This is a genomic window from Mesorhizobium sp. CA7 (assembly GCF_020165015.1).
In the GTDB taxonomy this organism is placed as follows: domain Bacteria; phylum Pseudomonadota; class Alphaproteobacteria; order Rhizobiales; family Rhizobiaceae; genus Mesorhizobium.
In genome coordinates, this window is the sequence record NZ_JAIUHH010000006.1 from 1 (window position 1) to 53,646 (window position 53,646).

General features: G+C 64.5%; 60 protein-coding genes and 1 riboswitch (1 of these 61 only partly in view). Of the genes, 21 read left to right on the forward strand and 39 right to left on the reverse strand.

Annotation, left to right across the window (positions count from 1 at the left end):
* A partial coding sequence (locus tag LB552_RS13880; protein WP_224606959.1) for a DinB family protein occupies nucleotides 1-294 on the reverse strand: 294 nt, incomplete at its 3' end.
* Nucleotides 295-355: 61 nt separating this feature from the next.
* Here LB552_RS13880 and LB552_RS13885 point away from each other — a divergent pair.
* Together LB552_RS13885 and LB552_RS13890 are read left to right on the forward strand one after the other, a co-directional pair.
* Nucleotides 356-1,048, forward strand: a complete 693-nt coding sequence (locus LB552_RS13885) for a glutathione S-transferase family protein (RefSeq protein WP_224606962.1) — start codon at nucleotides 356-358, stop codon at nucleotides 1,046-1,048.
* A gap of 24 nt (nucleotides 1,049-1,072) precedes the next feature.
* Nucleotides 1,073-1,369, forward strand: coding sequence for a DUF1905 domain-containing protein (locus tag LB552_RS13890; protein ID WP_224606979.1), 297 nt, complete (start codon nucleotides 1,073-1,075; stop codon nucleotides 1,367-1,369).
* Nucleotides 1,370-1,423: 54 nt separating this feature from the next.
* Here the strand turns inward: LB552_RS13890 and LB552_RS13895 are convergent, their stop codons facing one another.
* Nucleotides 1,424-1,657, reverse strand: coding sequence for a hypothetical protein (locus LB552_RS13895; RefSeq protein ID WP_224606982.1), 234 nt, complete (start codon nucleotides 1,655-1,657; stop codon nucleotides 1,424-1,426).
* A 157-nt stretch (nucleotides 1,658-1,814) separates the two neighbouring features.
* Between LB552_RS13895 and ndk the strand changes: the two genes are divergently transcribed.
* Nucleotides 1,815-2,237 carry a nucleoside-diphosphate kinase gene (gene ndk, locus LB552_RS13900; protein WP_027165590.1) on the forward strand — a complete coding sequence of 141 codons (423 nt, stop codon included), beginning with the start codon at nucleotides 1,815-1,817 and terminating at the stop codon, nucleotides 2,235-2,237.
* Between the two features lie 163 nt (nucleotides 2,238-2,400).
* The gene (locus LB552_RS13905) at nucleotides 2,401-2,643 is read left to right on the forward strand and encodes a hypothetical protein (RefSeq protein ID WP_224606985.1); all 243 of its coding nucleotides are present in this window, start codon (nucleotides 2,401-2,403) and stop codon (nucleotides 2,641-2,643) included.
* On the opposite strand, the gene LB552_RS13910 is transcribed toward LB552_RS13905, so the two are convergent.
* From LB552_RS13910 to LB552_RS13955, 10 genes are all read right to left on the reverse strand, one after another.
* On the reverse strand, nucleotides 2,625-2,969 hold the full coding sequence (locus LB552_RS13910; RefSeq protein WP_224606988.1) for a DUF190 domain-containing protein: 345 nt from the start codon (nucleotides 2,967-2,969) through the stop codon (nucleotides 2,625-2,627). The two genes, LB552_RS13905 and LB552_RS13910, sit on opposite strands and share 19 nt — an antisense overlap.
* A 32-nt stretch (nucleotides 2,970-3,001) precedes the next feature.
* On the reverse strand, nucleotides 3,002-3,424 hold the full coding sequence (gene crcB, locus LB552_RS13915; protein ID WP_411966018.1) for a fluoride efflux transporter CrcB: 423 nt from the start codon (nucleotides 3,422-3,424) through the stop codon (nucleotides 3,002-3,004).
* An 18-nt stretch (nucleotides 3,425-3,442) separates the two neighbouring features.
* Entirely contained in the window at nucleotides 3,443-3,877 is a 435-nt protein-coding gene (gene crcB, locus LB552_RS13920; protein ID WP_224606993.1) for a fluoride efflux transporter CrcB, read from the reverse strand.
* 98 nt (nucleotides 3,878-3,975) lie between these two features.
* Nucleotides 3,976-4,037: riboswitch (Fluoride riboswitch) on the reverse strand.
* 218 nt (nucleotides 4,038-4,255) lie between these two features.
* Nucleotides 4,256-4,525, reverse strand: a complete 270-nt coding sequence (locus tag LB552_RS13925; RefSeq protein ID WP_095767050.1) for a hypothetical protein — start codon at nucleotides 4,523-4,525, stop codon at nucleotides 4,256-4,258.
* A gap of 181 nt (nucleotides 4,526-4,706) precedes the next feature.
* Nucleotides 4,707-5,120, reverse strand: a complete 414-nt coding sequence (locus LB552_RS13930) for a YbaY family lipoprotein (protein WP_224607011.1) — start codon at nucleotides 5,118-5,120, stop codon at nucleotides 4,707-4,709.
* 135 nt (nucleotides 5,121-5,255) lie between these two features.
* Nucleotides 5,256-5,735 carry a molybdenum cofactor biosynthesis protein MoaE gene (locus LB552_RS13935; RefSeq protein ID WP_224607014.1) on the reverse strand — a complete coding sequence of 160 codons (480 nt, stop codon included), beginning with the start codon at nucleotides 5,733-5,735 and terminating at the stop codon, nucleotides 5,256-5,258.
* Nucleotide 5,736: 1 nt separating this feature from the next.
* Entirely contained in the window at nucleotides 5,737-5,994 is a 258-nt protein-coding gene (moaD, locus tag LB552_RS13940) for a molybdopterin converting factor subunit 1 (RefSeq protein ID WP_224607031.1), read from the reverse strand.
* A gap of 9 nt (nucleotides 5,995-6,003) precedes the next feature.
* Nucleotides 6,004-6,600, reverse strand: a complete 597-nt coding sequence (gene pgsA / locus LB552_RS13945) for a CDP-diacylglycerol--glycerol-3-phosphate 3-phosphatidyltransferase (protein ID WP_095767046.1) — start codon at nucleotides 6,598-6,600, stop codon at nucleotides 6,004-6,006.
* Between the two features lie 318 nt (nucleotides 6,601-6,918).
* Nucleotides 6,919-9,009: an excinuclease ABC subunit UvrC gene (gene uvrC, locus LB552_RS13950; protein WP_224607034.1), complete on the reverse strand. Its 2,091-nt coding sequence runs from the start codon at nucleotides 9,007-9,009 to the stop codon at nucleotides 6,919-6,921.
* Nucleotides 9,006-9,770, reverse strand: coding sequence for an SDR family oxidoreductase (locus LB552_RS13955; RefSeq protein ID WP_224607036.1), 765 nt, complete (start codon nucleotides 9,768-9,770; stop codon nucleotides 9,006-9,008). Before LB552_RS13955 ends, uvrC begins: the two co-directional genes overlap by 4 nt.
* A gap of 413 nt (nucleotides 9,771-10,183) precedes the next feature.
* Here LB552_RS13955 and LB552_RS13960 point away from each other — a divergent pair, with 413 nt between their 5' ends.
* Nucleotides 10,184-10,831 carry an outer membrane protein gene (locus LB552_RS13960; protein ID WP_224524939.1) on the forward strand — a complete coding sequence of 216 codons (648 nt, stop codon included), beginning with the start codon at nucleotides 10,184-10,186 and terminating at the stop codon, nucleotides 10,829-10,831.
* A 144-nt stretch (nucleotides 10,832-10,975) separates the two neighbouring features.
* Here LB552_RS13960 and LB552_RS13965 read toward each other — a convergent pair whose 3' ends face one another.
* The 5 genes from LB552_RS13965 to LB552_RS13985 form a co-directional block, all read right to left on the reverse strand.
* Nucleotides 10,976-11,389 carry a GFA family protein gene (locus LB552_RS13965; RefSeq protein ID WP_095767042.1) on the reverse strand — a complete coding sequence of 138 codons (414 nt, stop codon included), beginning with the start codon at nucleotides 11,387-11,389 and terminating at the stop codon, nucleotides 10,976-10,978.
* An 86-nt stretch (nucleotides 11,390-11,475) separates the two neighbouring features.
* Nucleotides 11,476-11,847, reverse strand: a complete 372-nt coding sequence (locus LB552_RS13970; RefSeq protein ID WP_224607039.1) for a TfoX/Sxy family protein — start codon at nucleotides 11,845-11,847, stop codon at nucleotides 11,476-11,478.
* A 256-nt stretch (nucleotides 11,848-12,103) separates the two neighbouring features.
* Nucleotides 12,104-12,700, reverse strand: coding sequence for a glutathione S-transferase (locus LB552_RS13975; protein ID WP_224607041.1), 597 nt, complete (start codon nucleotides 12,698-12,700; stop codon nucleotides 12,104-12,106).
* 273 nt (nucleotides 12,701-12,973) lie between these two features.
* Nucleotides 12,974-13,351 (reverse strand): hypothetical protein, encoded by a 378-nt coding sequence (locus tag LB552_RS13980; protein ID WP_181174787.1) that lies wholly within the window; start codon nucleotides 13,349-13,351, stop codon nucleotides 12,974-12,976.
* Between the two features lie 411 nt (nucleotides 13,352-13,762).
* Nucleotides 13,763-14,293, reverse strand: coding sequence for a DinB family protein (locus LB552_RS13985; RefSeq protein WP_140842305.1), 531 nt, complete (start codon nucleotides 14,291-14,293; stop codon nucleotides 13,763-13,765).
* A gap of 104 nt (nucleotides 14,294-14,397) precedes the next feature.
* Here LB552_RS13985 and LB552_RS13990 point away from each other — a divergent pair, with 104 nt between their 5' ends.
* Entirely contained in the window at nucleotides 14,398-14,988 is a 591-nt protein-coding gene (locus LB552_RS13990; protein ID WP_095767038.1) for a TetR/AcrR family transcriptional regulator, read from the forward strand.
* 281 nt (nucleotides 14,989-15,269) lie between these two features.
* On the opposite strand, the gene LB552_RS13995 is transcribed toward LB552_RS13990, so the two are convergent.
* The 3 genes from LB552_RS13995 to LB552_RS14005 all read right to left on the reverse strand — a co-directional run bounded on the left by LB552_RS13995 (nucleotide 15,270) and on the right by LB552_RS14005 (nucleotide 16,708).
* On the reverse strand, nucleotides 15,270-15,722 hold the full coding sequence (locus LB552_RS13995; protein WP_095767037.1) for a hypothetical protein: 453 nt from the start codon (nucleotides 15,720-15,722) through the stop codon (nucleotides 15,270-15,272).
* A gap of 164 nt (nucleotides 15,723-15,886) precedes the next feature.
* A complete protein-coding gene (locus LB552_RS14000) occupies nucleotides 15,887-16,249 on the reverse strand; it encodes a DoxX family protein (RefSeq protein ID WP_224607044.1) in 363 nt (120 codons plus the stop codon).
* 36 nt (nucleotides 16,250-16,285) lie between these two features.
* Nucleotides 16,286-16,708 carry a VOC family protein gene (locus LB552_RS14005; protein WP_140842309.1) on the reverse strand — a complete coding sequence of 141 codons (423 nt, stop codon included), beginning with the start codon at nucleotides 16,706-16,708 and terminating at the stop codon, nucleotides 16,286-16,288.
* Nucleotides 16,709-16,888: 180 nt separating this feature from the next.
* On the opposite strand from LB552_RS14005, the gene LB552_RS14010 reads away from it, so the two are divergent.
* Nucleotides 16,889-17,644, forward strand: a complete 756-nt coding sequence (locus LB552_RS14010; RefSeq protein WP_224607047.1) for an AraC family transcriptional regulator — start codon at nucleotides 16,889-16,891, stop codon at nucleotides 17,642-17,644.
* Between the two features lie 12 nt (nucleotides 17,645-17,656).
* Here LB552_RS14010 and LB552_RS14015 read toward each other — a convergent pair whose 3' ends face one another.
* Genes LB552_RS14015 through LB552_RS14025 form a run of 3 tightly spaced genes read right to left on the reverse strand, consistent with a single transcriptional unit; the run spans nucleotide 17,657 to nucleotide 19,842 of the window.
* The gene (locus LB552_RS14015; RefSeq protein ID WP_224607052.1) at nucleotides 17,657-18,505 is read right to left on the reverse strand and encodes a 23S rRNA (adenine(2030)-N(6))-methyltransferase RlmJ; all 849 of its coding nucleotides are present in this window, start codon (nucleotides 18,503-18,505) and stop codon (nucleotides 17,657-17,659) included.
* Nucleotides 18,506-18,563: 58 nt separating this feature from the next.
* Nucleotides 18,564-19,190 carry a hypothetical protein gene (locus LB552_RS14020; protein WP_224607054.1) on the reverse strand — a complete coding sequence of 209 codons (627 nt, stop codon included), beginning with the start codon at nucleotides 19,188-19,190 and terminating at the stop codon, nucleotides 18,564-18,566.
* A 31-nt stretch (nucleotides 19,191-19,221) separates the two neighbouring features.
* Entirely contained in the window at nucleotides 19,222-19,842 is a 621-nt protein-coding gene (locus LB552_RS14025; protein WP_224605650.1) for a TetR/AcrR family transcriptional regulator, read from the reverse strand.
* A 132-nt stretch (nucleotides 19,843-19,974) separates the two neighbouring features.
* Here LB552_RS14025 and LB552_RS14030 point away from each other — a divergent pair, with 132 nt between their 5' ends.
* The 4 genes from LB552_RS14030 (at nucleotide 19,975) to LB552_RS14045 (ending at nucleotide 24,038) form a co-directional block, all read left to right on the forward strand.
* Entirely contained in the window at nucleotides 19,975-20,448 is a 474-nt protein-coding gene (locus LB552_RS14030) for a carboxymuconolactone decarboxylase family protein (RefSeq protein ID WP_224524957.1), read from the forward strand.
* A 339-nt stretch (nucleotides 20,449-20,787) separates the two neighbouring features.
* Nucleotides 20,788-21,705, forward strand: coding sequence for a lysylphosphatidylglycerol synthase domain-containing protein (locus LB552_RS14035; protein WP_224607057.1), 918 nt, complete (start codon nucleotides 20,788-20,790; stop codon nucleotides 21,703-21,705).
* A gap of 5 nt (nucleotides 21,706-21,710) precedes the next feature.
* Nucleotides 21,711-22,787: a glycosyltransferase family 2 protein gene (locus LB552_RS14040; RefSeq protein ID WP_224607060.1), complete on the forward strand. Its 1,077-nt coding sequence runs from the start codon at nucleotides 21,711-21,713 to the stop codon at nucleotides 22,785-22,787.
* Between the two features lie 93 nt (nucleotides 22,788-22,880).
* A complete protein-coding gene (locus LB552_RS14045; protein WP_224607063.1) occupies nucleotides 22,881-24,038 on the forward strand; it encodes a hypothetical protein in 1,158 nt (385 codons plus the stop codon).
* A gap of 223 nt (nucleotides 24,039-24,261) precedes the next feature.
* Here the strand turns inward: LB552_RS14045 and LB552_RS14050 are convergent, their stop codons facing one another.
* The 6 genes from LB552_RS14050 to LB552_RS14075 all read right to left on the reverse strand — a co-directional run bounded on the left by LB552_RS14050 (nucleotide 24,262) and on the right by LB552_RS14075 (nucleotide 31,256).
* Nucleotides 24,262-25,257, reverse strand: a complete 996-nt coding sequence (locus LB552_RS14050; RefSeq protein ID WP_224607066.1) for a Rieske 2Fe-2S domain-containing protein — start codon at nucleotides 25,255-25,257, stop codon at nucleotides 24,262-24,264.
* The gene (locus LB552_RS14055) at nucleotides 25,254-27,578 is read right to left on the reverse strand and encodes a F390 synthetase-related protein (RefSeq protein ID WP_224607069.1); all 2,325 of its coding nucleotides are present in this window, start codon (nucleotides 27,576-27,578) and stop codon (nucleotides 25,254-25,256) included. The genes LB552_RS14050 and LB552_RS14055 overlap by 4 nt, the downstream gene beginning before the upstream one ends.
* Nucleotides 27,575-28,399, reverse strand: coding sequence for an MBL fold metallo-hydrolase (locus tag LB552_RS14060; RefSeq protein ID WP_224607072.1), 825 nt, complete (start codon nucleotides 28,397-28,399; stop codon nucleotides 27,575-27,577). The genes LB552_RS14055 and LB552_RS14060 overlap by 4 nt, the downstream gene beginning before the upstream one ends.
* Nucleotides 28,396-29,379: an NAD-dependent epimerase/dehydratase family protein gene (locus LB552_RS14065; RefSeq protein WP_224607075.1), complete on the reverse strand. Its 984-nt coding sequence runs from the start codon at nucleotides 29,377-29,379 to the stop codon at nucleotides 28,396-28,398. Before LB552_RS14065 ends, LB552_RS14060 begins: the two co-directional genes overlap by 4 nt.
* Nucleotides 29,380-29,382: 3 nt before the next feature.
* On the reverse strand, nucleotides 29,383-30,372 hold the full coding sequence (locus LB552_RS14070) for a 3-oxoacyl-ACP synthase III family protein (RefSeq protein WP_140842337.1): 990 nt from the start codon (nucleotides 30,370-30,372) through the stop codon (nucleotides 29,383-29,385).
* Nucleotides 30,373-30,458: 86 nt separating this feature from the next.
* Nucleotides 30,459-31,256: an alpha/beta fold hydrolase gene (locus LB552_RS14075; RefSeq protein ID WP_140842339.1), complete on the reverse strand. Its 798-nt coding sequence runs from the start codon at nucleotides 31,254-31,256 to the stop codon at nucleotides 30,459-30,461.
* Nucleotides 31,257-31,370: 114 nt separating this feature from the next.
* Here LB552_RS14075 and LB552_RS14080 point away from each other — a divergent pair, with 114 nt between their 5' ends.
* Entirely contained in the window at nucleotides 31,371-32,267 is an 897-nt protein-coding gene (locus LB552_RS14080; protein ID WP_224607091.1) for a LysR family transcriptional regulator, read from the forward strand.
* Here the strand turns inward: LB552_RS14080 and LB552_RS14085 are convergent.
* Complete coding sequence (locus tag LB552_RS14085; protein WP_095767020.1) at nucleotides 32,264-32,713, reverse strand: DNA polymerase III subunit chi; 450 nt, start codon at nucleotides 32,711-32,713, stop codon at nucleotides 32,264-32,266. The genes LB552_RS14080 and LB552_RS14085 overlap by 4 nt on opposite strands.
* Before the next feature lie 9 nt (nucleotides 32,714-32,722).
* A complete protein-coding gene (locus tag LB552_RS14090) occupies nucleotides 32,723-34,225 on the reverse strand; it encodes a leucyl aminopeptidase (RefSeq protein WP_224607094.1) in 1,503 nt (500 codons plus the stop codon).
* A gap of 376 nt (nucleotides 34,226-34,601) precedes the next feature.
* Here LB552_RS14090 and lptF point away from each other — a divergent pair, with 376 nt between their 5' ends.
* The 8 genes from lptF to LB552_RS29855 all read left to right on the forward strand — a co-directional run bounded on the left by lptF (nucleotide 34,602) and on the right by LB552_RS29855 (nucleotide 43,221).
* Complete coding sequence (gene lptF, locus LB552_RS14095) at nucleotides 34,602-35,798, forward strand: LPS export ABC transporter permease LptF (protein WP_224607097.1); 1,197 nt, start codon at nucleotides 34,602-34,604, stop codon at nucleotides 35,796-35,798.
* Between the two features lie 2 nt (nucleotides 35,799-35,800).
* Entirely contained in the window at nucleotides 35,801-36,883 is a 1,083-nt protein-coding gene (gene lptG / locus LB552_RS14100) for an LPS export ABC transporter permease LptG (protein ID WP_224607100.1), read from the forward strand.
* Nucleotides 36,883-39,297 carry an LPS-assembly protein LptD gene (locus LB552_RS14105; RefSeq protein ID WP_224607103.1) on the forward strand — a complete coding sequence of 805 codons (2,415 nt, stop codon included), beginning with the start codon at nucleotides 36,883-36,885 and terminating at the stop codon, nucleotides 39,295-39,297. The genes lptG and LB552_RS14105 overlap by 1 nt, the downstream gene beginning before the upstream one ends.
* A 235-nt stretch (nucleotides 39,298-39,532) precedes the next feature.
* Complete coding sequence (locus LB552_RS14110; RefSeq protein WP_224607106.1) at nucleotides 39,533-40,453, forward strand: SurA N-terminal domain-containing protein; 921 nt, start codon at nucleotides 39,533-39,535, stop codon at nucleotides 40,451-40,453.
* A gap of 128 nt (nucleotides 40,454-40,581) precedes the next feature.
* Nucleotides 40,582-41,637 (forward strand): 4-hydroxythreonine-4-phosphate dehydrogenase PdxA, encoded by a 1,056-nt coding sequence (pdxA, locus tag LB552_RS14115; RefSeq protein ID WP_224607109.1) that lies wholly within the window; start codon nucleotides 40,582-40,584, stop codon nucleotides 41,635-41,637.
* A gap of 7 nt (nucleotides 41,638-41,644) precedes the next feature.
* On the forward strand, nucleotides 41,645-42,490 hold the full coding sequence (gene rsmA / locus LB552_RS14120; protein WP_224607111.1) for a 16S rRNA (adenine(1518)-N(6)/adenine(1519)-N(6))-dimethyltransferase RsmA: 846 nt from the start codon (nucleotides 41,645-41,647) through the stop codon (nucleotides 42,488-42,490).
* A 68-nt stretch (nucleotides 42,491-42,558) separates the two neighbouring features.
* A complete protein-coding gene (locus LB552_RS14125) occupies nucleotides 42,559-42,852 on the forward strand; it encodes a DUF1330 domain-containing protein (RefSeq protein ID WP_224607113.1) in 294 nt (97 codons plus the stop codon).
* A 156-nt stretch (nucleotides 42,853-43,008) separates the two neighbouring features.
* The gene (locus LB552_RS29855; protein WP_411966029.1) at nucleotides 43,009-43,221 is read left to right on the forward strand and encodes a hypothetical protein; all 213 of its coding nucleotides are present in this window, start codon (nucleotides 43,009-43,011) and stop codon (nucleotides 43,219-43,221) included.
* A 103-nt stretch (nucleotides 43,222-43,324) separates the two neighbouring features.
* Here LB552_RS29855 and gmk read toward each other — a convergent pair whose 3' ends face one another.
* The 7 genes from gmk to fabD form a co-directional block, all read right to left on the reverse strand.
* Entirely contained in the window at nucleotides 43,325-43,999 is a 675-nt protein-coding gene (gmk, locus tag LB552_RS14135; protein ID WP_095767013.1) for a guanylate kinase, read from the reverse strand.
* A 4-nt stretch (nucleotides 44,000-44,003) separates the two neighbouring features.
* Complete coding sequence (locus LB552_RS14140; RefSeq protein WP_095767012.1) at nucleotides 44,004-44,894, reverse strand: YicC/YloC family endoribonuclease; 891 nt, start codon at nucleotides 44,892-44,894, stop codon at nucleotides 44,004-44,006.
* Between the two features lie 247 nt (nucleotides 44,895-45,141).
* Nucleotides 45,142-46,332, reverse strand: a complete 1,191-nt coding sequence (mltG, locus tag LB552_RS14145) for an endolytic transglycosylase MltG (protein WP_224607116.1) — start codon at nucleotides 46,330-46,332, stop codon at nucleotides 45,142-45,144.
* Between the two features lie 243 nt (nucleotides 46,333-46,575).
* Complete coding sequence (gene fabF / locus LB552_RS14150) at nucleotides 46,576-47,838, reverse strand: beta-ketoacyl-ACP synthase II (protein WP_224605577.1); 1,263 nt, start codon at nucleotides 47,836-47,838, stop codon at nucleotides 46,576-46,578.
* Between the two features lie 34 nt (nucleotides 47,839-47,872).
* Nucleotides 47,873-48,109 carry an acyl carrier protein gene (locus LB552_RS14155; protein WP_006203723.1) on the reverse strand — a complete coding sequence of 79 codons (237 nt, stop codon included), beginning with the start codon at nucleotides 48,107-48,109 and terminating at the stop codon, nucleotides 47,873-47,875.
* Between the two features lie 198 nt (nucleotides 48,110-48,307).
* On the reverse strand, nucleotides 48,308-49,045 hold the full coding sequence (gene fabG / locus LB552_RS14160) for a 3-oxoacyl-[acyl-carrier-protein] reductase (RefSeq protein WP_140783695.1): 738 nt from the start codon (nucleotides 49,043-49,045) through the stop codon (nucleotides 48,308-48,310).
* Nucleotides 49,046-49,347: 302 nt separating this feature from the next.
* Entirely contained in the window at nucleotides 49,348-50,301 is a 954-nt protein-coding gene (fabD, locus tag LB552_RS14165; protein WP_224607119.1) for an ACP S-malonyltransferase, read from the reverse strand.
* A gap of 275 nt (nucleotides 50,302-50,576) precedes the next feature.
* On the opposite strand from fabD, the gene LB552_RS14170 reads away from it, so the two are divergent.
* Complete coding sequence (locus tag LB552_RS14170) at nucleotides 50,577-52,502, forward strand: LTA synthase family protein (RefSeq protein ID WP_224607121.1); 1,926 nt, start codon at nucleotides 50,577-50,579, stop codon at nucleotides 52,500-52,502.
* Between the two features lie 199 nt (nucleotides 52,503-52,701).
* Here LB552_RS14170 and LB552_RS14175 read toward each other — a convergent pair whose 3' ends face one another.
* On the reverse strand, nucleotides 52,702-53,646 hold the 3' portion of the coding sequence (locus tag LB552_RS14175; protein WP_224607124.1) for an NAD(P)/FAD-dependent oxidoreductase. The gene runs 228 nt beyond the window's last position; 945 of the gene's 1,173 nt are visible here — the last part of the coding sequence; its start codon lies off the right edge, out of view; it ends in the stop codon at nucleotides 52,702-52,704.

The following is a 53,646-nucleotide window of genomic DNA, read 5'->3' on the forward strand; positions in this document are numbered from 1 at the left end:
CCCGCCCACCCAGTCGACGATCCTCCTGTCCTCGGCCTCGCGCGCCAGCCTCAGGGCCGGCAAGGCGTGGTAGAGCATGGCGGCGGTGTTCGAAGGCGCGTCGCCCTCGCCAGTGAAACGCTTCATCCAGACGCGGTCGACGGCGAGCAGATGGTTGAGCGTGCCGAGCATCGAGCCGAAGACGGCGCCGACGTCGCGACCGAGCTCGTCTTCGGCAAGATCGGCGGCGGCATCGTAGAGACGGCCATTGGCCCATTGATTGTAGGCCGCAAACATCATGAAATGCTGCTTCATTCTTCCCACCCGGCTTGACCCGAATCCGGGCCCTTCGTAACCCGCAGCAACGGACCCGCCAATGACCATTCTGCTCTATGACCTCGTCGGCCATGACGTCGCCCGCCCGTTCAGCCCACATTGCTGGAAGACCAAGATGGCACTGGCGCATAAGGGACTTGCCGCCACCGACGTGCCGACGCGCTTCCTGGAGGTGCCGAAAGTCGAAGGCGGCGTGTCGAAGACGGTGCCGGTGATCCGCGACGGCGAGCGGGTTGTCGCCGATTCCTTCGCCATCGCGCTCTATCTCGACGAAGCCTATCCGGAACGGCCGACGCTGTTTTCCGGCGAAGGCGGCAAGGCGATGGCACGCTTCATCGAGCGCTGGTCGCAGCTCACCATACACCCCTACATCGCGACGGTGGCGCTGACCGATCTGCATGCGATGCAGGACGAACCGAACGCTGCCTATTTCCGCGAGAATCGCGAGCAGCGCTATGGCAAGCGCCTGGAAGACGTCGTGGCCAACCGCAATGCTGGGCTCCCGGCCTTCCGCGCCGCGCTGGAGCCGCTGCGCTCGACCCTCGCCTACCAGCCTTTCATCGGCGGCGGGGCGCCGCTGTTTGCCGATTACATCGTGTTCGGGGCGCTGCAATGGGGCCGCATCGCCTCGCCTTTCCGGTTGCTCGACGACGGCGACAGCATCGCCCGCTGGTTCGAGCGCTGTCTCGACCTGCATGGCGGGATCGGCCGGCAGGTGGCGGCGGCGGCGTGAAGACCGCGAGTGTTGGGGGCTGGCATGTTGCGCTATGAGATGCGGGCCGAGATTTGGGTCTACCCCGGCAAGGGCGGCTGGCATTTCGTGACACTACCGGTGGAGTTCGCGGCACGGATCAAGGCGGCGATGACGGGGCTGGCGCGCCCTTGGGGCTCGCTCGGCATCACGGCGGCGATCGGCAAGACCAGGTGGCAAACATCACTCTTTCCCGACAAGGCGTCCGGCAGCCTTCTGTTGCCGGTCAAGGCCTCGGTGCGCCAGCGCGAAGGTCTCAAGGCAGGGGATTCGCCGACGCTGACCATTGAGGTCGAGCTTTAGATCAGAGCCGACTGAAGCCGACCGGTCAAAATCCCTGTGCAGTGCCATTCGCGTCTACTTTAACGTGTCCTTGTCGCGCGCGTCCCCGTTCGGCGCATTGCCGTCGGCCAGCCTCACGCAGATCGGATCGCCCTGTCCCATGCGCACGCACTGCCATTCCGGGCCGAAGCCGAAATTCTGCTCCGCGCGCTGCGGGAAGAACAGCAGGGCGAAGACAGCCAAGGCAAGAACCACGGCCACTAAGACAATGCCCGCCATGTCGCCGCGACTGAGGTAGGGCCAGTTCATCGCCTCGGCTCCAAGCTGCGTCCAGCGCGTTCGCAGCCGTCCAATTATCCCGCAAAGCGCTCGCCTTGACCAGAAGCCGCCTCCCCTTGGCAAGCCGCCGGGCGGCTTGTATAGAGCCCGCCACTCCAATTTCCATTCCCACAATAAGGACGACCCTATGGCGATCGAACGCACCTTCTCCATGATCAAGCCGGACGCGACCAGGCGCAACCTGACGGGCGCCATCACCAAAATGCTGGAAGACGCCGGCCTGCGCGTCATCGCATCGCGCCGCGTATGGATGAGCCGCCGCGAGGCGGAAGGGTTCTACGCCGTCCACAAGGATCGCCCGTTCTTCGGCGAGCTGGTGGAATTCATGTCGTCGGCGCCGACCATCGTGCAGGTGCTGGAGGGCGAGAACGCCATCGCCAAGAACCGCGAAGTGATGGGCGCCACCAATCCGGCGAACGCCGCCGAGGGCACCATCCGCAAGGTCCATGCACTGTCGATCGGCGAGAATTCGGTGCATGGCTCGGACGCGCCCGAAACCGCCGCGCAGGAGATCAAGTATTGGTTCTCGGACACTGAGATCGTCGGCTGAGGCGCAAGCTCGAGTTTCACGGAACGGCCCGCTCCAGCGGGCCGTTTTTGTTTGAAACGGGTGGTCACATCCGCCGCCTGCCCTAGGTTCAGCGAAATTGGCAAAAGTAGCGCTGAGCGTCGGCGGCTGTGAGCCGCGCTTCCGCCGAACCGAGGAGGGAGGCATGATCAAGCCTCATGTTTCTGAAAGTGGCCTTGCCTATCCGGACGATCTTGTCCTGTTGAAGCGTATCTATGACGAGGTCTGCGAGGAGCGCGGCATCGTCTTAGGCAGTCCCGAGGCGTCGGACCTGGCGATAGAGGCGATGAGACTGTTTTCCGCCGGTGTCTTCGATGAAGTGGCCATCGGCCGCCGTCTCCGAAGCGGTGACGTGGAGAGCCGGGGAGTTCAGTCCCCGTCGCCGTAGCGGATGACTTCCACCTTCTCCCGGGTGATCAGGCAGCTCTTCGTCCTGGTCAGTGCCTTGATCTCGGGGATCAGCGCCTCGATCTTCTCCGGCGCGTCGACGATCTCGACGACGATGGGCAGATCCTGCGACAGGCGCAGAATCTTGGCGGTGTGGAGCACGCTGGAGCGGCCGAAGCCGAGTGGCCCCCTCAGCACCGTGGCGCCGGCCATGCCGGTCTCGCGCGCCTTGATCACGATCGCTTCATGCAGCGGCTTGCCGTCGGCCGCCCTGTCGTCCTCGCCGAAGAATATCCTGAGCAGCGCGCATTGCGCGGGAAGTTCCATGTTCTCTTCTCCCTGATCACCTGTGTGGCCCATCACCTGTTGGCCGACTGCCTGTCGACCGGCAGGCGGTTGAGCCTGGACGCCATGAGATAGCCCAGCCACGCGGCGGCGAGCGACAGGCCGACCACACTGATGAGATAGGTCGCGGCCAGCGGCAAGTCGCCCTTGAACAGCAGAGTGAAGGTATCGAGGCTCATCGCTGAAAAGGTGGTGAGGCCGCCGCAGAAGCCCGCCATGACGAAATTGCGACTGGCGGGACCGACCATCATGCGGCCGTCCGGCCCGGTGAGCGTGGCGAAAACCACGATGATCCACGAGCCGACGACATTGACGAAAGCGGTCGACCACAGCGCGTTCAGGCCGAGCAGCGAGACGATGACATAGCCCGACAGGAAGCGGGCCAGGGAGCCGGTCGCCGCGCCGCAGCCGACCGCCAGATAAAGTCGCATTGCCATCTGTCTGTCCACCATCGCTCAGCCCATAGCCCCGGTGGTTGAGCCAACCACCCAGGTGGCTGACTCAGCCACCCAGACCACCGCCCAAAAGCCGAGCGCGACGAACAGCACGCACAGCACCGACGAAGCGACGACGTTGAAGGCGGCGAGCCGCCCCTCACCGTCGACCGCGAGGTTGACCGTCTGCAGGCAGAAGGACGATACCGTGGTGTAGCCGCCGAACAGGCCGACGACGATCAGGTCGCGCACGAGATCGCTGGCGAAGACGCCGCCGACCGAGCGTGCCGCGCCGGCGAAGGCGCCGATGGCCAGGGCGCCGGAAACATTGACCAACAACGTGCCCCAGGGAAAGGTCTCGCCGATGGAACGGCCGACCACGCCGGAGAGGAAAAAGCGGGAAATGCCGCCGAAGAAACCGCCGATCAGGACCAGGGCGCAAGCCGCAAGGGTCATCGCTTCAATGCCTTTCCAAACGCGATCCCAAACCGGAATCACCTCACAAGAACAGGCACGAAGCGGAGCGGAAAAACAAATCCTGCCGCGCGAGAGCACGCCTGGCAGGAGTCATCAGCCCATAAGGGCGGTTTCGGGGAACCCCATCCCCATTTCGAGGGAACCTAGGCGGTTGCAACAGCGCGGTCAATTACGACGTGCTGAATGACGGACAGAACCGTCGAGACGGTCAGGCCAGCCGGAGCATGATCCCGAAAAGCGTGGAGCGGTTTTCGGACGACATCATGCTCTGTTGTTTTCGACGCAATTCCGGACCGAAAACCGTGCCCACTTTTCCTGGAATTGCTCTTAAACCCGCCGGCCCCCGGCCGGCAGACGTCATTTGGCTTGACGGTCTTTCACATTCGCATGGGCGTTCGCTGCCTCGGTATCGGTAGACGGCGTCTTCGTCTCCTCACCGGTGAACGGACTGCCCTGTCCAGGCGCAAGGTCGCCGCTGTGGCCGGCCTTGTTGGTCTGGAACGGCTGGCTGTCAGGGCTGAGGCCATGCTGCTCGGCATTGAACAGATGGTCGTCCGCCCGAGCAACGCCGGCAAAGGCAATCAGCGATACACCCGCGGCTGCGAGGATGAGCGTGCGCTTTTTCATGTCTGGTCTCCTTTGAGTGGCCAGATCGAGCCCGCGCATTCGGTCTGGCGGCTTAAGTGAAGGGACATTGTCCCTTTGCCTGCCCGCCATCTGCATAGGTGAACGCCCGGCGTTGCCGGTTTATTCCGGAGAAAACGGTGTCCAGGCACAAAAGTTGCGCGGTCGGGCTCGGCGCGCGACGTCAGCGCGCCATTTTCAGCAGAACCGTCTGAGGCTTGCCCGCCAGCGGATCGACCTGATGACTTGCACCGGTAACGAACATCAGCCGTTCGCCAACAGTGATGCGCGCCTGCAGCGTATAGGTCCGGCCGCTCTGGATCGCCTTGCGATCGAAACCGATGTCGAACCTGATCGGCACTTGGCCGGTGGGCGCTATCCTGCGCCTAGCGACCACGGTTGCCGGCGCGTCGGCCAGCGAAACATCGGCGAGCTCCACCACGAGCACGGCGTCGGGCGGCAGCGCGATGCGCTCGCGGTAGGTCACCTCGCCCGCGATTGTCATTTCGCCGGCGTTGGTCGCTTCCGGCACGGCGAGCGCACCGACGACCAATGGCACCAGCCCGAAAATGAAGAATTCCGCGATGCGGTCCAGCATGAGATTGCTCCCGCCAAGCAAATCAAACCACCCGGCAGGCTGGGGAAGGATTGCGGTCGTTCGATGACCGAACGGGAGTTTGTTCTGATGCATGTCGTTGCCCCAGAACCGCTGCACAGTTCTGGGCGACATGCATTATTCGTCCTGTTTCTTCCAACGCTCCGCAGCTTGATCGTCGGCTTCCTTGGCCTCAACCCAGCCGCCCTCGGAGCCGTCGGCGCGGTATTCCTTCTTCCAGAAGGGCGCACGCGACTTCAGGTAGTCCATCAGGAAATTCGCCGCCTCGAAGGCCGCCTGCCGGTGCGGTGAGGCCGCGACCACCAGCACGATATTCTCGCCCGGCGCTATCTTGCCGTGGCGGTGGATGACGGTGAGCCCCTGCAGCGGCCAGCGCCCGGCGGCCTCGGCGGCGATGCGGCCGATCTCGGCCTCCGCCATGCCGGGATAGTGCTCGAGTTCGAGCGCCGAGAGCGCGCCCTGCTCGTCACGGCAAAGGCCGGAAAAAGTGACCACGGCGCCGATATCGGTCCGGCCTTTGGTCAGGTCGGCGATCTCGGCGGCGACGTCGATGTCCTCGCGCTGGATGCGGATGCCGGGCACGACCGCGCCGGCCATGTCAGCCCCCGGTCATCGGCGGAAACAGGGCGATCTCGCGCGCGCCTTCGATCTTCTCGCGATGGCCGACATGCTCCTGGTTGATGGCGACGCGGATGACGTCAGGGTATTGCAGCGCGTTCTCATACTCCTCGCCGCGCGACTTCAGCCAGCGCAGCAGATCGGCGACCGTCTCGATGCCGGCAGGCAAGTCGATGTCCTCTTCCGGCTTGCCGATCCGCTCGCGCACCCAGGCGAAATAGATGAGTTTCGTCGACATCCGCGCTTCCTACTCGTCCATGATGTGCTTGAGGCCGGCGCGGAAATAGTCGTAGCCGGTGTAGAGCGTGACAAGTGCCGCGACCCACAGCAGCACGAGGCCGATCTGCGTGGTCAGCGGAAAGATCTTGTCGCCGGCCGGGCCGACCAGCAGGAAGGCGATGGCGACCATCTGTATGGTGGTCTTCCATTTGGCGAGCTGGGTCACCGGCACCGACACCTTCAAGGCGGCCAGATATTCGCGCAGGCCCGAAACCAGGATCTCGCGGCACAGGATGATGATTGCCGCCCATAGCGACCAGCCGGCGATGCCGCCATGGCGGTCGGTGTCGGCGGCAAGCAGGAGCAGGCAGGTGGCGACCAGCAATTTGTCGGCGATCGGGTCGAGCATCTTGCCGATGTTGGAGGTCTGCTGCCAGGCGCGCGCGAAATAGCCGTCAAAGTAATCGGTGATCGAGGCAAGCAGGAAAATGACCAGCGCCGACCAGCGGGCGAAGTCGGACGACTTCAGGTGGCCTTCAAGAAAAAAGCACAGCACGACCAGCGGCACCGCGATGATGCGGGCATAGGTAAGGATGTTCGGCAGGTTGAACGCGCGCTGTGCCATGTCGTCTCGGGAAATCTCCACCGCCAGACGTACTCAAATCAGAAGCCAATGTAGGGGGTCAACAGCCGAGATTCGATTGACCAGGGAAAAATGGCGCGAAGGTCGGCGTGAAGCACCTCTCTCGACTTGCGCTATTTCTGTTTCGGAGGCGGAGGATTGCGGCTTCGAAGTCGGCCTTTACTTGAAACGTCGGGGATTGGGCGAAGCCCAGGCACTTCGTCATCCACGGGCGGAGCGGGAGCGAAGCGGACGCTCCATGGTATGGCACCCCTCGCCACACCGACGCCTTGGTCAACCTTCCATGCTCGCGACCAGCCCTCAGCTCTCGTGGAAGTGATTGTAGACCAGCTTCGCCACGTGCTCGGAAATGCCGTCGACCTTGACAAGGTCCTCGACCGCGGCGCGGCTGACTGCCTTGGCGGTGCCGAAGGCGTGGAGCAGCGCGCGCTTGCGGCCGGGACCGATGCCGGCGATCTCGTCGAGCGGGCTTTTGACCATCTCCTTCTTGCGGCGGGCGCGGTGGGAGCCGATGGCGAAACGGTGCACCTCGTCGCGCAGGCGTTGGACGAAATAGAGCACCGGATCGCGCACCGGCAGCATGAAAGAGTCCCTGCCCTTGACGAAGAAGCGCTCGCGGCCGGCGTCGCGGTCCGGGCCCTTGGCGATACCGATGGCCACCACCCTGTCCTCGACGCCGAGATCGGCAAGAATCTGGCGCACGGCCGTCATCTGGCCCTGGCCGCCGTCGATCAGGATGACATCCGGCCAGGCCGGGAAGCCGCCATTGCCGGCGACCAGATCCTCCTCGCCGGCTTCGTCCTCGACGGCCGAGCCGGGCTGGACGTCCCCATGCTCCTTGAGCAGCCGCGAAAAGCGCCGCTGCATCACTTCGCGCATCATGCCGAAATCGTCGCCCGGCGTGATCTCGGTGGAGCGGATGTTGAATTTCCGGTACTGGTTCTTGACGAAACCTTCCGGTCCGGCGACGACCATGGCGCCGACCGCGTTGGTGCCCATGATGTGCGAGTTGTCGTAGACCTCGATGCGCACCGGCGGCTTTGCCAGGCCGAAGGTCTCGGCGAAGCCGGCGAGCAGCCGCGCCTGCGTCGAGGTCTCGGCCAACCTGCGGCCAAGCGCCTCGCGCGCGTTCTGCAGCGCGTGGTCTGTCAGTTCCTTCTTCTCGCCGCGCTGCGGCACAGAGATGGATATCTTGCGGCCGGCATGTGTGGAGAGCGCCTCGGCGAGCAGTTCCTGTTCCTGCGCGGCCTGGGAAAGCAGCAGCGTGCGCGCCGGCAGCTTGTCGTCATAGAATTGCGCCAGGAACGAGCCCAGCACCTCCGCCGGCTCCAGCGCCGGATCGGCCTTGGGGAAATAGGCGCGGTTGCCCCAGTTCTGACCGGTGCGGAAGAAGAATACCTGGATACAGGTCTGGCCGCCCTCCTGGTGGATGGCGAAGACGTCGGCTTCCTCGACCGTCTGCGGGTTGATGCCCTGATGTGCCTGCACATGCGAGAGCGCCGCAAGCCGGTCGCGGTAGATGGCGGCGCGCTCGAAATCGAGCTCTTCGGAGGCCTGCTGCATGGCGGCCGAGATTTCGGTCTTCACCTTCTGGCTGCGGCCGGAGAGAAAGTCCTTGGCCTCGGCGACCAGCTCGGCATAGCCCTGATGCGAGATCTCGCCGGTGCAGGGCCCGGCGCAGCGCTTGATCTGATAGAGCAGGCACGGCCTTGTGCGGTTCTCGTAGAAAGAGTTGGTGCAGCTTCGAAGCAGGAAGGCGCGCTGCAGCGAATTGATGGTGCGCCCGACGGCGCCGGCGGAAGCGAAGGGGCCGAAATAGTCGCCTTTTCGCGAGCGCGCGCCGCGATGCTTGTAGATGCCGGGCGAGACATGGTCGCCGGTGAGCAGGATATAGGGGAAGGACTTGTCGTCCCGCATCAGCACGTTGAAACGGGGCCGCAGCCGCTTGATGAGGTTGGCCTCGAGCAGCAGGGCCTCGATCTCGGTGCGGGTGACGACGAATTCCATCGTCGCCGTCTCGCGCACCATGCGGCCGATGCGGGCGGTGTGGAAGCGCCCCTGCGCGTAATTGGTGACGCGCTTCTTCAGGCTGCGCGCCTTGCCTACATAGAGAACGTCGCCGGCGGCGTTCATCATGCGATAGACGCCGGGCTGGTTGGGCAGCCGCTTGACCAGGGTCTGGATCACCTCTGCGCCGACCATCCCATCTGCGTCGCCGGCATGCGGCGTCCAGTCGATGGCCGTGAAGGCGACCTCGGGGCCGGACGGCAAAGGCTCGGCCTCGACGATCTGCTCCGCCGCCTCGTCCTCAACGTCCATCTCGGGGTCGATATCGGGCGGCAGATCGTCGGCGGCGCCGTTTCGTTTGTCTCTTTGGGCTACGGGACTCATTCCACCATGCCTGTCACATCGGGCGTCTGCCACGCAAGATGCTGCCCGCCATCAAGCGCGATCATCTGGCCGGTCACCGAGCGTGCCTGCCACAGATAGCGGATCGTGGCGCCGAATTCGGGCAATTGCGGGCCGCGCTTCAGGATCAGGCCCTCGACCTGTTTGCCGAAATCATCGTCATCCTGGCGCTTGTTCTTCAGTGTCGGGCCGGGGCCTATGGCGTTGACGCGGATGCGCGGTCCGAGCGCCTGTGCAAGCATTTGCGTTTGCGTCCACAGCGCTGATTTCGACAGCGCATAGGAGAAATAGCGCGGCGTCGGCCGCCAGACGCGCTGGTCGATGATGTTGACGATCAGCCCCTCCTCGCCTTGCGGCAGCGCGCGTGCAAAGGTCTGCGCCAAAAGCGCCGGCGCCTTCACATGGATGGCGAAGTGGCGATCCCAGGCCTCCCAGTCGAAATCCTCGACGCGATCGTCGACGAACAAGGAAGCGTTGTTGACCAGCAGCGTGACGGGTCCGAGCGCCGCCTGCGCGCGACCGACAAGATCACCCACGGCATCCATGTCGGTGAGATCGGCGGCGACAACGGCGGCGCGGCCGCCACCGGCCACGATCTTCTTCGCCAGCGCCTCGGCCTCGTCGCCGGAGCGATTGGCGTGGATGGCGACCGCAAAGCCATTGGCGGCCAGATCCTCGACGATCGCCTTGCCGATCCGCCTTGCTCCACCCGTCACCAGCGCGACGGTCGTGGCTTGTCTCATGGTGTCAATCCTCAATCGGCTTCACGATTCCGGGAAGCCGGCACAATGTGACGGGCCAAGCGTTAAATGCCATTTCCACCTGGGGCAGGAATGTGGCGAAGCGGCCCGGACGCGCCTCCGCCCCATCGGATTCGGGGCGCCGTTCCCGGCAATATATGTCGCCGGACCCCTTGAACCAAGCGGTCTGCGGCGCAACATGATTAGCCTGCTGACATTCGCTGTTGCGAAGATGCAACGTCAACTTTCGGCCTTATTCGCGCCGGGGAATGACCCAAGTTCAGGTTCGCTTCAGCCGCATTTCAGCACGACATTCGGAACCGTTGAGCGCCAAGCCCGTTTATCCCCCCGGACGGGCCGGGGCGTTTCTTGAACAAAAAAGCCTAAGTGTCTTGTGGCTTAAGGAGAGTATAACAATGAAGACCAATCTCAAATTCGCGCCGCTTGCCGCTGCGCTCGGGCTGTTCGCCTTTGCTGGCACCGCCTTTGCGGCTGACGTCGTTTCCGAAGAGCCGCCGGCTCCCGCCCCGGTTGCGGAGCTTCCGGTCGCTTCCTGGGCCGGCCCCTATGCCGGTATCAGCCTGGGCTACGGCTTCGGCGGGCACGCCGACTTCCGCTCCGGCGGTCCGGATGTCAAGACCAAGGGCTTCGTCGGCGGCGTGTTCGGCGGCTACAACTGGCAGCAGGATAACTTCGTCTACGGTGCTGAAGCCGATCTCGGCTATAACGGCGTCAAGGGCGATAGCGCCGGCATCCGCGCCAAGGGCGGTGTCGACGGTTCGCTGCGCGCCCGCCTCGGCTATGCAGTGACCCCGGAAATCCTGCTCTATGGCACTGGCGGTCTCGCTGCCAAGAACCAGAAGGTGGAAGCTCCCGGAGTTAGCGACAGCAAGGCCATGCTCGGCTGGACGGCCGGCGTCGGCACCGACATCAAGATCACGGACAACGTGTTCGGTCGCGTCGAGTACCGCTACACCGACTACGGCGACAAGGACTTTGACGGCTTCGGCAACGTCAAGTCGAAGGACAACCGCGTCACCTTCGGCGTCGGTATGAAGTTCTAAGTCGTAGAAGCCACGACACGAAAAAGCCGGGCCTTGAGCCCGGCTTTTTTTGTGTTTGTAATCCTGTCCTTCTGCCCTTGCCGGTTTCGAGAACCTTGTACGAGCAGGCAACGAACTGCACGCGAGCCGTATATCGCCCTGACTTCAGGGAGTCGGCGTCGACGGCGCCTGCTGGAAATCCTCATGGACTGGAATCGACTGCAGCCGGTCGAGCCATTTTGCTCTTGAGCGCATCATGACTTGCGCATCCGCACGGTACTCGCCCGGGTCGTCCAGCGTGGCGGCGTGGACATGGATCTCGGCAGGCCATCGGTCGGAGCGGAAGTAGAGCCTCGCGCCGCAGGACGGGCAGAAACCGCGAAAAGTATTCGGGCTGCTTTCATAGTGCCTGATGTCGCCACTCCAGCTCAGCTTGTCCGGCCTCATTCCCAGAAAGGCCGTGAAGGGGGCGGATGTCGCCCGCTGACAATCGGTACAGTGACAGACCAGGTTGCGCGTGATCTCGCCTGAATAGGTCCAGGCCACAGCACCGCACATGCAATGCCCATTGAGTGCCATTGCTTCCTCCCCTGGCCGTTCGTTCCTCGAGGCCAGCTCAACAACACTGACCCATCGCGGTCCGCAAGGCCGATGCGACGAGCGGCTTACGCGCGTTTCTTTGCGACCTTGGCGGGTTTCGGCGGCAAAGTTTCGACGAATGCCAGCGCAAGGCCGAGCCAGCCACGGAGATCCGCCTCCGTGGCTGTGCCTTCCGGCGCGACATGGACATACCCTTCCATCGAGCGCCCGCCCATTTCCATCGGGCTTGCATGGGGCCGTGCGACTGCGGCCGCATGCGCGGCCTTGCCGACACGCACTAGCAAGCCGCGCTTCGACGTGCCAATCAGCATGTTGCCGTCGATCATGAAGCAGGTGCCGCCGAACATTTTCTGCTCGGTGAAGGCGCGCCGGCCGAGCGCCGCGCGCAGACGCTCGACCATAGGGTCGGGCGCGAGGCTGGTTGAGGGCTTTGCCATGTCATCACTCCGACTTGGGCGGTGTCAGGCAAGCATGGAAGAGAATGGGATTCAAGGTGGTCTTCCCCTTCTCCCGTTGTGGGAGAAGGTGGCCGAGCGAAGCTCGGACGGATGAGGGGTGCTCCAGCTTGACGCATTCATCAGCGATGGACGGCACCGGGTTCGCCAGAGTCCCACTCCGTCCAACACCCCTCATTCGTCTCGGCGCTGCGCGCCGATCCACCTTCTCCCACAAGGGGAGAAGGAGGCGCCGCCGTCACCCCGGCACGCTGCCCTTCAGCTCCGGAAACTTCTCATCAAACCTCGCGGCCCAGCGCACGAGCCGGCTGCGGCCCTTCTCCCATTGGCCGGAAAAGCGCAGCGCCAGATAGCCGAGGCAGGCGCGCAGCGCCATATGGCCGGCGGTGATCTTCTTCGGCAGCTTCGGCGGGTTGGCGTTGATGAGGTCGAGCGCGGCGGTGATCTTCGCCCACTGGCGATCGAGCCAAGGCTGGTGGACCATCGCTTCCGGACGCGTGCGCCGTTCGTAGACCATCGACAGCGCGCAGTCGCAGATGCCGTCGGCCAGCGCCTCGAGAACTTCCGCTTCGAGCCGCTTGTCGGGATTGCGGGGGAACAGCGCATTCTTCGACAGCCGATTGAGATGTTGCGTGATGGCGCGGCTGTCATGGACCGACCGGCCGTCCTCCAGCACCAGCACCGGGATCTTGCCGAGCGGATTGGCCGAGATCAGCTCGGCCGGCTTGTCCTCCGTCTTGACCGGCACGAGATCGATGGCGATCCCGGCATGGAGGGCCGCCATGCGGACCTTCGAACTATAAGGAGACGTGGGCGCGTAAAGCAGCTTCGGCATGATCGGCTTTCCAGTTTGTCTGCGGCACTGTTGACCGAATGGGTCTCCAGGGCAACGGCCCAGCAAGGCCGATCCAGCTTGGCCAATACATTTTTGACGCCCGGGCGCGGCAACAAAAAAAGCTCCCGGAAGTTTTGCCTGGCAGCAAAATTACCGAGAGCTTTAGGAGGAGCGTGCGCTCCGACTCCGCTCGCCGTGACACCGAATTGGCGAGAGGGGTGCCTGAGTGGCACCCGCCCTCACCTGTTGCGGTTCGCGAGCGAAGCTACGCGATTACTTCTTGGCGGCCGGCTTCTTGGCCGGAGCTGCCTTCTTCACGGCTGCCGGTGCCTTGGCGGCGGCGGCCTTCATCGGAGCCTTGGCGGCGGGCTTGGCCGCGGCCTTCGCTGCCGGCTTCTTGGCGGCGGGCTTGGCCGCCGGCTTTGCCGCTGCCTTGACGGCGGGCTTGGCCGCAGCCTTCGCTGCCGGCTTCTTGGCGGCGGGCTTGGCCGCAGCCTTCGCTGCCGGCTTCGCTGCTGCCTTGGCCGGGGCCTTGGCGGCTGCCTTCGGTGCGGCTGCCTTCTTCACTGCTGCAGGTTTCGCGGCAGCCTTAGCTGCCGGCTTCTTTGCCGGCGCTTTCGCCGCCGGCGCCTTGGTTGTCGTCTTTGCCATGCGATGCCCCTTGCGTTTTGCCAATGGTCGTGAGTGACCCGGCGTGTCTATGCATATCTGACTCGCGACTGTCTAGCCAGCGAAGCAACACAATGATTTTCAGTTATTGAATTTTGGTTACACGAAACGCTTTAAGATGCATCTCATGGAAAAATTGTGAGCGAATCTGTCACTTTCGAAGTGACGGCCTGGCGCACAGATTTTCGCGCGGCTTCTATCGCCCGATCCTCCATCGACCAGCGGCATAACCTTGCATCACAATGTGAGCAGAGTGCTCATAATAGACAAGAGGCCGTCGAACGTCGACTTCATCTTGTCCAGCAGAAACATCTACAGACGAACCGGCCAGATGCGACGACCAAAGCTTGGGCGCTTAAAAGTGAGCTTAAAGCTCATATTCACGCGCCGCATTCAAACGCCCGCCGGGTGGCGTCCGCGCCGCAGGCGGCGCGCCGGCTCGGCCTGGTGCAGATGGACGGCGTAGGTGTCCCAGGGCGGCGAGAGCGCGATGGCGGCCAGCATGCGGCCGATTTCGCCGCGATGGTAGCTGCCGTGCAATACGATATGGATCAGCATCTCCTGCCTCGTCATGCAGCCCCTGTCGCCGTCAGTGAAGGTGAAAGCGACAGGATCGGCAAGCCTTTGCTCCGAAACGGCTTCGAGATAGTCGAGATACCAGCCGTCGATCTCGGCCAAGGCGGCGCGCAACGCGCGCGGCTCGGGCGTGTCCGGCGTATTGTCGCTCGCATAGCCATGGGCGACTCCCTTCAGATGCGCGGCAAAAATCCGCGCCACGACATGGATATGGTTCATCAGGCGGATCGCGGCGTGGCGTTCCCCGGCGTCGCGAGACGGATCCATCCCGGCAAGCTTCTCCACCAGCTCGTCGTTCGCCCGGGCCTGGTAGGCGAGCATGCCCTTCAGCAAGGTCTTGGCACTCATCTTTGCCGCCCCATTTGCGTTGGTGAATTGAATGTGAGTATCCTGTCTATATTCTCGGGAGACGGGCCAGCATGTCTACTCGCGTTGCAAAGCCGGCCGCACGCATGCGCAAGCAGCCGCGCCAGGCGCGTTCGATCGCTACCGTCGAGGCGATCATCGAAGCCGGTGCTCACGTTTTGAGCGAGCTCGGCTGGGCAGGCTTTTCCACCAACAAGGTGGCAGAGGCCGCGGGCGTCAGCATCGGCTCGCTCTATCAATATTTCCCCGACAAGCTCGCCCTGGTCGAAGCGATCCGGCGCCGCCACTTCGATCATGTGCTGTCGGTGATTCGCGAAGCGGCGGCCGACGAGAAGCCGCTCAGGCAATTCGCGCGCGAGCTGGTGCGCGGCATGATCGGCGCGCACTCGATCCATCCGACGCTGCACCAGGTGCTGCTGGACGAGGCGCCCGGCGACCGCGGCTCGCGCGCCGCCCATGCCTCGTTCCAGGCGCGCTATCTCGAACATTATGCGGCTGCCGTCGCGCAGTATCGCAAGCGCCGCAAGGATACCGAGACGATGGCGCGCGTGCTCTCCTCGGCGATCGAGGGCGTGATCCACAACGCGGCACGGCGCAACATGCTCGACGCGCCGGAATTGCAGAAGCAACTGGTCGAGCTGATCGAGGCTTACGTATCGGGCCACAAGGCAGCCTGAGTGAGCGGCAGCGGAGCTGGCTGTGAGCGGGAGCTGCTTGCATGGCTCCGGCGGCGACCTCTGAAAACCAGAAGCCAACTTCCGACAGGTCGACGGGACAGCGCCCCATCTCCCCACAAGGGGGGAAATCAGATGGCGCGCCGGCTTTCGCCGATCACCAAGGCTGCAGAATGCAGCTGGACGCCGAAGCCGCTAATCTCCCCTCTTGTGGGGGAGAGGCCGGCAGGCCAGAGGGGGGCGCCGTAGAGCGCCGACCTCAATGTCTACCAGCCCGCAAAATATTATCGCAGCACGCGGCAGCGGCCGTTATACACCAGCCACCGGTCGAAGCCGGAGACGCAGAATTCGACATTGTCGCCGATCGAGGCAAAGCCCTGGCCTTCCTCGATCAGGTAGAAGATCGAACGGTCGCGGCCGTCCGTCAGGTTGACGGTGGCGCGGCAATAGTGGCGGCCGATCGGCCATTCATCGCTCGCCGGCTCATAACGATGCTGGCGGATGTTGCGGAAATCAGTGATCGCGACGTCCGGCAGATGCGGCACGTGATGCACCTGATAAGAGAAGCGGTCGGTGATCTTGTTCAGCACCCAGGCCTCGCCGCAGACGCTGCCGTCATCCTCGGTGTAGATGGATAGGTCGGCGGCATGCGCTGCCTGGCTGAAGCCCAGCGATGTGGCCAACGGGGTGCACAGCGAAATCAGCGCGGCAAGGGCGGAATGGGCGAAGCGAGTCATGACAGCCTCTCAAGGTCGGTTCCGCACACTGTGCGGGAGCACTTGGCGGCGGTCAAGCGGTTGCGAAAACAATGGTTTCCGTAAAACTTCGTTCCAGACTTCACCGGCTAATTGGGTTGCATGGAGATTCAGGTCAGCCGGCCTGACCTGAAACCCCATCCAACCTAAACTGTGCCGGCAAGCAGCAGCCCGCCGATGACGGCAATGTTGATCAGGAATGCGTTGCGCAGGACCTGCCTCGCGGGCTCCTCCACGGCCCAGAAGCGTAGCAGCATGACGTTCGTCGCCAGCGTGAAGGTGGCGAGCGCACCGGCGGCAAAGGGCCGAGTTATGCCAACGGCAAGCAGGAAACCCGCAATGATCTCGACCGCCGAACCGGCGGCCAGCATCAAGGCCGGGGCCGGAAATTTCTGGGCGGCCAGATAGTCGCGCATCGCGCCGAATTTCAGGAAATGCTCGATGCCGGCGAAGACGAACACGCCGCCGATGAGGAGAGCGCCAAGCGCTTGAACGGATTGAACGGGCATGACGGCCTCCTCTCTCGGCGACGCGCTTCGCTTTGCTCAATCCAGCGGAATGAAGGCCGGGTTGTAGACGACCTCCCACAGATGATCGTCGGGATCCTGGAAATAGCCGGCATAGCCGCCCCAGAAAGTCTTTTGCGCCGGCTTGACCACGCGTGCGCCGGCCTTGACGGCCTCGGCCATCACGGCATCGACCTCGGCCTCGCTGCCGACATTGTGGCCGATGGTGAGCTCGGTCGGGCTGCGGCCGCTCTGCGGCACCGTCGCGTCATGGGCGATGCTGGACCGTTCGAAGATGGCGAACTTCAAGCCGCCGGCGAGTTCGAAGAAAGCGACGGCGCCATGCTCGAATTCCCGGCCGATGATGCCTTCCGTCGGCAGGCCGAGGCCGTCGCGATAGAATTTGAGCGACACTTCCAGATCGTCGACGCCGAGCGTCAATACGGTGATGCGAGCTTTCATTTCTCTCACTCCTTTCTATATTCGTGACCACAGCCGCAAACGGATGCGGTCTGAGAGCGCGTGAAGCGCGGTGAAGTTGCGTCCGTTTTGCCATGGATGACGTGGCCGGCCTTGAAGATTTCGGCCAAAATGACCGTCACACCGATCCGGCAACTCCCGCTGGAGCAGATCGGAGAGAGAATGGAACCGGTCCTGGCGCAGACCACCGGCTTCTTTCGCGAGCGGCCCGTCGCTGGCGGCCTTGCCGCTGCCTTCTGCGCGGTCTGGGTCCACCGCATGGACGACCGCGCCGTTCCGCCCATCGTCATCACGCCGGATGCGACGATCGACCTGCAATGGATCGACGGCCGCTTCCGCGTGGCCGGGCCGGACAAGGAGCCGCAGATCGAGCGGCCCGCCGCCGGCGCGGTGATCGTCGGCTTCCGTTTCCGGCCCGGCGCGGCCGCCGGTTGGCTGGGCGTGCCGGCCAGCGAGATCGTTGGCGGGCGGCTCGATCTCCAGGAATTATGGGGTACGCGTGCCCGCGGACTATCAGATCGCATCAAGGCTGCGAGCGATCTGCCGGCCATGCTGCGGCAGTTGGAAGAGACGGTCGGCATGCGCACCGAAGGCCGCGATGCGCTCGACCCGCAGATGGGCCGGGCCTTCGACGTCATTCACAAAGGTTTGCCGCCGGAAACGCCGCTGGTTCCCTTCCTGCAGCGCCAGCTGCATATGAGCGAACGGACGCTACGACGCCGCTTCGAGGACGCCTTCGGTTATGGCCCCAAGACGCTCGACCGCATCCTGCGCTTCCATCGGTACCGGCGCTTGCAACGACAGCAAGGCGACGCCTCGACCGCGCTGCTCGCCATCGAGGCCGGCTACGCCGACCAGGCGCATCTGATCCGCGAAAGCCGGCGGCTGACCGGCGTGACGCCTACGGCGCTGGCTTAAGCGACAGTCGTCTTACTCGCCCGCCAGCCAATCAAGGGTCCATCGCGATGGTTGCCGGAGGGCGAGCGCTTTGTGGAGGGCCGGCAACAGGACCTTCAATTCGCTCTCCAGCGTATAGGGCGGATTGACCACCACCAGCCCGCTGCCGTCGAGGCTGGGCTCGTTCGAGGCGGGCCGGATCTCGAAGGCGATATCGAGCAGCTTCGGAATGCCGGTCTCCGTCAACGCCGTGCGGAAAGCGGTGACCGCCTTGCGGTCCTTGATCGGGTACCAGAGCGCGTAGATGCCGCCCGGCCAGCGCCGATGCGCCTTCTGCAGGCCTTCGACGAGCCTGGAGAACTCGCCCTCCTCCTCGAAGGGCGGATCGATGAGGACGAGGCCGCGCTTTTCCTTCGGCGGCAGTTGCGCGCCAAGCGCCAGCCAGCCGTCGAGCTCGATGACCCTTGTCTGGAAATCGCCGGCGAAGACCGATTTCAGCCGCGCGGCATCCTCGGGATGCAGCTCGATCGCCGTCAGCCGGTCCTGGTTGCGCAGGAGATGGCGCACGATCAGCGGCGAGCCGGGATAATACTTGAGGCCGCCGTCGGGATTTCGCGCGCGTACCGCTTCCAGATAGGGCTGAAGCAGCGCCGCCGCTTGCGGCTCGAGCGCGGACTCTACCAGCCGGCCGATGCCGGTCTGCCATTCGCCGGTCTTGCCGGCCTCGACCGAGGCAAGATTGTAGCGGCCGATCCCGGCATGGGTGTCGATGACGCGAAAAGCCTTGTCCTTCTGCTTGAGATATTCGACGAGGCGCGCGAGCACGGCATGCTTGACGACATCGGCGAAATTGCCGGCGTGGTAGGCGTGGCGATAGTTCATGCGCGCTTACCTTCAGAGAGCATGATGTCGAGCGAGAACCGCTTCACACTTTTCGGCATCATGCTCGTGGCGAACCGTTGCGGCCCCAGCGCGGCGGTGGCGGCTGCGAATTGGGATTTTGCGGGCCACCGCCGCGGCGCCCGAAGACCAGCGAAACCGCCAGTCCGGCAAGGCCGACGCCCATCAGCGTATAGCCGGCCGGCCGCGCGCGTTCGTCGATCGAGCCGGTGTCCGCGCGCAGGATGAGATCGACCGCGCGCATGGCGATGCCGTCGGCATCGCCGGGTCCGACGGTGAAGAGGTAAGGACCGGGCACGACCTTATCGATGACGCCGGCCTCGTCGCGAAAGATCCTGTCGGGCAGTTGCGGGCTGGCCTGGCGCGGATTGTCCGTGTGGTTGAAGGAGAGCGCCGAGGCCAGCACCGTACGGCCGCCATGCGCTGCGGTCAGCGTCAGCACCGTGCGCTGCTGGCCCGCGACGCGCTCGGCCCGCGCGGTCAGGTCGACCAGCACCCTTACCGGAGCGTCGCCTGCGGCAAGTTGCACGGTGGCGGGCCGGAAGCGGCCGCCCTCATAGACGCGATACGTGCCGATGGGGTGGCCGGAAAAATTGCTCATCGCCCAGGGATAGAAGATGCCGATGGCGGCACCGGCGATGAGGAGAAGGACACACAGGAAGCGCATTCAGAGCCTTGGTTTCTGAGCGAGATCGCTGCTATTTTTTGGCGGGTTCGTTTCGCGCAGCTTCGCGGACCCGCTCCATCTCGTCCAGAAACATTTCCAGGCCAAGCTCAAAAGTCTTGTCGAAGCCGGCGGCGCCGAAATAGGCGCCGGCCTTCACGACGCTCGGATAGTCGCGCGCCAGCTCCTCGTCGCTGACGGTGGTGACCGCCGAAGGCCCCTTGGCATAGCCGGCCGTCTCGTCGAGGATCGCGCCCATCAGATAGTAGCCGGCGGCGCGGAACAGGCGGGCGCTGAGCTCGGGGCCGAAGCCGCCATCCTCGAACAGGCCGATGATGGCGTTGAGCTTGGCGAGGCAGGGCGGCGAGTTCATTCGGTAGACGACGATGAACGGCGCAAAGGCCGGGTGCTCGGTGGCGACGCGCCGGAATTCCTGCATGCCGATGCGGGCCCGCTCGCGCCAGGGCAGCCTATCGTCGGGGATTACAAGCCCGCTCATCTGGCGGTCAACCAGCGCCTCGTAGAGATGCGCCTGCGAGGGGAAGTGGTGATAGATGCTCATCGCTTCGCAGCCGAGCCTGGCGGCGAGCTTGCGCATCGAAAAGCCGGAAAGCCCTTCCCGCTCGATCACCTCGAAGGCGGCGTCCTCGATCATCTCGCGGGAGAGTTTTCCGCGGGGTCGCTTTTTTCTGCTCGGTGCATCCATGGCGCTTGACAACTTACACTGTAAGGTTCATCTTCCACACACCTTACATCGTAAGGCTAACAAAAACCAGAGGAGAATATCATGTCAGTCATTCGCATCATCTCAACCGCGCATTCCTGCCTTCGCTTCGCCTCGCTGATCGCCGCGGCGGGCGTGTCTGCCGCATTGCTCGCCTCCGCGCCGGCCCGCGCCGATGACTATGACGCGGCGCTGAAGGACATCCAGTCGACCATGGGCGGTGTGCCGAGCTTCATCAAACAATTCCCCAAGGCCGGTCTGCCCGGCGCCTGGGCCGAGGTCAAGGCCATCGAGCTCAGCGACAAGACGGCGCTGACGCCGAAGGAGAAGTCGCTGATCTCGCTGGCGGTCGCGGCGCAGATCCCCTGCAGCTACTGCATCTGGTCGGACACCCAGAACGCCAAGCACGCCGGCGCCACCGACGAGGAGATCCAGGAGGCCGTGACCATGGCGGCGCTGACGCGCCATTGGAGCACCATCTTCAATGGCATGCAGGTCGATTTCGATCAGTTCAAGAAAGAGATGGGCGGAGAGTAAGGCTTAATCGGCATATCGGGCGGACGCGATGTCCGCCCGCTTTTCGCCGCCCCAATCGCTGCTCCAACCAAGCTTGTGGATTCGCCGCCGCCGCTGCGCCAGAGCGTTTCACCGTTTCACGGAAACGGCGAACCGCTCTATCTCTTTGTTTTGACGCAATTCCGGACGGAAAACCGCTCACACTTTTCCTGAAATTGCTCTATAGGAACAGCGCCTTGAAAAAGCCGGCACGGATCCGATATCGGACCGGCGCCGGCCGGGCCGACATTCGAGAGCGCCCCCTTTGCAGGCCCTCGAATGACGCTTCCGCCCCGACCGGGCGGCCCGTTGGAGACCTGTTTGAAGCGAGCGATATCGATAATCGTCACTCTGGCGCTGCTGGCATGGCTTGCCAGCGACCAGCGCTGGAAGATGGTCGGCGATGCCTTCGCCTCCATCACGCCGGGCGCCTTTGCAGCGGTCGCGGGGGCGCTGTTCGTCACCTATGTGCTCAGGGCGCTGCGTGTCTGCGACGAGTTCCGCGGCGACGTGAACGGCCGCTTCGGCGCCGTGCTTCGCGTCATCCTGATCCACAATGCTATGATCAACGTCGTGCCGTTCCGCGGCGGCGAGACGGCCTTCCCGATCCTGTTGCGCCAGGTGTTCGGCGTGCCGATCGTGCGCGCCAGCGCTTCGCTGTTGTGGTTCAGGCTGCAGGACGCTTTCGTCGTCGGCGTGCTGGCCTGCCTGGTTTGGCCGGGCCTGCATCCGGCGCTGCGGGCCGCCGGCATCGCGGCGCTGATCGCCGCCGCATGGTACCTGCCGCGCTGGGCGCGCGCGCCGCACAACTGGACGGCGGGCGGCAGGATCGTCTCGACGCTCGGCAAATTGCGCGACATCTTCACCGAAGCGACGGGACGCTCGCGCTACGGCTGGTGGTGGACGATGGCCAACTGGGCGCTGAAGCTCGGCGTGCAGGGCTGGCTGCTCGCCATGCTGCTTGACACCTCGTTCCAGACCGCCTTTCCCGGCGCGGTCGGGGCCGAGGCGGCCGCCATCCTGCCGGTACAGGGTGTCGCCGGCTTCGGCACTTATGAAGCGGGCGCGGCCGCCGCACTGCTTTATTCCGGCATTGCCATGAAGGACGGCCTGCAGGCCGCGCTCGCGCTGCATCTCTTCATCCTGTGCTCGGCGGTCGCAACCGGTGCGATCGCCTGGCTGTTCCCCTCGAAATCGACGCTGTCGGAAACCCCGGCGGCGGGGCCGGCAAGGAAATGACCGCCATGAACGTACTTCCCATTCCGGCTTCTGGATTGCCCGAGGGCGCCGTCATGCCCGAGCACAAGCTCTCCATCGTCGTCCCAATGTACAACGAAGCCGACAATGTCGAGCCGCTGCTGGTCCGCATCCATCAGGCGATGGAAAATTACAGCCAGCCCTGGGAAGTGGTGCTGGTCGACGACGGCAGCACCGACGCCACGCCCGCCGAGATCCGCCGGCTGGCGGCCCAATACGGGCCGCATGTGCATGGCGTGGAACTGGTGCGCAACTACAAGCAGACCGCCGCCATGCAGGCCGGCCTCGACGCCGCGCGCGGCGACGTCATTGCGACGCTCGACGGCGATCTGCAGAACGACCCGTTCGACATTCCACGCATGGTCTACCGCCTGCTGACCGAGGATCTCGACCTCGTCGCCGGCTGGCGCAAGGACCGCAAGGAAGGTTTCTGGATGCGCCGCTTGCCCTCGCGCATCGCCAACAGGCTGATCGCCCGCGTCACCGGGGTGCAGCTCAAGGACTATGGCTGCAGCCTGAAAGTGTTCCGCGGCAGCGTCATCCGCAGCGTGCGGCTCTATGGTGAGATGCATCGCTTCATCCCGGCCTGGCTCGCGACGGTGACGACGCCGCGCCGCATCGCCGAGGAGGTGGTGACGCATCACGCCCGCATCCACGGCCAGTCGAAATACGGCATCTCGCGCACCTTCCGCGTGGTGCTGGACCTCGTCTTCATGTTCTTCTTCCTGCGCTACCGCACGCGGCCCGGCCATTTCTTCGGCGGCATCGGCATCGTATTCGGCGTGCTCGGCTCGCTGATCCTTGCCTATCTCCTCGCTCTCAAGGTTTTCTGGGGGCAGGACATCGGCACGCGGCCGATGCTCATCACCGGCTTCTTCCTGGTGATCGCCGGGCTGCAGGCGGTGACGTCGGGCGTGCTCGCCGAGATGCTGTCGCGCGTCTATCTCGAGGCCAATGGCGCGCTCGCCTATGTGGCGCGGCCGCAGGCCGCGCATGGCGAGGGCGAAGGCTGGCATTGGCCGAGCAAGCCGGCGATGGAGAAGGCGAAGCCGCGTAAGAAATGATCTTGCCGCTCCGGCATCGATCGCTGCCCGCGTTGCCAACCACGCCGATTTCGCGCAACGATTTTTCGCGACGGGAACGACCGCGAATGATCGATGCCGGGGGCTGACGGATCCATCCTGATTACCGGGGCGCGGGCGCCGGTTGCGCTGCATCTGGCGCGCCTTCTCCATGGCGCGGGCCATAGGGTGATCCTGGCCGACACGCCGGCGCGGCCGATCGCGGCGGCGAGCAAAGCCTGCGCGCGTTATCATCGATTGCCGCCGCCGCGTTTCGAGCCGCGGGCCTATGCCGATGCGGTTGAGGAGCTGATCCGGGCCGAGGGCGTCGGCCTCGTCGTCCCGACCTGCGAGGAGGTCTTTCACCTTGCGCTTGCCTGGCGCGGCAGGAGCATGCCGGCGCTTCTGTTCGCACCCGATATCGAGCTGCTGGCGGAGGTCCACAACAAGCACAGCTTCATCCGGCTCGCCGAACGGCTCGGGCTGGAGGTGCCGGAAACGACGCTGCTCAGCTCGCATAACGATATGGAGGTCGTGCGCGGCTACTCTCGCGAGCTGGCGTTCAAGCCGGTCTGGTCGCGCTTTGCCAGCCATGTGCTGCTGCGTCCGCCGCCCGAAGCGCTCGATGCGATCGCACCCTCGGCCGCCATGCCCTGGGTGGCGCAGCGTTTTGTCGAGGGCGAGGAGATCAGCGCCTATGCGGTGGCGCGCCAGGGCAGGCTCAAGGCGCTCGCGCTCTACCGCTCGCTCTATCGTGCCGGAAAGGGAGCAGGCATCTTCTTCGAGCGGGTCGAGGACGAGGCCGCGCGCGAGCTGGTTGAGCGGATCGTGGCCGGCACCACGTGGACCGGGCAGATTTCCTTCGACCTGATGCGCGAGCCGGGCGGCCGTGTGCTGCCGCTCGAATGCAATCCGCGCGCGGTGAGCGGCCTGCATTTCTTCCGCGATCCGGGGCGCTTCGTGGATGCCGTGCTCGGCAACGGTCAGGAAGTCACGCCCGACGTCATCGCCCCGCAAACGGTGCGGCTCGCGATGTGGATTTACGGACTGCCGGCGGCGCTGCGTTCGGGCGGGCTTGGCGAATTCCGAAAGGCGATGCGCGGGGGCAAGGAATTGCTCAATTGGACGGAAGATTCAGCGCCGGTTAAGACGCAATGGCCGGCGCTGGCGGAGATTGCACGGGTGGCATTGCGCGAACGCATCAGCCTGCAGGCGGCATCGACGCGCGATATCGAATGGAATGGGCCGGGCTAAGCATGCATATTGTAGAAGCTGGCGGGACAGCGCCCCCCTCTGTCCTGCCGGACATCCTCCCCCACTTGGGGGGAGATCAGCAGCTCGGGCGCCTCGCTCCTTCTGCCACGCCGGCGATTGGCAAAGCCGGCGCGACATCCAATCTCCCCCCAGGTGGGGGAGATGGCCGGCAGGCCAGAGGGGGGCGCGAAGGAACGCGACCTGCCGCCTTATCGGCAAACAATCACAGCTCAATCTCATGCACCCTTGTCTCACTCGCAGCCGCTGGCATCTTCCCATCCATGATCGCGGCGATGTCGCCGCGCAGGAAATCGAGCGGGCCGATCACCGGCAGGGCTTGGGGCGGTAGCCGGGCATTGTCGCTCGCCGATTTCAGCACCCGGCGATCTTGGTGCAGCGCGATGTTGAAAAGCGGCCTGAAGGCCAGCGCCTTCAGCTCGCCGAGCAGGCCTTGGCGCCGTCCGATCAGCCAGCCGACGCCCTCGACGGTGCGCTCGTCGGCCTGGCGCAGATGGAAGGTGGTGGCTAAGACCAGCCCGTCCCTGCCCCAATATTCGAGCTCGGCGATGCCGGGATGGCGGAAGCGGCCGATGGTCTTCGCACGCTCGCCTTCCAAAAGCCGGCTGATCAGGCCCTGCTGACGGTCCTCGCCGGTATAGCAGGCCTCGACCCAGCCCTCGCCGCCGGTCACCTCGACCCGCACCAGATGGCGCTTCGAGGTCAGGCCGCGCAGCAGGCCTTTATGGGTGAAATGGGTATGGGTGGCATCGAGGATGTTTTCCGCCGCATCGATGACCGTCGACTGCGTCGATGAGCGCACCCGCCGCACGATGACATCCTTGCCCTGCATGCAGTGCAGGTAGGGCTCGCTCGTCGGCGAGCCGGAAGAAATGAAGACGACGCCGTCGCGCTCGATCGCGGCAAAGCGGCGGACGCGGTAATGCGGCATGGCGCCGACATGGCCGGGGATCGCGGTGCAGCGTCCCTCGCCGTCATAACGCCAGCCATGATAGGGGCATTCGATCTCCCCGCCGACGATCCTGCCGGTCGACAGCTCGACCAGCCGGTGCGGGCAACGATCGAAAACTGCCGCAATGCCTTGCGCCGAGCGGAACAGCACCACGGGCGCGCCGTCGAACAGGATGCGCTTCGGCCGCCTGCAGAGGTCGGTCGACAACGCCACCGCCTGCCAATGGGCTTCCCCGCCGCGCTCGCTCACAGTTCGAACCTCCTGAGCAGGGGGATGCCGACCCATGCCAGCACGGCCTCCATGACGCGGATCGCCATGCGTCGGCGAAGCGCAAGATGCCCGGCATAGACGGCGTTGTATTCGATCGCCGCGACCGCGCCGCGCCGGCGTTTGAAATCGGCGGCGCCCGCGCTCATGTTGAAGAACAGGCCGCGCGAAGTCGCGTGGTCCTGCGCTACCGCCATCATCATGCGATAAAGCCCGTCGGCGACCGGCAGGCTGGTGTCATAGCCGACGATGGGCTGGGTCAGCGTGCCGCCATTCTCGAACAGGGCGGTGACGGCAACCAGCTCGCCGCGCGGCCGGCGCAATCCCGCCAGGCTGATGATGCCGCGCCTGTGCATTTCGGCGATGTAGCGTGCCGTGTAGTGAGGATTGAGCGGCGTGTATTTGTCGAGATAGAGCATGGTGTAGAGCTGCGCGGCGCGCGCATAATCGGCCTCGGTGAAATCTTCATTGCCCACTCGCTCGAAAGGCGTCGCGCGCAAGGAGGCGCGATCGCGCTTCATGTCGCGCGTCATTGCGGGCGCGGCGCTGCGATCGGCGAAGATGTAGATCTGGCGGGCCGCCAGCATGCGGAACCCCTCGGCCCTCAAGGCGGCCATGGTCGCCGGATCGGCGATATCGTTCAGCGAACGGATAACGATGGCGCGATCTGGGAAACGCGCGGTCAAGGCCGCGCGCAACGACACGGCTGTCGGCCGGTCGAGCAGCGGCACCGGATTGGTCGAATAGAGCCAGTTGTTGACCTGCGCCTGACGGTCGAGGCCGCTCGCCCTGACCAGCGGCGCGCAGGCGCCGATCAGGGTACTCAGCGCGCGCCGCAACAGAGGATGGGCGGCGAAGTTGCGCGTCTCATCCATCGCGTAGTCGATATAGGCGCTGGTCGGGCAGCAGATATAGCAGTTGTGCGCCTCACTCCCGTCGTTCAACGTCAGCGGAAAAATGCCTCCGGCGATTTCGAGCGTCTCGACTTTCGTGTCCAGATTGGCGATGAGATGGCGCACCGGCATCTCGTTGAAGAACCTTACAAAAGCCTCGACCTTTGCCGGCTTGTTCTCGACCCGGTCGGCCTGCTGCACAAGCCTTTGCGGCAGCGGCGCGCGGACAAGCGTGACGGTGGCGACCGCCTGTCGCGCATCCAGCAACGCTTGCACCGCTTGATGCGCGGCCGCCGCCGCATCATCCGCGAACGTTGGCGGAAGGCTGAGCTCGACCCTGTCCGGCCCGGTCTGGACAAGACGAAAATCGTCGATGCGGCGATCGGCCTTGAGCACAGCGTTGCGCAGCACATCCGGCGTGACGAGCACCGGGCCGTCCGGCGACATGAGCCGGAACACATCATCCATGCGGCCGACGATCTCGTCGACGCAGCGCAGCGGCGAACCGCAGCGGCAAGGTTCTTTGGACAAGCGCAACAGGTCGTTCATCCTGTAGCGCGCCATGATCTGTGTCCGGCGGCGAAAGGTTGTCACCAACGGCGTCACCAGCCCCTCGCCCGCCGGCTCGAATTCGAAGAATACGGAGTCTTCTGCGAGATGCAGTCCGCCCTGCCGGCAGGTGACCGCGAACAAGCCTTCGGTCGCCATGTAGATCTGATCGAGCGCCAGCCGGAAGAAATCCTCTATAACCGGACGGTCAACCGGATCCAGCGTTTCAGCCGCCGAGAAGACGCGCTTCGGACGCAGACGGAAACCCTCGCTTGCGAAATGCCGCAGGATTTTCGGCGGCGCGATAATCACCGTCGGATCGAAGGCTTCGAGCGCGGAGCGCCAGCTTTCCGGGCCCGAGGTCAGATCGAAGAAGGCGAGCTTTATCAGGCGCGATTTGCGGGCGCTGTCGTAAAGCCCGGTGTTCTGCGGCAGGATGACGGCGACGCGCATGCCGCGCCAGAGAAGCTCGGGCGCCGCCTTGGCCAGGATCGCGCCCAGCCAGCGGTATTTTTCGGCCTCGGAAATCACGAACAGGCCGCGATTGCCCGACGTTCCGGTGCTGGCGCCGATAGTGAGCGGTCCGGCGCGGCCCTCGCCCGCCAGGGCCGCCCAGGCTTGCGCAGCGGTGAGACGGTGGATGTTGAAATCCGCAAAACGCGCCATCAGCAGCGCCTTGTCGGTGACCGGCAGATCGGCAAGTTGGTCCGGCGCTTTTCGATAGAAAGGCGCGCGCGGCAGGTCGCGGTCGAGGAAGCGGCGCAGGGCAGTTGCCTGCCAGCGTTCGAATTCCACGCGGCTCTTTCGCGACACCCAGCGCGTCAGGACGAAGGAACCTGCCGCTTCCGCCAGCCCGTTCATGCGGCCTCCGGTGCGAGATCGTAGGATGTCGGCGCGGGATCATGGCAGAGCATCACTTCGCCGCCTGAGGCGAGGGAGCGACGCAGCATGGCGCTGGTCGGCTCGATCGCGGCGGCATCCTCGGCGATCAACGTGGCCGGGAAACCCGGCGTGCGGTTATGGGTCAAGGCATTGAGCAGCCATTGCGCATCGACGGCGTAGACCAGCGGCCGGGCCAGTCCGGTAAACAGCAGGCCGAACTGGCCGTCGGCATGTCCTGGAAGATCGACCGCGATCACGCTGCCGTCGCCGAAGAGATCGGCGCCGCCGGGGATAGCGCCCTGCGGCGTTACGCGGGGCTTCGCGGAGATGCCTTCCAGCCGCGCCTCGAAATCCGGAGGGAAGAGTTCGGTGAAGACGCCGTGGCGCAGATTCTGCCTCGGGCCTCGCGCCTTGACCCGCGCCCAAGCCGCATCGCTGGCGATGAAGCGCGCGTTGCGGAACAGCGACAGGCCCGAAATGTGGTCAGCATGAAAGTGGGTGACGATGATTGTGCGGATGTCGTCGGGCGATAGGCCGAAACGCCGCAGCACCGGCAGGACCTGCTCGTCGGCGTTGAGCTCGGGTTTCAGCAGCGCACCGTAGAGCCGAAGCGTGCGGCTGCGCCGCTCACCGCTCAGCGCCTCAGATGTGTAGCCGGTGTCGATGAGCACAGGCCCGGCAGTTGGGTGAAAGAACAGCCCGTAGCGGACACGCAGCTTGACACTTTGCCAGCCGCCGCCGCGCAGGATCAATCGCTCGGCGGCGCTCACCCAGGCGCTGTTGGCGAAGACGATCCTCATGCCTGCGCCCCACCGGAAAAAGTGCGGTCAAGCCCTTGCTCGAACGAGATTTTCGGTGCCCAGCCAAGCATCCGCTTCGCCTTGGAAATATCGAGGCTTTGCGCATAGGCGAAGAGACCGAGCCCATAGCGGGTGACCGGCGGCTCGGGGCGGCCAGGCAACCGGAGCGCCACTGCTTCCATCAGGCCCGCCGCCAGCATCGCCGGCATGAGCGGCGTCGGCCGCCAGCGCGCCTCGAGACCGGCGCGGGCGCAGGCCTCGTCGGCAATGCGGCGGACCGGCAGCACCTCGCCGCCGGAGATGTTGAAGATTTGGCACTCCGCCTCCCCGGGCGCGGTAAGCGCCGCCATGACCGCGTCGACGACATCGTCGACATAAGTGAGGTCGATGGCCGCCCGGCCATTGCGAAACAGCGGCAGCGGCCGGCTTTTGGCCGCCTTGATCAGGCGCGGCAGCAGCGCGTGGTCGCCTTTGCCGTAGATGCCGCGCGGCCGCAGCGCCAGCGGATGGATGGCCGGCTGGCCGAGCACGATCTTTTCGGCCTCGCGCTTGGTGCGGGCATAGTGATTGACGGGCTCCGGCAAGGCCACGTCCTCGCTGAGCCCAAGCTGGTCGCGGAAGGCAAAGCAGACGGACGGGGTGGAGATGTGGACGAAGCGGCTGACGCCTTGCCGCTGCGCGAAATCGACAAGGTTGCGCGTTGCCGTGACGTTGGCCGCCTCGAAATCAGCGAGGCGTCCGAAAGGCGAAGAGAGCGCCGCGCAATGGATGATCCGTTCGACCCTGCCAAGCCTTGGATCGAGCGCGGCGTCGAGCGGCTGCGCGAGATCGTGGCGGACGATGCGATGGCCGGCGGCCTCCAGCGCGGCGCAGCACGCTTCATCGCGGCCGAGCCCGAGCGCCAGCGTGCCGGACGCAGCCAGCCGCTCTAGCACATGCGAGCCCAAGAAACCGCTGGCGCCGGTGACGAGCACGGCCATTCCTCAGACCTCCAGCGCCATGCCGCCGAAGGAGACGCCGGCCGACGTGCCGAGGATGAGCAGCTTCATGCCCGGCGCTACGCGGCCCTCGCGGCGCGCGACGTCCAGCGCGAAGGGAATGGACGCCGCGATCTGGTTGCCGAAGCGGGCGGAAATGTCGACGAGCTTTTCCGGCGCAAAGCCGGTCTGGCGCGCCATATGGGCAAGCGCGAACGGGCTCGCCTGGTGCGGCACGACGAGATCGACATCGCCATGCCGCCAGCCGGCGCGCTCAAGCAGAGCGGCGACGAAGCCGTTGAAATGGCGCGCGGTGAGCCGGAACAATTCCTTGCCGTCCATGTGGAACAGGCTGTGCGCGGCGAACGCTTCCTGCTCCTTGCGGAAATCGAAGCGCGTGCCGCCCGAACCGATGCCGCAGGCTTCCCAGCCCGACGGATAAGTGCGCATCAGGCTGGCCGCCACCTTGCCCTCGCCTTGGCCGCCTTTGCGCAGCACGGCGGCCGCGGCGCCGTCGCCGAAGAGCGCGGCGATCTCGGGCGCATCCTGCCACGGCAAGGCGCGCGAGGCGATCTCGGAGGAAAACACCAGCGCCGTCTCGCATTGCCCGGCCTCGATCATGCGGCCCGCGGTCTCGAAGGCGGTGAGGAAGCCCAGGCATGTGCTGTTGACGTCGAAGGCGGCAGCCGAGCCGTCGGCCAGCCCAAGGCGCTGCATGACCAAGGGCGCGGTCGCCGGCAGCGGCTGATAAGGCACGCCGCAGCCGCCGATGATCAGGTCGACGGCGCCGGGATCGAGGCCGGCATCCTCAAGCGCCAGCGTCGCCGCCGCGCAAGCTAGATCGATTTGCGATTCGCCCTCGCAGACATAGCGCTCGACGACGCCGGTCGCAGTTTCGAGCGCGCCCTCGCCGAGGCCAAGCCGCTCCTCCAGCGTCCGCGTCGTGACGCGCTCAGCCGGTACCGCCCTGCCGGTTCCGACGATCCTGATCCGCATTCTCCCCCCGCCGCGTGAGCTTGGCCCCTATCTAACGCAAAAAGCGATCGATAGCGACGTTTCCAAGCTCATGCGGCACTGCCAGATCATCGCTTCCGAAGGAAGCCCGTCACCGCTTCCATGAACTCCGCTGGACGCTCGACATTGAGCAGGTGGACGCCGGGCAAAAGCAGGAGTTCCGCGCCGGGGATCGCCGCCGCGATCGCCTCGCTGTGGCTTGCCAGCGTCACCTTGTCGTCCTCGCCGCCGATGACCAGCGTCGGCGCGGCGATGAGGGAAATCGGGCGGCGCAGATCGGCGTCGCGGACCGCGGCGAAGCATCCCGCCAAGCCTTGCGGCGACATGGCGAGGATCGCGGCGTGGAATGGCTCGACTGTCTTGTTTTGACCGGCAAGCATGGAGGCAGGGAACCAGTTTCGCATGAACATGTCCGCCGTCGCCGACAGGTCGTCGGCCGCAAGCACGTTGCGTATCTGCTCGTCGAAATAGGATGCCGGCCCGAGATGTGGCGAGGTGTTGGAAAGGATCAGGCGCTCGATACGCTCCGGTGCATGGATGCCCAGCCACTGGCCGACGAAACCGCCCAGCGACAAGCCGAGGAAATGCACGCGGGCAAGCCCGAGGAAATCGAGCAGTTCCAACACGTCGCGGCCGAGACGGTCGAGCGAATAGGCGCCGGCCGGCGCGTCGGAGCCGCCATGGCCGCGAAAATCATAGCGCAGCACGCGGAAGGATTTGGCGAGTTCCGGAACCTGGCCGTCCCACATGTGGAACGTCGTGGCGATGGAGTTGGAGAGCATCAGCACCGGACGGTCTTCCGGACCGTCCAGCCTATAGCCGATGCGAGCGCCATCGCCCGCAGTGAAGTGCAGCGTGTCGGTCATTTTGGATCCTCATCCTTTCGGCGCTTTTGGAAGGCTTTCGATGAGGCAAAGTAGGCATCGTAACTATCGAAGAAAATTACTATGATGCGACAATCTTTGTAGGATATGTGGACCATGGATGGCGTGAAACTTCACGATCTCAGATGTTTCGACGCGGTCGCTCGCCGAGGCAGCTTCCAGGCCGCAGCCCAGGCCTTGCACCGGACGCATCCCTCAGTGTTCGCAGCCGTCGCCCGGCTCGAAGAGCAACTTGGCCTAAGATTGCTGGATCGCAGCGGCTACCGGGTGAGCTTGACCGACGAGGGCCGCCTTTTCCATGCGCGGGCGCAACTGGCGATCCGCGAGTTCGAGCATCTTCGGACCTATGCCGGCCAGCTGGCGAGCGGCGAGGAAACCATGCTGCGCGTCATCATGGGCGACGTCTGCCCTCGGCCCAGAATACTCGGCCTGCTCAGCTGCTTCTTCGCCGAGCGGCCGCGCACGCGCCTGCATCTCGACTACGAAGCAATCGGCGGGCCGGTCGAGCGATTGATGGACGGCGAAGCGGACTTCGTCTTCCACCGCGCGAACCCGTCCGATCCGCATCTCGAGAGAATCAACCTGTGCGAAGTCGCCTTCGTGCCGGTGGTGGCGCCTGGCTTCCTGCCGTTCGACCCGAGGAATGACGTCACGCCAGAAGCGATGCGGCCCTTCACCCAATGCGTGATCCGAGACACGGCGCGGCGCCCCTCATCCGAAAACTTCTTCGTTATCGACGGCGCGCATTCCTGCTCGGTGCCCGACCATATGATGAAGAAGGAGTTGATCCTGCACGGGCTTGCCTGGGGCCACCTGCCCGACTGGTTGATCGAGGACGACTTGCGCGACGGACGGCTGATCTCGATTGCCGGCCGGCATATTCCCGGCCGCACCGAAACCGTCGCCGCGGTGCGGCGACGCGACAAGCCGCACGGACCTGTGGCCGAGGCGCTGTGGCGACATCTTCAGGACAGTGCCGGACTTGCGAGCTAAGCCTTGCGTTCCCAGCGTCGGTCCTGGGTCTGCTGCCAGTAGGTCACGGCGTGGCCGGCTTCCTTCATCGTCTTCCAGTGGCCTCGGGCGGCTTCGAGCTGTGCCGCGTCATGGCCGTCGAACAGGAAGACGGCGCGCTCGTAGCCGGACAAGTCGGGAGGCGTCGCGCCGTCGACCAGAAAACGGATCTGCGCGGCATTCTGGTTGCCCTCGCCCGTGGTGAGCAAGATCGGCTGTTCGGCCGGATAGGCTTCGCGGTCGGTGGCATGCGCCAGGAAGGAATCGTCGCGAAAAATCCACAGATGCTGGTCGAGCGCGTCGCGGCGATCTTCCGTGCCGGTCTGCACCACCGCGCGCCAGCCGCGCTCGACGCTGCGCTCGAGCAGGCCCGGCAGCGCCTCCTCGAGCGTCGATTCGGTCAAATGGTAGAACAGGATGTCGGTCATCCCGGAAACCTAACCCTCATAGTGGTCGCGGACCAGCCTATCGAGCAGCCTCACACCGAAACCCGAGCCCCAGGATTGGTTGATCTCGCTCGACGGCGCGCCCATCGCGGTGCCGGCGATGTCGAGATGCGCCCAGGGCGTGTCCTTGACGAAGCGCTGCAGGAACTGCGCGGCGATGATGGCGCCGCCATAGCGGCCGCCGATGTTCTTCATGTCGGCGTTCTTGGAATCGATCAGCTTGTCGTATTCGGGTCCGAGCGGCATGCGCCACAGCCGCTCCTGCGATGTCTGGCCGGCGCCGAAAAGCCGGCCGGCAAGCTCGTCATTATTGGAGAAAAGGCCGGCATAATGCTGGCCGAGCGCCACCATGACTGCGCCGGTAAGCGTCGCCAGGTTGATCATGAATTTCGGCTTGAAACGGTCGTTGGCGTACCAGAGCGCATCGGCCAGAACGAGGCGGCCTTCCGCATCGGTGTTGAGCACCTCGATCGTCTGGCCCGACATCGAGGTGACGATGTCGCCGGGACGCTGGGCATGGCCGTCGACGGCGTTCTCGACCAGGCCGATGACGCCGACCACATTGGCCTTCGCCTTGCGCGCCGCGAGCGCACGCATAAGGCCGGTGACGGCGGCGGCACCACCCATGTCGCCCTTCATGTCCTCCATGCCCGAGGCCGGCTTCATCGAATTGCCGCCGGTGTCGAAGGTGACACCCTTGCCGATGAAAGCGAGCGGCGCGTCCTTGGCCTTGCCGCCGTTCCAGCGCATCACCGCCAGGCGCGCGCCGCGCGGCGAGCCTTGCGCGACGCCGAGCAGCGAGCCCATGCCGAGCTTCTTCATCTCCTTTTCGGCAAGGATCTCGACCTCGACGCCGAGCTGTTCCAGCGCCTTGACGCGCTCGGCGAATTCGACGGGCCCAAGCGCATTGGCCGGCTCGTTGACCAGATCGCGCGCAAGCAGCACGCCGTCGACCACCGCTTCCTCGCCGGCAAAAGCCTTCTTCGCGGCAGCGGGATCGGCGCAGTGAACGGTTACCCTGGCGGGCTTGCCCGACTTCGTGTCGGATTGGCCGTCTTCCTTGTCTTTCCTGGTCTTGTATTTGTCGAAGGAATAGCTGCGCAGCAGGATGCCAGCGGCAAGGCTCGCCGCCTGGCGACCGTCGGGCTGATACTCCGGCAGATCGAGGATGACGGCCACCTCGGTCGCCTTGCGCAGCGAAGCGGCAACGGAGCCACCGAGCTTCAGCCAGGCATAGTCGTCGAGGCTCGAGACCTTGCCGGCGCCGACCGCCACCAGCCGGTCGACCGGCGTTCCTTCCGGCGCCAGCACCTCGGCCGAGCTTGCGAATTTGCCGGAGAAATCGGCGACCGGAAAGGCGCGAGCCAATGCACCAGCCGGATCGCAGGCCTTCGCCGCCTCGCCGAGTCCGCCGTCATCGGCCGCGAAGACGAAGACGCTGCCCTTTTTGGGCGCGGCGAATTTGGCGAAGGAAATGGATGGTCTCGACGTCATCAGGTCCTGCTTTCGGGGATGGCCGTAGGGTGCCGGCAAAGGTAATTTTCAACGGGCAAGAGGTTTGGCAAGAGTGCGCGACATTTGGTCGTTTTCCGCCATTTGGCAAGACTTTGGCCGAAATCGCGGTCTATATCGGCGCCACCATAGACAAAGGATTCGCCTCGGCACGGCCTTAGCTTGCTGCCGCAACCTGCTGTTAACCATCGATGTTTTGCATTTCTTATTCATTGGCGCGGAGACTCCGCACGCCGGGGCACGTGGCGTGGGGCGACAAACCGGAGCGAGCCGCCCATGACGCAGTTGTGCGGGCGCCGCCGGATCACTACCTTGTCGGCGGGCATGATGCCGTTCGGCAAAATCGAGAAAAGCCTTCATGAAGGTCGTTGAACGCTACATCATGCGCCGCGCGCTGACGATGTTCCTCGCGGCGCTGGTCTGGACGCTGGCGATCGTGTGGACCACGCAGGTTCTGGCCAAGATCGACCTCGTCACCGACAATGGCCAGTCGGCGCTGACTTTCTTCGAAGTCGCGGCACTCATCATCCCCTCGATCATCCCGATCGTGGTGCCGTTCGCCCTGGTGGTGGCGGTGGCGCAGACGCTGAGCGCCATGAACACCGATTCGGAACTCGCCGTGCTCGGCGCCGCCGGCGCCTCGCGCTGGACGATCGCGCGGCCGATCCTGCTGCTCGCGATAGCGGCCTGCGCGTTTTCCTTCATCGTCGACAACGCCATCGATCCCTATGCCAGGCAGAAGAACCGCCAGTTGGTGGCGGCATCGCGCGCCGACCTTCTGTCGCTGATCATCCAGGAAGGCACGTTCCGCAAGATCGACGAAGGCCTGTTCCTGCAGGTTGGCGAGCGGCTTCCCGGCAACCGGCTGGGCGGCATCTTCGTGGCCGATTCACGCCAGGAAGGCGCCAGCCTGACCTACTACGCCAAGACCGGCAGCATCGTCGAAAAGGGCGACGAGAAGGTGCTGATGATGAATGACGGCGTCATCAACCGCAAATCGGTGACCGGCGACCTCTCCGTCATCCGCTTCACCTCCTATGCCTTCGACATGTCGGCCTTCATGTCGGCGGCGAACGACATCACGCTTTTGCCCAAGGACCGCACGACGCAATATCTGCTCAGCCCGGATCCCAACGACAAGATGTTCCAGCGCGAACCGGGCAGCTACCGGGCGGAGCTCAACCAGCGTCTCGCCGAATGGTCCTATTCGTTGGTGTTCGCGCTGATCGCGCTTGCCGTCGCGGGCGACGCGCGCTCGCACCGGGAGGCGCGCATCAATCCGCTGATCACGGCAATCGCGATAGCGCTTTTCGTGCGGTGGCTGGGCTTCTTCGCCGCAGGCAAGGCCGACAGGGTCTGGTACTATGTCTACCTGCTCTACGCCATACCGCTCATCGCCTCCGCGGTCTCGATCTGGTTCATCGTATCGTCGCGCACCATGGAATTGCCGGTCAGCTGGGCAGACTGGCTGACGGGCCTCGCCAAGCGTGCCGGCGACAACTGGACAGCATTCAAGCTCTGGCTCGTCCGGCGCACTTCCGGCCAGGGAGCCTAACCATGGGCTGGACGCTGGGCCGTTATTTCTTCTTCCGTTACGTCTCGATCACCTTCTGGTTCTTCCTTGGCCTGCTGGCACTGGTGTTCCTGATCGACTTTACCGAGCTTTCGGGCCGCACGACCGGGCTGCCCGGCTTCACCTACGGCACAGCCTTCGCCATTTCGGCGCTCAGGATGCCGATGATCATGCTGCAGACGGTGCCGTTCGTCGGATTGTTCTCGGCAATGGCGACGCTGGTGTCGCTCAACCGCCGTTACGAGCTGGTGATCGCCCGCTCGGCCGGCGTCTCGGCCTGGCAGTTCCTGTTTCCGTGCTGCGTCGGCGCGCTGATGTTCGGCGTGCTGTCGGTCGCCGTCATCAATCCGATCGCAGCGCACGGCTTTTCCTGGTCCGAGCAGATGGAGAACGACCTCAGGGCCGGCAAGTCGAATGCCGTCACGACCAACGTCACGCCGTGGCTCAGGCAAAAGACCGAATCGGGCGACACCATCATCGGCGCCCGCGCCATCCTCAATCAGGGGCTGGAGATGGCGGACGCGGTGTTTTTCATCCTCGACCCGCAGGGCAACATCGCCGAACGCAAGGATGCAGCCAAGGCCTTCCTGCGCGACGGCTATTGGGACTTGCAGGACGTAAAGGTCTTCGAGGGGGGCAATATCCAGGCGCTGGCGTCCGACAGGGTGCCGACCAATCTCAAGCCGGAATTCGTGCAGGAGCGCCTGGCGCGCCCGGAAACCATCCCCTTCTACGAGCTGCCGCGCAAGATCGAGGTTGCCCGGTCCTTCGGACTCAAGGCGAATGCCTTCGCCATGCAGTTCGATTCGCTGGTGGCCTTGCCGTTCCTTCTCGTCGCCATGACGCTGATTGCTGCAACGGTTTCAATGCGATTTGCACGAATGGGACAGTCGGCAACGATGATTCTGGGTGGCGTCGTGGCCGGCTTTCTGCTTTATGTCGTTTCGGTACTGGTCAAGGCATTCGGTGTAGCCGGATTCGTGCCTACTGTGGTGGCTGCATGGGTTCCGGTTGTCGTGGCTATGTTCTTTGGGGTGACGTTTCTGCTATACAAGGAAGACGGCTAGTGAGGGAGGCGGTTTTGCGCAGCCATAGGCAGGCCGGTTTGGCACGCCTCTATGGGGCGACTGCCTTGGCGTGTCTGTTCGCTTGCGCGGTGCCGACGGCATCCGCGCTGGCGCAGCAGATCACTGCCAAGTCCGTCCCTTCCGGCACGCAGATGCTGCTGGCCGCCGACACGCTTGTCTACGACAACGACAAGCACACGGTGACGGCCGTCGGCGGCGTGCAGATCGACTATGGCGGCAACAAGCTGGTCGCCCAGCGCGTGGTGTATAACCGCGACACCAAGCGCCTCGTCGCCAGCGGCGCCGTCGAGTTGATCAACAGCGACGGCACCAAGGTCAATTCCGACCATATCGACATCACCGACGACTTCGCCGACGGCTTTCTCAACGCGCTGCGCGTCGAGACTGTGGACAAGGCCTATTTCGCCGCCGAGAGCGCGGAGCGCATGGGCGGCGTGCTCACCACCTTCCACAATGGCGTCTACACCGCCTGCGAACCTTGCGAGGACAAGCCGGACAAAGCGCCGACCTGGCGCGTCAAGGCGCGAAAGATCATCTGGAACGGCGAGAAGAAGACGGTCCGCTTCGAGAACTCGAATTTCGAGTTCTTCGGCTTCCCGCTCGCCTATCTGCCGGCCTTCGAGATCGCCGACCCGACGGTGAAGCGCAAGAGCGGCTTCCTTATCCCCGGCATCGTCTACAACAACCATCTCGGCGTCGGCATCAAAGTCCCTTATTATTTCGCTCTGTCTCCGACCTATGACCTGACCGTCACCGGCAGCGGCTACACCAAGCAGGGTTTCCTCGGCGAGGCCGAGTGGCGCCAGCGCTTCAACAACGGCCAGTACACGCTGAAGATTGCCGGCATCAATCAGCAGGATCCCAACGCGTTCATCGGCACAGGCAACCGTTACACAGTCGATTCGGGCGAGCCCGGCGATCCGAACAAGTTCCGCGGCATGATGGGCACGAAGGGCCAGTTCGCCATCAACGAGCGCTGGGACTTCGGCTGGGACGTGCTGCTGCAGACCGACAAGAATTTCTCGCGCACCTACAACATCGAAGGCTATAACGACCTCGTCCACCAGTCGTCGATCTACCTGACGGGCTTGAGCGACCGCAATTATTTCGACGTTCGCGCGATGCGCTTCGAGGTGCAGGAAGACACGCTCTCCAGCGACCTGACGGCGCGCTCGGCCAAGCAGCCCTGGGTGCTGCCGTCGCTCGACTACGCCTATATTCCCGACACGTCGGTGGCCGGCGGCCAGTTGTCGTTCAACGTCAATACACGCGTGATCAGCCGCAACCGGCTGGATGCTGTGCTGGCCAATCCTGGCGACCCGAATTCGATCAACAATGTGCGCGGCATCGAAGGCGAGTCGAGCCGGTTGACGGCGGAAGCTGAATGGAAGCGCACCTTCACCACGGATGGCGGCCTGCAATTGACACCGCTGCTCGCCTTCCGCGGCGATGCCGGTTACGTCAACGCCAATTCGGCTTCGCTCGCCGCCGTCAACCAGATGGGGGCGAATCTCGGCGAGGACGACGACATGCGTTCCTCGCTTGCCCGCTACATGGCCACTCTCGGCCTCGAGGCGCGTTGGCCGCTCCTGTTCTCGATGGCGAACTCCAGCCATGTCCTGGAGCCGACGGCGCAGGTCTTCGTGCGCCCGAACGAGCAATATGTCGGCGGACTGGCCGTCCCGAACGAAGACGCGCAGAGCTTCGTCTTCGACGCCACCACGCTGTTCGAACGCGACAAATTCTCGGGCTATGACCGCATAGAAGGCGGCACGCGCGCCAATGTCGGCTTCCGGTATTCAGGCGCCTATGACAATGGCTGGGCCACGAACGCAATTTTCGGCCAGTCATACCAGCTCGCGGGCGAAAACTCCTTTGCCGCGCCCGACCTCGTCAATGTCGGGGCCGAGTCCGGCCTGGACAAGCAGACCTCGGATTATGTCGGCCTTGTCGGCTTCAACAGCCCGAGCGGCTTCTCCGGTTCGCTGAGCGGGCGTTTCGACGAGCAGACATTCGAGGTGAGGCGCGCCGAAGTGAAGGCCGCCTATTCCAGCCTGCCGATATCGCTCAGCGCCAAATATGCCTTCATCGAGGCGCAGCCGCTCTACGGCTTCACCACCGACCGCCACGAGCTCACGCTCGGCGCTTCGACCCATCTGGCGCAGAACTGGCGGCTGTTCGGCACCGGCACCTACGACATCGAGACAAATGTGCTGGTCAAGGACGGCGTCGGCTTCGCCTACAACGATAGCTGCTTCACTTACATCATGACGTATTCGCAGACGCGCGACACCGTCACCAAGGAAGTGTCGCAGAACATCGGTTTCAACCTGTCGTTCCGCACGCTCGGCGATTTCGGTTCGTCAACAAGCGCGGTCGATACCATCCAGTGATCAAGCGGCGGGCGCGCGGTCTCCGAGCCGTGCGCCGGCTGGGGCGCTGATGGGCTTTGGTCTTGATTTGGAGCGTGTTCCTTCGAAAATGGGCGCGTTTCCCAGGGCCATGCGCCGGCGACATCGTTTCGCCGCATAAGATGGGCATGGGGTCGACTGCATCCGCAAGCGTTCGGAGGACGCGCGGCGCCGCGATGGCGGGAAACTCGGGATGGGGAAAAATTAGGAAGGTAAGATGAGGAAATACCTGTTTTCAGCGGGATTCGCGCTTCTGGTGGCGGCCTCGATTTCGGTCACGGCTGTCGTGCGGCCTGCTTTCGCCGCTGAGATCAAGTATGTCGTCAACAACATGCCGATCACCACCGGCGACATCGCGCACCGCGCCGCCTTCTTCAAGCTGCAGCACAAGAAGGGCGATGCCGCGCAGGAGATGATCGACCAGACGCTGCGCCTGGCCGAGGCCAAGCGGCTCGGCATCCGCATCACCGACCAGCAGGTCGACGCCGCCTACCAGCGCTTTGCCTCGGGCAACAAGATGCCGCTGGCGAAACTCGACGCGATCATGGCGCAGTCGGGCGTCACCAAGGAACATTTCAAGGAATTCATCCGTGCCCAGATGGCCTGGAACCAGGCGCTCAGCGCGCGCTACCGCTCCGGCGAAGGCGGCTCGGTGACCGAGCAGGACGCCGTGCGGCGCATGCTAGACAAGGGCGGCGCCAAGCCGACCGCGACGGAATACATGCTGCAGCAGGTGATCTTCGTGGTTCCGGCATCGGAGCGCGCCGGCACGCTCGCCAAGCGCAAGCGCGAGGCCGACGCCATGCGCGCCCGCTTCAGCGGCTGCAACACCACGCGGGAATTCGCCAAGGGCCTGATCGACGTCACCGTGCGCGACCTCGGCCGCGTGCTGGCGCCGCAATTGCCGTCCGACTGGGCCGAGCAGATCAAGGCGACCAAGGTCGGCGCCGCGACACCGACGCGCGAGACCGAGCGCGGCGTCGAGTTCATCGGCATCTGCTCCTCGCGCGAGGTTTCCGACGACAAGGCCGCGCAGATGGTGTTCCAGGCCGAAGGCAGCAACGACAAGGACGCCGACGAGCTCAGCAAGAAATATGTCGCCGAGCTGCGCCAGAAGGCCAAGATCGTCGAACGCTAGAGCCGGATGATTTCAGGTCGAGTCGACCTGAAATCTGAATCCGGATCTAAATCAAAGAGATAGAGCATGATGTCGTCCGAAAACCGCTGCACACTTTTCGGCAGCATGCTCTGAGCGACAAGCGTGCGATGCCGCAGCCAGCCGACCGCATGAGCACGCAGAAGACCCACGCGCCGCTGGCGCTCAGTGTCGGCGATCCCTCGGGCATCGGGCCCGAGATCGCCATCGCCGCCTGGCAGGCTGGCGACAGCGCCGGTGTGCCACCCTTCTACCTGCTTGCCGACCCCGCTTTGATCGAAGCCCGCGCCCACCTGGTCGGCGCGAATGTGACGATCGCCGAGACCTTGCCCGGACAGGCGGCGCACCACTTTGCCCGGGCTCTGCCTGTCGTGCCGCTCGATGCGCGTCATTTCGACAGCCCAGGACAGCCGAACCCGGCCAACGCCGCCGGCACAATCGAAGCCATCGACCGCGCCGTCGCCGACTGTCTCGCCGGCCACGCCGCGGCGATAGTCACCTGCCCGATCGCCAAGAAGCCGCTTTATGATGCCGGATTTGGCTTTCCCGGCCACACCGAATATCTGGCGCATCTGGCCTCGCGCCACACCGGCAGGGACGTGACGCCGGTGATGTTGCTGGCGGGACCCGATCTGCGCACCGTTCCGGTGACCATCCACATCGCTTTGGCCGAAGTGCCGAAGCTGCTCACGACGGAGCTGATCGTCGCGACCGCGCGCATCACCGCCGCCGATCTCGAGAGCCGCTTCGGCATTGCGCGGCCGAAGCTTGCGATCGCCGGGCTCAACCCGCATGCCGGCGAAGGTGGCGCCATGGGCCTGGAGGATGCTGCGATCGTGACCCCGGCCGTCGAGATGCTCAAAGCGGAAGGGATCGACGCGATCGGACCGCTGCCGGCTGACACGATGTTTCACCCGCGCGCGCGCGCTTCCTATGACGCGGCGCTCTGCATGTATCACGACCAGGCGCTGATCCCGGCCAAGACCTTAGCCTTCGACGAGGCGGTGAACGTGACGCTGGGCCTGCCCTTTATCCGAACCTCGCCCGATCACGGCACCGCTTTCGACATTGCCGGCAAGGGTATCGCGCGCGCCGACAGCCTGATCGCCGCGCTAAGGCTGGCGCGCCGGCTGGCCGACAGCGGACGGCAGGCCACCGCCGCGTGAGGATCCATTGAGCGGGCGCACCACAATCGACGGGTTGCCGCCGTTGCGCGAGGTGATCGAGCGGCATGGCCTGCAGGCCAAGAAGGCGCTCGGGCAAAATTTTCTGCTCGACCTCAACCTGACAAGCAAGATCGCGCGCGCCGCCGGCGATCTCGGCGAGGCGACGGTGATCGAGGTCGGCCCAGGCCCGGGCGGACTGACGCGGGCGCTTCTCTTCAACGGTGCGCGGCGCGTGATCGCCATCGAGCGCGACGAGCGCTGCCTTGAAGCGCTGGCCGAGGTCTCCAGCCATTATCCCGGTCGCCTGGAGATCATTCCCGGCGATGCGTTGAAGACGGATTTTGCCGCGCTTGCCGGCGAGGCGAACGGCGGGCCGGTGAAGATCGTTGCCAACCTGCCCTACAATATCGGCACCGAGCTTCTGATCCGCTGGCTGACGGTGGCCGATTGGCCGCCCTTCTACCAATCGATGACGCTGATGTTCCAGCGCGAGGTGGCGGAGCGCATCACAGCGGTCCCGGACAGCGACGGCTATGGCCGGCTCGGCATCCTGGCCGGCTGGCGCACCGAGGCGAAGATCGCCTTCGACGTGCCGCCGCAGGCATTCACGCCGCCGCCGAAGGTCACCTCATCGGTGGTGCATCTGGTGCCGCGCTTGTCTCCCCTGCCCGTGGACGCCAGAAAGCTGGGCCGCGTCACCGAGGCCGCCTTCGGCCAGCGCCGCAAGATGCTCAGGCAAAGCGTGAAGAGCCTTGGCGGCGAGGCGTTGCTGACGCGGGCCGGCATTGACCCGACGCGGCGGGCCGAGACGCTCAGCGTGGAAGAGTTTGTCAGGCTGACCAACGCGGTTTGACCGCCAGCGTCACTGGAATCCAGACCCCGGCGCCATAGATAGGCAGGCGAAACAGCCGGAGTCTACAAATGCCTGCCTATGTCATTTCCGATGTCACTATCCGCGACGCGGAGGTGATGGAGATTTACCGAACCCGTGCCGCAGCCTCCATCGCACAGCATGGCGGACGCTACCTTGCGCGCGGCGGCGAGGTGGAGGCGCTGGAAGGCAATTGGAAGCCCGGACCGCTGATCGTCGTCGAATTTCCCGATATGGACAGCGCGCGGCGCTGGTATCGTTCAGCCGAATATGTGGCCGCACTTGAAGTGCGCGACACAGCGCTCAGCCGCAACCTCATTCTGGTCGACGGGATAAGATTGTGACGCAGTGAATTGCCCGAAAACGGCCGCGCATGATAATGTGACCTCATGAAAAACAGAGCTGCCGCCTCGCACCTGAGCAAAACCGGTCAATTCGTTTTGACCCGTGATACAGGCGAATAAATCAGTGCTGTCGAAGGCCTTAAACTGTCTCCACGCATGGGTGCCATCTTGAGGGAAAGCGACACCAAACGATTGAGCGGTGACGAACGTAGAGCGTTGATCGGGGAGCAAGCTCAGCACAGCAAAGCATACGACGTGTGGTTTCGTGCCAAGGTACAAGAAGCGCTCGACGACAGTCGCCCTGACGTTTCCGACGATCAAGCCAAAGCACATTTTACCGAGAGACGGGCGGTAGCGGGTCGCGAGTGATGATCGTCTAGTTCGCCTTTACGCTTCGCGGGCCGCAGGCCGGCGCTGCCCCTCATCCGACCCTTCGGGCCACCTTCCCCCCGTAAGCGGCGAGAAGGAAAGATCACCCCGTCTTCTCGTCCAACAGTCCCGAAATAAAATCGAACAGCCCTGGCCTCCTGTCGCGGCGAAGCCGCTCCGCCGTGACGATGGCGCGGACCTCGGCGAAGGCGCGGTCGAGATCGTCGTTGACGATGACGAAGTCGTATTCCTTCCAATGCTCGATCTCGAGGCGGGCGTTCTTCAGCCTGGTCTCGATGACCGATTCCTGGTCCTCGGCGCGGCGCTTCAGGCGCGCCTTCAATTCCTTCATCGACGGCGGCAGGATGAAGATCGAGACGATGTCGGCGCGCATCTTCTCCTTGAGCTGCTGGGCGCCCTGCCAGTCGATATCGAACAGCATGTCGCGGCCTTCGGCCAGCGCGATTTCGGCCGGCTCGCGCGGCGTCGCATAGCAATTGCCGTGCACTTCGGCCCATTCCAGCAGCGCATCGGAATCGCGCAGCCGCTCGAACTCGCGCATGGTGCGGAAGTGATAGTGGACGCCTTCGATCTCCGAGCCGCGGCGCGGCCTTGTCGTGACGGAGACCGAAAGCTCGAGACTTCCATCGCTTTCCAGCAAATTGCGCGCGATCGTCGACTTGCCGGCGCCCGACGGCGACGACAGCACCAGCATCAATCCGCGGCGGCGGATGCGGGACCCCAGATCCCTGGCGGCCGTCGGCTCCTTGGCAACCATCCCGTCACTCCAGATTCTGGACCTGCTCGCGAAACTGGTCGACCACCGCCTTGAGCTCCAGCCCGATCGCGGTGACCGCGGCGGCATTCGACTTGGAGCATAAGGTATTCGATTCGCGATTGAATTCCTGTGCCAGAAAATCGAGCTTGCGGCCAACGGCGGCGCCGCTTTTGAGCAGCGCGCGCGCCGAAGCGACATGCGTCTTCAGCCTGTCGATCTCTTCGCGGATGTCGGCCTTGCTGGCGAGAAAGGCCGCTTCTTGATGCAGCCGGATGGCGTCGAGATTGGCCGAAGCATCCGTCAAGAGGCGCACCTGCTCGGCGATACGCTCGCGGATTGCCGCGGGCTCGCGCGACGGGTCGGCCTCGGCCTTCAGCGTCAGCGCCTCGATGATGTCGACGTGGCCGGCAAGAAGCGCGCCCAGCGCCGCGCCCTCGCTGCGGCGCGCCTGCTCCAGCCCGGCGAGCGCCATCTCGAGCGCAGACAGAATCGCGGCGTCGAGAGTAGCCCGCTCCTCCTCCGTCTCCACGGCTTCGGGAATGTCGAGCACACCGCGCAGGGAGAGCAGGCCGTCGGCTGTGGCGGGCTCGGTGCCGAACTGCTCTTGCAAACGCCTGGCCAGCCCTGCCAGGTCCTTGAGGAACGCCTCGTTGACCACCGGCTGGATTTGCCTTGCGGCGGCTCGGCCGACGGTCAACGTCGCCTGGAAATTGCCGCGCGCGAAACGCTTCTGAACGGTCTGCCGGACGGCCGTCTCCAGCCGGTCGAAACCCTGCGGCAATCTCAGCCTCACCTCGGCGCTCTTGCCGTTCACCGATTTCACCTCCCAGGCTATCGAGGTGCCCTCGCTTTCAGCGGCGCACCGCGCAAAACCGGTCATGCTTTGCAGGCTCATTGCCCTGTCGTCCCCCTGTCGCAGCCAAGGCATGCGTTGCCCAGCGCTGCGCGCCCAAAAATCGCCGGACGATCGGCCGGCGTCCCCTCAAAACATGAATATGGCCTCGCGTCAAAGGACGCGTTCTTCTGCGTGGTGCATGTCGTTTCCCAAAACCGCTGGCGCACTTTTGGGCGACATGCAGTGAGTTTCGATGCATGTCGTCTTCCCAAAACCGCTGCGCGCTTTTGGGCGACATGCATTGCGCCTATTGCGCGTCGTCGCCGCCGGCGTCGCCATTCTCGCCATTGGCCCCGGCGTCGCTGCTGTCGGCGTTGCCATCGGGGGCTGCCGGCGCCGTCGTCTGGCCCGAGGCCTTGGCGGCGGCATCAGCCTGCTTCTTCTGCAGCGCCCGGTAACGGGCGACGTTCTGGTTGTGCTCTTCCAGCGTCGCTGCAAAGACATGGCCGCCATTGCCGTCAGCGACGAAATAGAGGTCGTCGGTCTTGGACGGATTGGCGACCGCTTCAAGCGCCGCTCGGCCCGGATTGGCGATTGGCGTCGGCGGCAGGCCCTTGATCATATAGGTGTTGTAGGGCGTCTGCTTGTCGAGGTCGGACTGGTAGATCGGCCGGTCCGCCGGCTTTCCCTTGCCGCCGAACAGGCCGTAGATGATGGTCGGGTCGGACTGCAGTCGCATGCCCTTAGCCAGGCGGTTGAGGAACACCGCGGCGACGCGGGAGCGCTCGTCGCTCCTGCCCGTTTCCTTCTCGACGATCGAGGCGAGCGTGACGAAGTCGTCGATGTTGGCGATCGGCAGGTCGGCCGCGCGATGCGACCAGACATCCTCGACCAGCTTCTTCTGGTCGGCAACGAGCTTGTCGACCATTTGCTGCCTGGTGGCGCCGCGGGTGAAGCGCAGCGTGTCGGTGGCGATGGTACCTTCCGGCGGCAAGGTCGGCGGCATATCGCCGGTGAGCGCCTCCTGATCGGCGACGCGCTGCAGCGCCTGCTCGACCGTCAGCCCTTCGGGAATGGTAAGCGAGTACATCACCGACTTGCCGCTCTTGAAGAGCTCCATGATGTCGCGCATCGAGGCGCGCGGCTTGATGGCGTATTCGCCGGCCTTGAGCGCCGATTCATTGCCCGTGGCGCGCACGCCGAGCCGGAAGATGCGGGCATCGCTGATCAGGCTGCGGCGTTCCAGCTGGTCGGCGATCTCCTGCACGCCGGTGTTCGGCTTGATCATGAAGGTGTCGCCATTGGCGGACGGGCCGGGCTCGACGAAAGCCTGCATGCCGAAATAGAGCGCCGCACCTGAGGCGAGCACCGCAAGGATAACCATGGAGAGAAAGAAATTCAGGAACACGACGAACTGGCTGCGCGAGGCGCGCGAGCGCTTCGACGGCGGCGGCGTGCCGGCTTCCGGGCGCAACGCCTCGGCCGCGGTCTTCGGCATGATCGGCACCTTTGTGCCCTGCCGTGCGAAATCCCCGTCGCCGCCCGGATTTGTGCTCCCAGGATTTGTGCTCATGGCGCGCCCTACCGTCTGATCTTGCAACGAATCCCCTAGCTACAAACTAGGGGAGAATTTGGCAAAAATGACGGCAGGTGGCGGGACTGCCGGCTGGTTGTCTTTTTCTGAGCAATCCCGGGGCGGAAAGCGCTGAGCACTCCTGCCTGGATTGCTCCGGTTGGCCTTTCAGCCATTGTAGCGCTGGAACACGAGCGAGGCGTTGGTGCCGCCGAAGCCGAAGGAATTCGACAACGCGACATCGATCTGGCGCTGGCGCGGCTTGTTCGGCACGAGATCGATCGCCGTCTCGCGTTCCGGATTGTCGAGATTGATTGTGGCGGGCGCAACGTTGTCGCGGATGGCGAGGATCGAGAAAATCGCTTCCGCGGCACCCGCGGCGCCCAGCAGATGGCCGATCGACGACTTGGTCGACGACATCGAGATCTTCGAGGCGGCATTGCCGACCAGCCGCTCGACCGCGCCGAGCTCGATCGTGTCGGCCATGGTCGAGGTGCCGTGCGCGTTGATGTAGTCGACGTCGGCCGGCGAGAGTTTCGCCCGGTTCAGCGCCGCCGTCATGCAGCGGAAGGCGCCATCGCCATCTTCGGCCGGCGCGGTGATATGGTGGGCATCGCCGGTCAGGCCATAGCCGGTGACCTCGGCATAAATCTTGGCACCGCGGGCCTTAGCGTGCTCCAGCTCTTCCAGGACGACGACGCCCGCGCCCTCGCCCATGACGAAGCCGTCGCGGTCGCGATCATAAGGACGCGACGCTGTTTCGGGGCTGTCATTGCGCTCGGTGGACAGCGCCCGGCAGGCCGCGAAGCCGGCAATCGACAGCCGGGTGACCGGCGCCTCGGCGCCGCCGGCCAGCATCACATCGGCATCGCCCCACATGATCAGCCGGGCGGCGTCGCCAATGGCGTGCGCGCCGGTCGAGCAGGCAGTGACTACCGCATGGTTCGGGCCCTTCAGGCCGTGGCGGATGGAAACCTGGCCCGAGACCAGATTGATGATCTGTCCGGGGATGAAGAAGGGGCTGATGCGGCGCGGGCCGCGTTCCTTCAGGATCATCGCGTTCTCGGCGATGCCGTCGATGCCGCCGATGCCAGAGCCGATCAGAACGCCGGTGGCGCACTGGTCCTCATGTGTCTCAGGCTTCCAGCCGGAATCGGCCAGCGCCTCGTCGGCGGCCGCGATGCCGTAGAGGATGAACTCGCCGATCTTGCGCAGTTCCTTCGGCTCGAGCACAGCCTCCGGATTGAAGGTGCCGTTCGAGCCGTCGCCGCGCGGAATGATGTGGGCGATCTTGCAGGCAAGATCGTCCACCTCGAATTCGGTGACACGCCGGCAGGCGCTGCGGCCGGAGAGCAATTCCCGCCAGCTATGCTCGACGCCCATGCCGAACGGCGAAAGCAGGCCAAGGCCCGTGACGACGACACGCCTCATCGCAGGTCCTCCCCGGTTATGCCTGCGAAAGAACTCAGGCCGAGGCCTTGTCGATATACTTGACGGCGTCGCCGACAGTGAGGATGGTCTCGGCCGCATCGTCCGGAATCTCGACGCCGAACTCTTCTTCGAATGCCATGACGAGTTCAACCGTGTCGAGGCTGTCCGCGCCCAGATCGTCGATGAAGCTCGCCTGCTCCGTCACCTTGTCGGCATCGACGCCGAGATGCTCGATGACGATCTTCTTGACGCGCTCTGCGGTGTCACTCATTTGGGGCAATCCTCGTCTTAGGTTGTCTATCTTCGTTAGCGGGCGGAATGCCGCTAATCAAGCTGAAAGATGGTCTTGCGGGCAACGCAACGCCACAGGACCGGTTTTTGCCCGAACCGCCGGGTTGCGGGCCGCATTACACGAAAAATGACGGGCGTCCAAGCCGAAATGGCTGTTTTCACAGGCGCCCGCCCTGCCTCAGATCATTGCCATGCCGCCGTTGACGTGAATGGTCTGGCCGGTGACATAGGCCGCCTCATTGGAGGCGAGATAAGCGACGGCGGACGCCACTTCAACGCTGGTGCCCATGCGCCGGGTCGGGATCGCGGCCATGATCGTCTCTTTCTGCTTGTCGTTGAGCTTGTCGGTCATGGCCGATTCGATGAAGCCCGGGGCGACGCAGTTGACGGTGATGTTGCGGGTGGCGATCTCCTGCGCCAGCGACTTGGAAAAGCCGATCATGCCCGCCTTGGAGGCGCAGTAATTGGTCTGGCCGGGATTGCCGGTGACGCCGACCACCGAGGTGATGTTGATGATGCGGCCATGGCGGCGGCGCATCATCGGATGCGTCAGCTCGCGGGTCAGCCGGAACACCGCGGTGAGGTTGACCTCGATCACGCTGTCCCAGTCCGCGTCCGACATGCGCACGAACAGGCCGTCCTTGGTGATGCCGGCATTGTTGACCAGGATGTCGACGCCCTCGAGATCGGCCTCCGCTTTCTGGCCGAGCGCCTTGACCGCGTCGCGGTTCGTCAGGTCCGCCGGAAACAGTTTTACGCGGTCGCCCAATTCGCCCGCCAAGGCTTCCAGCTTCTCCACACGGGTGCCATGCAGGCCGACGATCGCGCCCTGGCTGTGCAGCACCCTGGCGATCGCCTCGCCGATGCCTCCCGATGCGCCGGTGACGAGCGCCTTGCGGCCGGTCAGTTCGAACATATCTTCAACCTCATTTTTCCAGACGGCTGCAAGCAGTCGCGTTCCGTATACGTCATATCGTCCAAGTCACGCTAGACAAGCGTCGGACATTGGCGAAGGCCTCCTTCCCGTCGTCATCCACGGGCGGAGCGGGAGCGAAGCGGACGCGTAGACCCGAGGATCCATGCCGTGACATTGGCCGAAGGATGCAACGGAGCAGAATTCTGCACCGCGGCGGCACTTCCAAGTCACGGCATGGATTCTAGGGTCTGCGCTGCGTCGCTTCGCTCCTTGCTCCGCCCTAGAATGACGAAAACGGGGCCTCACCCCAAAGCCGCCAGCGCGGCCTCGACTTCCGCCGCCGTGCCCACCGCGCCGGTGGCGATGTCGCGGTTGATGCGGCGCGCCAGGCCCGACAACACCTTGCCTGCGCCGACTTCGTAGAGGCTCGCAACGCCGTTGGCGCCAAACCATTCCACTGTCTCTCGCCAGCGCACGCGGGCGACCACCTGCTCGACCAGGCGGCGGGCGATCTCATCGGGGTCGCTGGTCGGGGTTACGGTGACGTTCGAGACGATCGGCACCACCGGCGCGGATTTCGCGACACCGGCCAGCGCCTCGCGCATTATATCGGCGGCAGGCGTCATCAGCGCCGAATGAAAGGGCGCGGAAACCTGCAGCATCAGCGCCCGCTTGGCGCCTTTTTCGGTGCACAGCCTCGCCGCCAGCTCGACCGCCGGCCTGGCGCCGGAGATCACCAGCTGGCCGCCGCCATTGTCGTTGGCGACCTGGCAGACGGAGCCGTTACCGACCTCGCGAGCTGCCTCGGCGCAAGCGGCCTCGACGTCGGCCTGTTCCAGCCCGATGATCGCGGCCATGGCGCCCTCGCCGGGCGGCACCGCCGCCTGCATGGCGTTGCCGCGGGTCCGAAGCAGCCGCGCCGCATCGCCGACCGAAACGAAGCCTGCCGCGGCAAGCGCGGAATATTCACCAAGCGAATGGCCGGCGACATAAGCCACCTTGTCCTTCAAAGAGAAGCCGCGCGCTTCGAGCGCCCGCATCGCCGCCAGCGACACCGCCATCAGCGCCGGCTGGGCATTGGCGGTCAGCGTCAGCCTCTCTTCCGGCCCTTCCCAGATGAGTTTCGACAGTTTTTCGCCGAGCGCTGCGTCCACTTCCTCGAAGACGCGGCGTGCTTCGGGGAATGCATCGGCGAGGTCCTTCCCCATGCCGACGGCCTGGCTGCCCTGTCCCGGAAAGGTGAATGCGACGGCCATTTGAGGTCTCTCCAGAGGCTGGTTTTGTCTGCCTCTGGCGCAAGGCGGACAGCCAAGTCAAGCCCGCAGGCGTCTCTTCGGCCTGCATTTCGGTCGGAAACCTGGCTGACTGCCTGTTCCAAAAGGCCTTTTACTTGATCACACCTGATGAAAACCGCTCACGTTTAGTTTGCTGGCTCTTCTTATTTCCGCCACAGGCGCTAGCTTTGCGTGACATTTCGATGACAGTGGCGTGACGCGAGTGGAAGACGCGTGACAAGGGCCGGGGAAGCAAAGTGGCAAGGATCAGGAAAGGCGCGGCCAAACCCGCGCCGCAATTTTTGGAAGACGATCCGTCCACCGGCTATCTGCCGGGACGAGCCTGGCCGACCGTACGCTACGGCCTGTCGACGCTTCTTGCCTCAGCCCTGCTTGTATTCGCGATCGAGCTGATCGTACGCGGCGATTTCTTCGGCACGGTCGATTTCTTCATGCAGCCCTTCAAGCCCGGCTGGACCACCATCGTCGTCTTCGCCCTGGTGCTGCTCGGGCTGGACGCCATACTCGGCCGAAGCCACCAGAGCCTGATGATCGTGGCGCCGCTGACGCTGGCGCTGGCCTTTGTCGGCCACCAGAAATCGCGTTACCTCGGCGACCCGCTCTATCCCACGGATTTCCTGTTCGCCCGCCAGATCATGGCGCTGATGCCGCTCCTGGTGCGCGAACGGCCATGGACGGCCGTCATGCTGGCGGTCGGCATCGTCGGCGGTCTGACGCTGCTCTTCTACGGCTGGCGGACCTGGCGCCGGCGAGTGCCCATCCTCAGCCGCAAGGGCCGCCTGGCGCGGCTGGCGCTTGCCGTGCCGCTGCTCGCCTTCTTCGTCTCGATCATGGACTACGCCACCTTCTCGTGGACGCGCGACCGGCTGCAGATCATCCCGATCATGTGGGACCAGAAGGAGAACTACGCCTCCAACGGCTTTGCGCTGGCCTTCGCGATGAACGTGCCGATGGCGCATGTCGCGGCGCCGCCCGGCTATTCCGAGAAGACGATGTCCGCGATCCAGCGCCCCGACGTCGCCGCTTCCATGCCGGACGAGAAGCCGGATATCGTGGTGGTGATGAGCGAATCCTTCTGGGATCCGACGCACCTGCCCGGCGTCACCATCAAGCCCGACCCGATCCCGACGGTCAGGGCGTTGCGCTCCGGCTCGATGTTCTCGCCCGAGTTCGGCGGCATGACCGCCAATATCGAGTTCGAGGCGCTGACCGGCTTTTCCAACGCCTTCCTGCCGGCCGGCTCGATCCCCTATCAGCAATATGTGCGCACCCCGACCCCGTCGCTGGCGACCTTCCTGAAGAGCCAGGGTTATCGGGCGCGCGCCATCCATCCCGGCACCAACTGGTTCTGGAACCGCGGCGCCGTCTATGCCGATTTCGGCTTCAACGACTTCCGCTCCGAAGAGACGCTGCCGCCGATGGAAAAGCGCGGGCCGCTGGCTTCCGACGCGGCGATGACCGACGAGATCATCCGCGAGGCCGACACCAGCGACGATCCGGTGTTCCTGTTCGCCGTCAGCCTGCAGAACCACGGTCCTTACGAGCCCTACCGCTACTACAACCCGACGCATTCGATCGACGCGCCGATCAGTTCCTGGGCGCGGGAATCGCTGCTTTCCTATGCCGAGGGGTCGGCCGACGCCGACCGCGGCCTGCAGCGCCTGATCGACTGGGCGAAGGCCCGCCAGCGGCCGACCATCATTGCCTTCTTCGGCGACCATCTGCCGCCGCTCGGACCCGTCTATGTCGAGACCGGCTTCCTCAAGGACAATGTCGCGCCGCGCAAGGAGCCGGCGGTCGCCGCGCTCGAACACCACGATACGCCTTTGGTCATCTGGTCGAACCGCTCCGGTCCGGTCGAGAACATCGGCTCGGTGAGCCCGGCCTTCCTGCCCTATCATATCCTGACCACGGCAGGCATCAGCCACCCCTATTACACCGGCTTCCTCGGCGCGCTGCGTGAACACTACCGGGTGGTCGACCGCAACCTGCTCCTGTCGCCCGTGGGCGAAGCAACGCCGGATTGGGCGAGGCAGAAGCAGATCGATCCGAAGATCAACGATTTCCGGCTCATCCAATACGACATGATGTTCGGCAAGCGGCTCTCGGCGCCCGACTTCTTTCCCGAGACGGTGAACAGGCTGGTTGCGCATACAAGCTGAGCTGAGCGGCGGTCACAACCGATCGCGGCTATCCCGGTCCTTGGCGGGAAAGTTTCGATGCCGGGCCTTGGAAAGGTTTTGTCGCTGCGATTTAGAGCAATTCCAGGAAAAGTGTGAGCGGTTTTCCGTCCGGAATTGCGTAAAAAACAAAAAGATAGGGCGTTTCGCCGTTTCCGTGAAACGGTGAAAGCGCTAGACGTCAAAAGCCTGGAACGGGCTGGACCTTTCCACTCAGCCGAGCGCCAAGCGTCAAAGCGGCCGGAAAATTCTTGATCACGGCGCGCATGGCCGACGCGCCACCTGGCCCAAGCGCTATTTTGGCAATCAAGGCCGCGGCACGCAGACGGGTCGAGAATTGCCGACGCCATTCGCGTTCGTAGCGATGCCCGGCGGCGTCGCGGTCCTCGCGACGTTTGCCCGATGCGATCAGTTCTCGCGCAAGCAGCCAGCCCGATTGCAGCGCCATCGAAATCCCTTCGGCGATGACAGGATGCGACTCGCCCGCGATGTTGCCGACACGGAAGATGCCCTGATCGTAACCGGCCCGGATGCCCGGATGAATCGGTCCCGCAGCCAGCCATGGGCCATCCAATTCGGCACCTGCCAGCGCAGTTCGCACGCCTCGGCACGAGGCCAGGACGTGGCGCGACACCGCATCCGCCGCCGCAATATTCCCAAAGCGCCGGCGCAGCCCGGATAGAACATCGCGGCGGATACAGCAGGAGATTGAAACCCGGCCATGATCCGCAGTTACCATCCCGCCATAGCCGCCTGGGAATACCAGCAGCGGCATCAGATCGGGCGCCAGCGCGGCGCCGGTAAAATGCGCCTTGAAGCCGAAAAGGTCGGAGGGTTGGCTCGTTCTTTCAAGCTGGCTCGGAAGTTTCCCGGCTTCCCAGGATCCGTGCGCGGCAATGATGACGGGTGTGCTGAGCAGCTTCTGTTGCTGGTCAGATTCCACAGTCAGAAATTGCAAGTCATCGCGCCGGCAGATGGCGACTGCCTTGCAAGGCTGGAGGATCTCGACACCCGCACGTTCGGCAGCCTGCAGCAGGATGGTGTCCAGACGATCGCGGCCGAGCGCGCGGCCGAGACCCATCTTGGCGCTCGGCATTCGCGCCTGCGCCGAGACATCGCCCGAAAA

What these genes read in the sequence shown, in the direction of transcription:
- LB552_RS13885 (WP_224606962.1), top strand. Translation starts at nt 356, where the DNA reads ATGACCATTCTGCTCTATGACCTCGTCGGCCATGACGTCGCCCGCCCG.
- LB552_RS13890 (WP_224606979.1), top strand. Translation starts at nt 1,073, where the DNA reads ATGTTGCGCTATGAGATGCGGGCCGAGATTTGGGTCTACCCCGGCAAG.
- LB552_RS13895 (WP_224606982.1), bottom strand. Translation starts at nt 1,657, where the DNA reads ATGAACTGGCCCTACCTCAGTCGCGGCGACATGGCGGGCATTGTCTTA.
- ndk (WP_027165590.1), top strand. Translation starts at nt 1,815, where the DNA reads ATGGCGATCGAACGCACCTTCTCCATGATCAAGCCGGACGCGACCAGG.
- LB552_RS13905 (WP_224606985.1), top strand. Translation starts at nt 2,401, where the DNA reads ATGATCAAGCCTCATGTTTCTGAAAGTGGCCTTGCCTATCCGGACGAT.
- LB552_RS13910 (WP_224606988.1), bottom strand. Translation starts at nt 2,969, where the DNA reads ATGGAACTTCCCGCGCAATGCGCGCTGCTCAGGATATTCTTCGGCGAG.
- crcB (WP_411966018.1), bottom strand. Translation starts at nt 3,424, where the DNA reads ATGGCAATGCGACTTTATCTGGCGGTCGGCTGCGGCGCGGCGACCGGC.
- crcB (WP_224606993.1), bottom strand. Translation starts at nt 3,877, where the DNA reads ATGACCCTTGCGGCTTGCGCCCTGGTCCTGATCGGCGGTTTCTTCGGC.
- LB552_RS13925 (WP_095767050.1), bottom strand. Translation starts at nt 4,525, where the DNA reads ATGAAAAAGCGCACGCTCATCCTCGCAGCCGCGGGTGTATCGCTGATT.
- LB552_RS13930 (WP_224607011.1), bottom strand. Translation starts at nt 5,120, where the DNA reads ATGCTGGACCGCATCGCGGAATTCTTCATTTTCGGGCTGGTGCCATTG.
- LB552_RS13935 (WP_224607014.1), bottom strand. Translation starts at nt 5,735, where the DNA reads ATGGCCGGCGCGGTCGTGCCCGGCATCCGCATCCAGCGCGAGGACATC.
- moaD (WP_224607031.1), bottom strand. Translation starts at nt 5,994, where the DNA reads ATGTCGACGAAACTCATCTATTTCGCCTGGGTGCGCGAGCGGATCGGC.
- pgsA (WP_095767046.1), bottom strand. Translation starts at nt 6,600, where the DNA reads ATGGCACAGCGCGCGTTCAACCTGCCGAACATCCTTACCTATGCCCGC.
- uvrC (WP_224607034.1), bottom strand. Translation starts at nt 9,009, where the DNA reads ATGAGTCCCGTAGCCCAAAGAGACAAACGAAACGGCGCCGCCGACGAT.
- LB552_RS13955 (WP_224607036.1), bottom strand. Translation starts at nt 9,770, where the DNA reads ATGAGACAAGCCACGACCGTCGCGCTGGTGACGGGTGGAGCAAGGCGG.
- LB552_RS13960 (WP_224524939.1), top strand. Translation starts at nt 10,184, where the DNA reads ATGAAGACCAATCTCAAATTCGCGCCGCTTGCCGCTGCGCTCGGGCTG.
- LB552_RS13965 (WP_095767042.1), bottom strand. Translation starts at nt 11,389, where the DNA reads ATGGCACTCAATGGGCATTGCATGTGCGGTGCTGTGGCCTGGACCTAT.
- LB552_RS13970 (WP_224607039.1), bottom strand. Translation starts at nt 11,847, where the DNA reads ATGGCAAAGCCCTCAACCAGCCTCGCGCCCGACCCTATGGTCGAGCGT.
- LB552_RS13975 (WP_224607041.1), bottom strand. Translation starts at nt 12,700, where the DNA reads ATGCCGAAGCTGCTTTACGCGCCCACGTCTCCTTATAGTTCGAAGGTC.
- LB552_RS13980 (WP_181174787.1), bottom strand. Translation starts at nt 13,351, where the DNA reads ATGGCAAAGACGACAACCAAGGCGCCGGCGGCGAAAGCGCCGGCAAAG.
- LB552_RS13985 (WP_140842305.1), bottom strand. Translation starts at nt 14,293, where the DNA reads ATGAGTGCCAAGACCTTGCTGAAGGGCATGCTCGCCTACCAGGCCCGG.
- LB552_RS13990 (WP_095767038.1), top strand. Translation starts at nt 14,398, where the DNA reads ATGCGCAAGCAGCCGCGCCAGGCGCGTTCGATCGCTACCGTCGAGGCG.
- LB552_RS13995 (WP_095767037.1), bottom strand. Translation starts at nt 15,722, where the DNA reads ATGACTCGCTTCGCCCATTCCGCCCTTGCCGCGCTGATTTCGCTGTGC.
- LB552_RS14000 (WP_224607044.1), bottom strand. Translation starts at nt 16,249, where the DNA reads ATGCCCGTTCAATCCGTTCAAGCGCTTGGCGCTCTCCTCATCGGCGGC.
- LB552_RS14005 (WP_140842309.1), bottom strand. Translation starts at nt 16,708, where the DNA reads ATGAAAGCTCGCATCACCGTATTGACGCTCGGCGTCGACGATCTGGAA.
- LB552_RS14010 (WP_224607047.1), top strand. Translation starts at nt 16,889, where the DNA reads ATGGAACCGGTCCTGGCGCAGACCACCGGCTTCTTTCGCGAGCGGCCC.
- LB552_RS14015 (WP_224607052.1), bottom strand. Translation starts at nt 18,505, where the DNA reads ATGAACTATCGCCACGCCTACCACGCCGGCAATTTCGCCGATGTCGTC.
- LB552_RS14020 (WP_224607054.1), bottom strand. Translation starts at nt 19,190, where the DNA reads ATGCGCTTCCTGTGTGTCCTTCTCCTCATCGCCGGTGCCGCCATCGGC.
- LB552_RS14025 (WP_224605650.1), bottom strand. Translation starts at nt 19,842, where the DNA reads ATGATCGAGGACGCCGCCTTCGAGGTGATCGAGCGGGAAGGGCTTTCC.
- LB552_RS14030 (WP_224524957.1), top strand. Translation starts at nt 19,975, where the DNA reads ATGTCAGTCATTCGCATCATCTCAACCGCGCATTCCTGCCTTCGCTTC.
- LB552_RS14040 (WP_224607060.1), top strand. Translation starts at nt 21,711, where the DNA reads ATGAACGTACTTCCCATTCCGGCTTCTGGATTGCCCGAGGGCGCCGTC.
- LB552_RS14045 (WP_224607063.1), top strand. Translation starts at nt 22,881, where the DNA reads ATGCCGGGGGCTGACGGATCCATCCTGATTACCGGGGCGCGGGCGCCG.
- LB552_RS14055 (WP_224607069.1), bottom strand. Translation starts at nt 27,578, where the DNA reads ATGAACGGGCTGGCGGAAGCGGCAGGTTCCTTCGTCCTGACGCGCTGG.
- LB552_RS14060 (WP_224607072.1), bottom strand. Translation starts at nt 28,399, where the DNA reads ATGAGGATCGTCTTCGCCAACAGCGCCTGGGTGAGCGCCGCCGAGCGA.
- LB552_RS14065 (WP_224607075.1), bottom strand. Translation starts at nt 29,379, where the DNA reads ATGGCCGTGCTCGTCACCGGCGCCAGCGGTTTCTTGGGCTCGCATGTG.
- LB552_RS14070 (WP_140842337.1), bottom strand. Translation starts at nt 30,372, where the DNA reads ATGCGGATCAGGATCGTCGGAACCGGCAGGGCGGTACCGGCTGAGCGC.
- LB552_RS14075 (WP_140842339.1), bottom strand. Translation starts at nt 31,256, where the DNA reads ATGACCGACACGCTGCACTTCACTGCGGGCGATGGCGCTCGCATCGGC.
- LB552_RS14080 (WP_224607091.1), top strand. Translation starts at nt 31,371, where the DNA reads ATGGATGGCGTGAAACTTCACGATCTCAGATGTTTCGACGCGGTCGCT.
- LB552_RS14085 (WP_095767020.1), bottom strand. Translation starts at nt 32,713, where the DNA reads ATGACCGACATCCTGTTCTACCATTTGACCGAATCGACGCTCGAGGAG.
- LB552_RS14090 (WP_224607094.1), bottom strand. Translation starts at nt 34,225, where the DNA reads ATGACGTCGAGACCATCCATTTCCTTCGCCAAATTCGCCGCGCCCAAA.
- lptF (WP_224607097.1), top strand. Translation starts at nt 34,602, where the DNA reads ATGAAGGTCGTTGAACGCTACATCATGCGCCGCGCGCTGACGATGTTC.
- lptG (WP_224607100.1), top strand. Translation starts at nt 35,801, where the DNA reads ATGGGCTGGACGCTGGGCCGTTATTTCTTCTTCCGTTACGTCTCGATC.
- LB552_RS14110 (WP_224607106.1), top strand. Translation starts at nt 39,533, where the DNA reads ATGAGGAAATACCTGTTTTCAGCGGGATTCGCGCTTCTGGTGGCGGCC.
- pdxA (WP_224607109.1), top strand. Translation starts at nt 40,582, where the DNA reads ATGCCGCAGCCAGCCGACCGCATGAGCACGCAGAAGACCCACGCGCCG.
- LB552_RS14125 (WP_224607113.1), top strand. Translation starts at nt 42,559, where the DNA reads ATGCCTGCCTATGTCATTTCCGATGTCACTATCCGCGACGCGGAGGTG.
- LB552_RS29855 (WP_411966029.1), top strand. Translation starts at nt 43,009, where the DNA reads ATGGGTGCCATCTTGAGGGAAAGCGACACCAAACGATTGAGCGGTGAC.
- gmk (WP_095767013.1), bottom strand. Translation starts at nt 43,999, where the DNA reads ATGGTTGCCAAGGAGCCGACGGCCGCCAGGGATCTGGGGTCCCGCATC.
- LB552_RS14140 (WP_095767012.1), bottom strand. Translation starts at nt 44,894, where the DNA reads ATGAGCCTGCAAAGCATGACCGGTTTTGCGCGGTGCGCCGCTGAAAGC.
- mltG (WP_224607116.1), bottom strand. Translation starts at nt 46,332, where the DNA reads ATGCCGAAGACCGCGGCCGAGGCGTTGCGCCCGGAAGCCGGCACGCCG.
- fabF (WP_224605577.1), bottom strand. Translation starts at nt 47,838, where the DNA reads ATGAGGCGTGTCGTCGTCACGGGCCTTGGCCTGCTTTCGCCGTTCGGC.
- LB552_RS14155 (WP_006203723.1), bottom strand. Translation starts at nt 48,109, where the DNA reads ATGAGTGACACCGCAGAGCGCGTCAAGAAGATCGTCATCGAGCATCTC.
- fabG (WP_140783695.1), bottom strand. Translation starts at nt 49,045, where the DNA reads ATGTTCGAACTGACCGGCCGCAAGGCGCTCGTCACCGGCGCATCGGGA.
- fabD (WP_224607119.1), bottom strand. Translation starts at nt 50,301, where the DNA reads ATGGCCGTCGCATTCACCTTTCCGGGACAGGGCAGCCAGGCCGTCGGC.